This window comes from Rhodococcus baikonurensis (assembly GCF_040489275.1).
Lineage (GTDB): Bacteria > Actinomycetota > Actinomycetes > Mycobacteriales > Mycobacteriaceae > Rhodococcus_F > Rhodococcus_F baikonurensis.
Map to the genome: position 1 here is coordinate 1 of NZ_JBEUOQ010000015.1, position 55,998 is coordinate 55,998.

General features: G+C 61.5%; 58 protein-coding genes and 2 pseudogenes (1 of these 60 only partly in view). 23 read left to right on the top strand and 37 right to left on the bottom strand.

Annotated features, from left to right (window positions below; translation table 11 throughout):
* From ABWI03_RS26695 to ABWI03_RS26730, 8 genes and pseudogenes are all read right to left on the bottom strand, one after another.
* Positions 1-842, bottom strand: an 842-nt coding sequence (locus ABWI03_RS26695; protein WP_353798998.1) for a Clp protease N-terminal domain-containing protein, incomplete at its 3' end; no start/stop codon positions are given.
* The gene (locus ABWI03_RS26700; protein WP_054781457.1) at positions 824-1,153 is read right to left on the bottom strand and encodes a chaperone modulator CbpM; all 330 of its coding nucleotides are present in this window, start codon (positions 1,151-1,153) and stop codon (positions 824-826) included. The genes ABWI03_RS26700 and ABWI03_RS26695, both read right to left, overlap by 19 nt.
* Entirely contained in the window at positions 1,150-2,055 is a 906-nt protein-coding gene (locus tag ABWI03_RS26705; RefSeq protein WP_298772676.1) for a DnaJ C-terminal domain-containing protein, read from the bottom strand. The genes ABWI03_RS26700 and ABWI03_RS26705 overlap by 4 nt, the downstream gene beginning before the upstream one ends.
* A 6-nt stretch (positions 2,056-2,061) precedes the next feature.
* Positions 2,062-2,586, bottom strand: a complete 525-nt coding sequence (locus tag ABWI03_RS26710; protein ID WP_050654922.1) for a nucleotide exchange factor GrpE — start codon at positions 2,584-2,586, stop codon at positions 2,062-2,064.
* Positions 2,587-2,594: 8 nt separating this feature from the next.
* Entirely contained in the window at positions 2,595-4,469 is a 1,875-nt protein-coding gene (gene dnaK / locus ABWI03_RS26715; RefSeq protein WP_007735554.1) for a molecular chaperone DnaK, read from the bottom strand.
* Between the two features lie 1,072 nt (positions 4,470-5,541).
* Positions 5,542-5,955, bottom strand: coding sequence for a GlcG/HbpS family heme-binding protein (locus tag ABWI03_RS26720; protein WP_054188355.1), 414 nt, complete (start codon positions 5,953-5,955; stop codon positions 5,542-5,544).
* Positions 5,952-6,083, bottom strand: a pseudogene (locus tag ABWI03_RS26725) (DJ-1/PfpI family protein); the annotation flags it as partial. The pseudogene ABWI03_RS26725 and the gene ABWI03_RS26720, both read right to left, overlap by 4 nt.
* Before the next feature lie 85 nt (positions 6,084-6,168).
* Positions 6,169-7,308, bottom strand: coding sequence for a glutathione-independent formaldehyde dehydrogenase (locus ABWI03_RS26730; protein ID WP_024487877.1), 1,140 nt, complete (start codon positions 7,306-7,308; stop codon positions 6,169-6,171).
* A gap of 350 nt (positions 7,309-7,658) precedes the next feature.
* Between ABWI03_RS26730 and ABWI03_RS26735 the strand changes: the two genes are divergently transcribed.
* Positions 7,659-7,955: a putative quinol monooxygenase gene (locus ABWI03_RS26735; RefSeq protein WP_020971354.1), complete on the top strand. Its 297-nt coding sequence runs from the start codon at positions 7,659-7,661 to the stop codon at positions 7,953-7,955.
* A 60-nt stretch (positions 7,956-8,015) separates the two neighbouring features.
* On the opposite strand, the gene ABWI03_RS26740 is transcribed toward ABWI03_RS26735, so the two are convergent.
* Entirely contained in the window at positions 8,016-8,156 is a 141-nt protein-coding gene (locus ABWI03_RS26740) for a hypothetical protein (RefSeq protein WP_296554069.1), read from the bottom strand.
* Between the two features lie 303 nt (positions 8,157-8,459).
* Here ABWI03_RS26740 and ABWI03_RS26745 point away from each other — a divergent pair, with 303 nt between their 5' ends.
* The 4 genes from ABWI03_RS26745 to ABWI03_RS26760 all read left to right on the top strand — a co-directional run bounded on the left by ABWI03_RS26745 (position 8,460) and on the right by ABWI03_RS26760 (position 9,961).
* Entirely contained in the window at positions 8,460-8,690 is a 231-nt protein-coding gene (locus ABWI03_RS26745; RefSeq protein ID WP_143538672.1) for a hypothetical protein, read from the top strand.
* Positions 8,691-8,944: 254 nt separating this feature from the next.
* A complete protein-coding gene (locus ABWI03_RS26750) occupies positions 8,945-9,109 on the top strand; it encodes a hypothetical protein (RefSeq protein ID WP_298772708.1) in 165 nt (54 codons plus the stop codon).
* A 297-nt stretch (positions 9,110-9,406) separates the two neighbouring features.
* Complete coding sequence (locus ABWI03_RS26755) at positions 9,407-9,688, top strand: WhiB family transcriptional regulator (RefSeq protein WP_298772710.1); 282 nt, start codon at positions 9,407-9,409, stop codon at positions 9,686-9,688.
* A 54-nt stretch (positions 9,689-9,742) separates the two neighbouring features.
* The gene (locus ABWI03_RS26760; RefSeq protein WP_298772712.1) at positions 9,743-9,961 is read left to right on the top strand and encodes a hypothetical protein; all 219 of its coding nucleotides are present in this window, start codon (positions 9,743-9,745) and stop codon (positions 9,959-9,961) included.
* A gap of 76 nt (positions 9,962-10,037) precedes the next feature.
* Here the strand turns inward: ABWI03_RS26760 and ABWI03_RS26765 are convergent, their stop codons facing one another.
* The 8 genes from ABWI03_RS26765 to ABWI03_RS26800 form a co-directional block, all read right to left on the bottom strand.
* Positions 10,038-11,051: a hemolysin family protein gene (locus tag ABWI03_RS26765; protein WP_298772714.1), complete on the bottom strand. Its 1,014-nt coding sequence runs from the start codon at positions 11,049-11,051 to the stop codon at positions 10,038-10,040.
* Positions 11,048-12,433, bottom strand: coding sequence for a hemolysin family protein (locus tag ABWI03_RS26770; protein WP_235170720.1), 1,386 nt, complete (start codon positions 12,431-12,433; stop codon positions 11,048-11,050). Before ABWI03_RS26770 ends, ABWI03_RS26765 begins: the two co-directional genes overlap by 4 nt.
* Positions 12,434-12,655: 222 nt before the next feature.
* Positions 12,656-13,090 carry a limonene-1,2-epoxide hydrolase family protein gene (locus tag ABWI03_RS26775; protein WP_095971688.1) on the bottom strand — a complete coding sequence of 145 codons (435 nt, stop codon included), beginning with the start codon at positions 13,088-13,090 and terminating at the stop codon, positions 12,656-12,658.
* Complete coding sequence (locus ABWI03_RS26780) at positions 13,087-14,223, bottom strand: PDR/VanB family oxidoreductase (protein WP_298772717.1); 1,137 nt, start codon at positions 14,221-14,223, stop codon at positions 13,087-13,089. The genes ABWI03_RS26775 and ABWI03_RS26780 overlap by 4 nt, the downstream gene beginning before the upstream one ends.
* Entirely contained in the window at positions 14,220-15,125 is a 906-nt protein-coding gene (locus ABWI03_RS26785) for a metal-dependent hydrolase (RefSeq protein ID WP_095971690.1), read from the bottom strand. Before ABWI03_RS26785 ends, ABWI03_RS26780 begins: the two co-directional genes overlap by 4 nt.
* Positions 15,126-15,207: 82 nt before the next feature.
* A complete protein-coding gene (locus ABWI03_RS26790) occupies positions 15,208-15,861 on the bottom strand; it encodes a TetR/AcrR family transcriptional regulator (RefSeq protein ID WP_166810001.1) in 654 nt (217 codons plus the stop codon).
* A 624-nt stretch (positions 15,862-16,485) separates the two neighbouring features.
* Positions 16,486-17,304, bottom strand: coding sequence for a MurR/RpiR family transcriptional regulator (locus ABWI03_RS26795; RefSeq protein ID WP_298772720.1), 819 nt, complete (start codon positions 17,302-17,304; stop codon positions 16,486-16,488).
* Between the two features lie 39 nt (positions 17,305-17,343).
* Entirely contained in the window at positions 17,344-17,655 is a 312-nt protein-coding gene (locus ABWI03_RS26800; RefSeq protein WP_298772722.1) for an antibiotic biosynthesis monooxygenase, read from the bottom strand.
* A 70-nt stretch (positions 17,656-17,725) separates the two neighbouring features.
* Here ABWI03_RS26800 and ABWI03_RS26805 point away from each other — a divergent pair, with 70 nt between their 5' ends.
* Together ABWI03_RS26805 and ABWI03_RS26810 are read left to right on the top strand one after the other, a co-directional pair.
* Positions 17,726-19,141 (top strand): MFS transporter, encoded by a 1,416-nt coding sequence (locus ABWI03_RS26805; RefSeq protein WP_298772724.1) that lies wholly within the window; start codon positions 17,726-17,728, stop codon positions 19,139-19,141.
* Positions 19,142-19,176: 35 nt separating this feature from the next.
* Positions 19,177-20,415: a metal-dependent hydrolase family protein gene (locus ABWI03_RS26810; protein WP_298772726.1), complete on the top strand. Its 1,239-nt coding sequence runs from the start codon at positions 19,177-19,179 to the stop codon at positions 20,413-20,415.
* Positions 20,416-20,697: 282 nt separating this feature from the next.
* Here ABWI03_RS26810 and ABWI03_RS26815 read toward each other — a convergent pair.
* The 7 genes and pseudogenes from ABWI03_RS26815 to ABWI03_RS26845 form a co-directional block, all read right to left on the bottom strand.
* Positions 20,698-21,673 (bottom strand): annotated as a pseudogene (locus ABWI03_RS26815) (alpha/beta hydrolase).
* Between the two features lie 296 nt (positions 21,674-21,969).
* Complete coding sequence (locus ABWI03_RS26820) at positions 21,970-22,749, bottom strand: alpha/beta fold hydrolase (RefSeq protein WP_353799002.1); 780 nt, start codon at positions 22,747-22,749, stop codon at positions 21,970-21,972.
* Positions 22,750-22,796: 47 nt separating this feature from the next.
* Positions 22,797-23,234 carry a nitroreductase family deazaflavin-dependent oxidoreductase gene (locus ABWI03_RS26825; RefSeq protein ID WP_298772730.1) on the bottom strand — a complete coding sequence of 146 codons (438 nt, stop codon included), beginning with the start codon at positions 23,232-23,234 and terminating at the stop codon, positions 22,797-22,799.
* Between the two features lie 107 nt (positions 23,235-23,341).
* Positions 23,342-24,313: an NAD(P)H-quinone oxidoreductase gene (locus ABWI03_RS26830; protein WP_298772908.1), complete on the bottom strand. Its 972-nt coding sequence runs from the start codon at positions 24,311-24,313 to the stop codon at positions 23,342-23,344.
* Between the two features lie 74 nt (positions 24,314-24,387).
* Positions 24,388-25,980, bottom strand: coding sequence for a succinic semialdehyde dehydrogenase (locus tag ABWI03_RS26835; protein ID WP_298772732.1), 1,593 nt, complete (start codon positions 25,978-25,980; stop codon positions 24,388-24,390).
* 38 nt (positions 25,981-26,018) lie between these two features.
* Positions 26,019-26,930, bottom strand: coding sequence for an acetoacetate decarboxylase family protein (locus tag ABWI03_RS26840; protein WP_298772734.1), 912 nt, complete (start codon positions 26,928-26,930; stop codon positions 26,019-26,021).
* A gap of 83 nt (positions 26,931-27,013) precedes the next feature.
* The gene (locus ABWI03_RS26845; RefSeq protein WP_298772736.1) at positions 27,014-28,330 is read right to left on the bottom strand and encodes an NADH:flavin oxidoreductase/NADH oxidase family protein; all 1,317 of its coding nucleotides are present in this window, start codon (positions 28,328-28,330) and stop codon (positions 27,014-27,016) included.
* A gap of 61 nt (positions 28,331-28,391) precedes the next feature.
* On the opposite strand from ABWI03_RS26845, the gene ABWI03_RS26850 reads away from it, so the two are divergent.
* The 6 genes from ABWI03_RS26850 (at position 28,392) to ABWI03_RS26875 (ending at position 32,392) form a co-directional block, all read left to right on the top strand.
* Positions 28,392-28,967, top strand: coding sequence for a TetR/AcrR family transcriptional regulator (locus tag ABWI03_RS26850; protein WP_298772738.1), 576 nt, complete (start codon positions 28,392-28,394; stop codon positions 28,965-28,967).
* Positions 28,968-29,004: 37 nt separating this feature from the next.
* Positions 29,005-29,691 (top strand): type 1 glutamine amidotransferase domain-containing protein, encoded by a 687-nt coding sequence (locus ABWI03_RS26855; RefSeq protein ID WP_298772740.1) that lies wholly within the window; start codon positions 29,005-29,007, stop codon positions 29,689-29,691.
* 989 nt (positions 29,692-30,680) lie between these two features.
* On the top strand, positions 30,681-30,869 hold the full coding sequence (locus ABWI03_RS26860) for a hypothetical protein (protein WP_095973019.1): 189 nt from the start codon (positions 30,681-30,683) through the stop codon (positions 30,867-30,869).
* 46 nt (positions 30,870-30,915) lie between these two features.
* Entirely contained in the window at positions 30,916-31,521 is a 606-nt protein-coding gene (locus ABWI03_RS26865) for a type 1 glutamine amidotransferase domain-containing protein (RefSeq protein ID WP_298772743.1), read from the top strand.
* Positions 31,518-31,745 (top strand): DUF6480 family protein, encoded by a 228-nt coding sequence (locus ABWI03_RS26870; RefSeq protein WP_298772745.1) that lies wholly within the window; start codon positions 31,518-31,520, stop codon positions 31,743-31,745. The genes ABWI03_RS26865 and ABWI03_RS26870 overlap by 4 nt, the downstream gene beginning before the upstream one ends.
* Positions 31,746-32,218: 473 nt before the next feature.
* A complete protein-coding gene (locus tag ABWI03_RS26875; protein ID WP_298772748.1) occupies positions 32,219-32,392 on the top strand; it encodes a hypothetical protein in 174 nt (57 codons plus the stop codon).
* Between the two features lie 46 nt (positions 32,393-32,438).
* Here ABWI03_RS26875 and ABWI03_RS26880 read toward each other — a convergent pair whose 3' ends face one another.
* Entirely contained in the window at positions 32,439-32,600 is a 162-nt protein-coding gene (locus ABWI03_RS26880; protein WP_353798999.1) for a MerR family transcriptional regulator, read from the bottom strand.
* Positions 32,601-33,145: 545 nt separating this feature from the next.
* On the opposite strand from ABWI03_RS26880, the gene ABWI03_RS26885 reads away from it, so the two are divergent.
* The gene (locus ABWI03_RS26885; RefSeq protein WP_298772750.1) at positions 33,146-33,937 is read left to right on the top strand and encodes a SigB/SigF/SigG family RNA polymerase sigma factor; all 792 of its coding nucleotides are present in this window, start codon (positions 33,146-33,148) and stop codon (positions 33,935-33,937) included.
* A 138-nt stretch (positions 33,938-34,075) separates the two neighbouring features.
* Here ABWI03_RS26885 and ABWI03_RS26890 read toward each other — a convergent pair whose 3' ends face one another.
* Positions 34,076-34,507 (bottom strand): ATP-binding protein, encoded by a 432-nt coding sequence (locus ABWI03_RS26890; protein ID WP_298772752.1) that lies wholly within the window; start codon positions 34,505-34,507, stop codon positions 34,076-34,078.
* Positions 34,508-35,227: 720 nt separating this feature from the next.
* Between ABWI03_RS26890 and ABWI03_RS26895 the strand changes: the two genes are divergently transcribed.
* Entirely contained in the window at positions 35,228-36,100 is an 873-nt protein-coding gene (locus ABWI03_RS26895) for a hypothetical protein (protein ID WP_298772754.1), read from the top strand.
* Between the two features lie 71 nt (positions 36,101-36,171).
* A complete protein-coding gene (locus ABWI03_RS26900; protein ID WP_251014682.1) occupies positions 36,172-36,792 on the top strand; it encodes a hypothetical protein in 621 nt (206 codons plus the stop codon).
* A gap of 318 nt (positions 36,793-37,110) precedes the next feature.
* Here the strand turns inward: ABWI03_RS26900 and ABWI03_RS26905 are convergent, their stop codons facing one another.
* The 8 genes from ABWI03_RS26905 to ABWI03_RS26940 form a co-directional block, all read right to left on the bottom strand.
* Positions 37,111-37,458: a hypothetical protein gene (locus ABWI03_RS26905; protein ID WP_298772760.1), complete on the bottom strand. Its 348-nt coding sequence runs from the start codon at positions 37,456-37,458 to the stop codon at positions 37,111-37,113.
* A gap of 163 nt (positions 37,459-37,621) precedes the next feature.
* A complete protein-coding gene (locus ABWI03_RS26910) occupies positions 37,622-38,083 on the bottom strand; it encodes an Hsp20/alpha crystallin family protein (protein WP_353799000.1) in 462 nt (153 codons plus the stop codon).
* Between the two features lie 459 nt (positions 38,084-38,542).
* A complete protein-coding gene (locus ABWI03_RS26915; protein ID WP_298772764.1) occupies positions 38,543-39,526 on the bottom strand; it encodes an NAD(P)H-dependent flavin oxidoreductase in 984 nt (327 codons plus the stop codon).
* A gap of 79 nt (positions 39,527-39,605) precedes the next feature.
* Positions 39,606-40,742, bottom strand: a complete 1,137-nt coding sequence (locus ABWI03_RS26920) for a CaiB/BaiF CoA transferase family protein (protein ID WP_298772766.1) — start codon at positions 40,740-40,742, stop codon at positions 39,606-39,608.
* Positions 40,739-41,836 carry a hypothetical protein gene (locus tag ABWI03_RS26925; protein WP_298772768.1) on the bottom strand — a complete coding sequence of 366 codons (1,098 nt, stop codon included), beginning with the start codon at positions 41,834-41,836 and terminating at the stop codon, positions 40,739-40,741. The genes ABWI03_RS26920 and ABWI03_RS26925 overlap by 4 nt, the downstream gene beginning before the upstream one ends.
* 49 nt (positions 41,837-41,885) lie before the next feature.
* Complete coding sequence (locus ABWI03_RS26930) at positions 41,886-42,842, bottom strand: ABC transporter substrate-binding protein (RefSeq protein WP_298772770.1); 957 nt, start codon at positions 42,840-42,842, stop codon at positions 41,886-41,888.
* Positions 42,843-42,903: 61 nt separating this feature from the next.
* Positions 42,904-43,677 (bottom strand): ABC transporter ATP-binding protein, encoded by a 774-nt coding sequence (locus ABWI03_RS26935; RefSeq protein ID WP_234036600.1) that lies wholly within the window; start codon positions 43,675-43,677, stop codon positions 42,904-42,906.
* A gap of 11 nt (positions 43,678-43,688) precedes the next feature.
* Positions 43,689-44,561 (bottom strand): ABC transporter permease, encoded by an 873-nt coding sequence (locus ABWI03_RS26940; protein ID WP_298772773.1) that lies wholly within the window; start codon positions 44,559-44,561, stop codon positions 43,689-43,691.
* 273 nt (positions 44,562-44,834) lie between these two features.
* On the opposite strand from ABWI03_RS26940, the gene ABWI03_RS26945 reads away from it, so the two are divergent.
* The 4 genes from ABWI03_RS26945 (at position 44,835) to ABWI03_RS26960 (ending at position 48,736) form a co-directional block, all read left to right on the top strand.
* Positions 44,835-45,725 carry a LysR family transcriptional regulator gene (locus tag ABWI03_RS26945; protein WP_235170705.1) on the top strand — a complete coding sequence of 297 codons (891 nt, stop codon included), beginning with the start codon at positions 44,835-44,837 and terminating at the stop codon, positions 45,723-45,725.
* Positions 45,722-46,648 (top strand): LysR family transcriptional regulator, encoded by a 927-nt coding sequence (locus ABWI03_RS26950; RefSeq protein WP_298772777.1) that lies wholly within the window; start codon positions 45,722-45,724, stop codon positions 46,646-46,648. Before ABWI03_RS26945 ends, ABWI03_RS26950 begins: the two co-directional genes overlap by 4 nt.
* A 269-nt stretch (positions 46,649-46,917) precedes the next feature.
* The gene (locus tag ABWI03_RS26955) at positions 46,918-47,778 is read left to right on the top strand and encodes an alpha/beta hydrolase family protein (protein WP_298772779.1); all 861 of its coding nucleotides are present in this window, start codon (positions 46,918-46,920) and stop codon (positions 47,776-47,778) included.
* A 130-nt stretch (positions 47,779-47,908) separates the two neighbouring features.
* Positions 47,909-48,736, top strand: coding sequence for a helix-turn-helix transcriptional regulator (locus ABWI03_RS26960; protein WP_298772781.1), 828 nt, complete (start codon positions 47,909-47,911; stop codon positions 48,734-48,736).
* A gap of 79 nt (positions 48,737-48,815) precedes the next feature.
* Here the strand turns inward: ABWI03_RS26960 and ABWI03_RS26965 are convergent, their stop codons facing one another.
* On the bottom strand, positions 48,816-50,537 hold the full coding sequence (locus tag ABWI03_RS26965) for a CocE/NonD family hydrolase (protein ID WP_298772783.1): 1,722 nt from the start codon (positions 50,535-50,537) through the stop codon (positions 48,816-48,818).
* 264 nt (positions 50,538-50,801) lie between these two features.
* On the opposite strand from ABWI03_RS26965, the gene ABWI03_RS26970 reads away from it, so the two are divergent.
* Positions 50,802-52,346, top strand: a complete 1,545-nt coding sequence (locus ABWI03_RS26970; RefSeq protein ID WP_124567246.1) for an AMP-binding protein — start codon at positions 50,802-50,804, stop codon at positions 52,344-52,346.
* Positions 52,347-52,392: 46 nt separating this feature from the next.
* On the opposite strand, the gene ABWI03_RS26975 is transcribed toward ABWI03_RS26970, so the two are convergent.
* Both ABWI03_RS26975 and ABWI03_RS26980 read right to left on the bottom strand, forming a co-directional pair.
* On the bottom strand, positions 52,393-52,881 hold the full coding sequence (locus ABWI03_RS26975; protein WP_200313002.1) for a hypothetical protein: 489 nt from the start codon (positions 52,879-52,881) through the stop codon (positions 52,393-52,395).
* Between the two features lie 68 nt (positions 52,882-52,949).
* Positions 52,950-53,849: a LysR family transcriptional regulator gene (locus tag ABWI03_RS26980; protein ID WP_296554079.1), complete on the bottom strand. Its 900-nt coding sequence runs from the start codon at positions 53,847-53,849 to the stop codon at positions 52,950-52,952.
* Positions 53,850-53,969: 120 nt separating this feature from the next.
* On the opposite strand from ABWI03_RS26980, the gene ABWI03_RS26985 reads away from it, so the two are divergent.
* Together ABWI03_RS26985 and ABWI03_RS26990 are read left to right on the top strand one after the other, a co-directional pair.
* Positions 53,970-55,196, top strand: coding sequence for an MFS transporter (locus ABWI03_RS26985; protein ID WP_298772787.1), 1,227 nt, complete (start codon positions 53,970-53,972; stop codon positions 55,194-55,196).
* 39 nt (positions 55,197-55,235) lie between these two features.
* Positions 55,236-55,998 carry the 5' portion of an amidase gene (locus ABWI03_RS26990; protein ID WP_298772789.1) on the top strand. The gene runs 680 nt beyond the window's last position, so the window shows 763 of its 1,443 coding nt (coding positions 1-763); it begins with the start codon at positions 55,236-55,238; its stop codon lies beyond the right edge, outside the window.

Genomic DNA, 55,998 nt, shown 5'->3' on the forward strand with positions numbered 1-55,998 from the left:
AACAACAGGATGCGCCCCTCGGCAGCCTTCACCTCGGACAGCACGGCCTGCAGTCGCTCCTCGAACTCGCCGCGGTACTTCGCACCGGCCACCAGTGAACCCATGTCGAGCGAGAAGATCGTTTTGTCGCGTAGGCCCTCGGGCACGTCGCCGCGGACGATCCGCTGGGCGAGACCCTCGACAATCGCAGTCTTACCTACACCGGGGTCGCCGATCAGCACCGGGTTGTTCTTCGTTTTCCGGCTCAAGATCTGAGTTACCCTGCGTATCTCGGCATCCCGGCCGATGACCGGATCGAGTTTGCCTGCCTGTCCCTCGGAGACGAGGTCGCGCCCGTACTTCTCCAATGCCTCGTACGCCCCCTCCGGGGTCGCCGACGTGACACGCTGATTGCCGCGCACCTTCGTCAGCGCTGTGAGGAAGGCGTCCCGTGTGACCCCGTGACTGGCGAGGACCCGCCCGGCCGCGCTGGCCGATCCTTCCTCGGAGAGGGCCATCACAAGATGCTCCACCGACACGTAGGAATCCTTGAGTCTCTTCGCCTCCCGCTCTGCGGCATCGAGCAGCTTGGCCAGACGCTGGGTGATCATCACCTGACCGGGGGTCGCGCCGGGGCCGCTGACCTTCGGCCTACGCGACAGTTCACGATCCAGATCGGATCGAAGTGCTTCGACATTCGCGCCGGCCTGTTCGAGCAGTCGGGGCACCAACCCATCCTGCTGATCGACCAATGCGAGCAGCAGGTGCTCTCCGTCGACTTCGGTGTGGCCCATTCTGGTCGCAACATTCTGGGCTTCCTGCAAGGCTTCTCGTGACTTTTCGGTCAAGCTGCCGGTGTCCATGAGGATGTCCTCCTTCTGCGGGCCGCTGTTTCGAGTCTTTCGATTCGATCCAGCAGATCGAGCACGAGCCCGATTGCCGAGTAGTTGAGACCCAGACCCGTCCGCAGTCGTTGAATGCGTGCGGCGTGGGTCACTTCGGATGGGTCGAACGACATCTCTCCGCCGGCGTAGCGGTGGGCGTCGAGCAGTCCGAGAGTCACGAGTTTTCGTGCCAGATCCGGGTGCAGGCCAGTACGTTCGGCGAAGGCGTCCGGCGACAATCCGGTACGGCGAACCAATACGTACTGAGTGATCGGCGTTGAGGTGCTCATGTCTCTTTCCTCGGATTGAAGTTCGATTCGGCGCCCAACTGCTCGAACAGTTCGCGTTCACGTGCTGTCGGTTTCGACGGAACCATCACCTTGATTTCGGCGTAGAGGTTGCCGTTGGCACCGCGCGGATTCGGCATTCCCTCTCCGCGCAGGCGCAGCTTCCTACCAGTCGAAGAGCCAGGCACCACTTTGACTTTCGCCTCTCCGCCCGGTGTGGGAACGACGACTGTCGACCCGAGAACCGCCTCCCATGGCGATACGGGCAGATCGACGTAGATGTCCCGACCCTGCACGCGGAACCGTGAATGCGGTTTGATCCGCACCACGAGGTACAGATCCCCAGGCGGCGCGTCACCGTTGCCTCGGCCTCCTTGCCCGGCCAACCGGATTCGCTGGCCGTCCAGGACGCCGGCTGGAATGTCGACGTCATACTGCCGTCCGTCCAGTCTGAGAGTGCGTTTTCCGCCCTGATAGGCCTCTTCCAGCGCCAGTTCCAGTTCGGCCTCCTGATCGGCGCCGGGAATCGGTCCGAACCCACCGCCTCCGCCGAACATCTGCCCGAAGAGGTCTTCGAAGTCGACGGCACCCTCACCGCCGACACCGTGGCCGAAGTGCACCCTTCTCCCGCCACCGCCGTACCCGGCGGCGTTTGCCCGCACCCGTTCGTCGTAATCCTCGGGTACATGCCGGAAGTCGTCACCGAATCGGTCATAGCGTTTCCGGGTGTCCGTGTCGGACAACACCTGATAGGCCTCATTGACCTCCTTGAACCTGTCCTCCGCAGTGGGATCCTTGTTCACATCGGGGTGGTACTTGCGGGCCAGCTTGCGGTACGCCTGCTGAATTTCGTCGGTGCCGGCGCCCTTCGGTACGCCGAGTACTTCGTAGTAGTCACGGGCCATCGGTGCTCACCCCTCTGGGCGGCTGACGACCACCGCGGCGGGCCGCAACTGTCGCCCGTCCTCTCCATAACCCGGGCGCAAGACCTCGACCACGGTCCCGGACGGAAGGTCGGGTCGGGTTACCACACTGACCACTTCGTGGAGTTCCGGGGAGAACGGCACACCGACCTCGTCGTGGCGCTCGAAGCCGAGTCGTGAGAGCACCTGTACCGCCTGGTCCCGGATCGCCTTCACACCTTCGACGACGGCCTGCGGATCGCTGCCTGCGTGTGCAAGCGCAAGCTCCAAGTTGTCCAGTACCGGCAGCCACGCCGCCGAAACCTTCGCTACTTCCGCGGCGCGTTCACGGTCCAGATCTTTGGCGTATCGCTTGCGCAGGTTGTCCAGATCTGCGACGGCCCTGCGCCAACGGTCCTCGAGTTGAGACAGCTCGTCTGCCGTCTCGGCGCGATCGGACTCGGTCTTGCTTTGATCCGTGTCGGCGCTGTTGGTAGTCGGCTCAGTCGTCGAATGATCTGCAGACATTTCCATCGTGCGCCTCAGCTTCGATCGAATTCGGCGTCGATCACGTCGCCGTCATCCGACGACGCAGCATCAGCGCCGCCTGCTTGCCCGTCGTCCGACTGGTCCGGCACAAGTCCGTAGAGCAGCTGTTGCAGCTCCGAGGTGAGTGGCTGAACCTCCGCGGGTGAAGCGCCGTCCTGCACGGCCTTTCGGGCGTCGGCAACCAGCATCTCGGCCCGCGCCTTCTCATGCGGCGGGGCACTGTCACCGAGTTCGGCGAGTCGCCGCTCCACTTGATACGCAACCGAATCGAGCCCGTTGCGCGCGTCGACCGCCTTGCGCAGCGCCTCGTCCTCACCCCGGTTCCGTTCGGCCTCCGCCAACATGCGCTCGACCTCACCCTGATCAAGGTTGCCCTGTTCACTGATCGTGATGCTCTGTTCCTTGCCGGTATCCTTGTCGCGAGCGGTGACGTTCAGGATGCCGTTGGCGTCGATGTCGAAAATGACTTCCACCTGGGCCTCGCCACGTGGCGCGGGGCGGATGTCTTCCAGCCGGAACCGGCCCAGCACCCGGTTGTCGGCCGCACGTTCGCGTTCGCCCTGCAACACCACGACGTCTACGGCGGACTGATTGTCTTCCGCCGTGGAGAACACTTCGCTGCGCCGTGCCGGGATCGTCGTGTTCCGCTCGATGATCTTCGTCATCACCCCGCCCTGCGTCTCGACGCCGAGGGACAGTGGGGTGACATCGAGTAACAACACATCGGAAACCTCGCCTTTGAGCACGCCTGCCTGGACTGCGGCTCCGAGGGCAACGACCTCGTCCGGGTTGACGCCCATGTGGGGGTCCTTGCCGCCGGTCAGCCGGCGAACCAGCGCCTGTACAGCCGGGATACGTGTCGAACCGCCGACCAGTATCACTTCGTCGATGTCGTTGGCGGCGACCTTGGCGTCACTCATGGCCTGCTTCACCGGGCCGAGGCACCGTTCCACCAGATCGGCAGTCAAATCATCGAACTTCGATCGCATGATCGTAGTGGTGAGATGTTTGGGACCATTCGCGTCAGCGGTAACGAAAGGCAGGTTTACCTGGGCCTGGGTCACCGAGGACAGCTCAACCTTTGCCTTCTCCGCGGCTTCGAACAGTCGTTGCAACGCCTGCGCATCCTTACGCAGATCGATGTTCTCCGCGCGCTGGAATTCGTCGGCGAGGTAGTCCACCACGCGTCGATCGAAGTCGTCGCCGCCCAAGTGGGAGTCGCCGGCCGTGGAACGAACCTCGACTACCCCCTCTCCGACGTCCAGCAGGCTCACATCGAAGGTTCCGCCGCCGAGGTCGAAGACCAGTACGGTTTCGTGGGTCTGTTTGTCCATGCCGTACGCGAGTGCCGCAGCGGTCGGTTCGTTGATAATCCGCAAAACCTCGAGGCCTGCGATACGGCCGGCGTCCTTGGTGGCGTTTCGTTGCGCGTCGTTGAAGTAGGCAGGAACAGTGATGACCGCTTCCTTCACCTTCTCACCGAGGAACTTGCTCGCGTCGTCGACGAGCTTGCGCAGCACGAGAGCGCTGATCTCCTCTGGTGCGTATTTCTTGCCGCGCACGTCGAAGCGGGCCTCACCGTTGTCACCCGCTACGACGTCGAAGCTGACCGCTTTGGCTTCCTCGGAGATCTCGTCGTAGTGACGTCCGATGAAGCGTTTCGCCGAGTAGATCGTGCCCTTCGGATTCAAGATCGCCTGCCGTCGGGCAAGCTGGCCCACCAGACGCTCACCGTTCTCGGTGAACGCCACCACCGAAGGCGTCGTCCGTGCTCCCTCCACATTGGAGATGACCACCGGCTCGCCGCCTTGCCAGCTTGCGATGACCGAGTTGGTTGTGCCCAAGTCGATGCCTACAGCAGTTGTCATGACTCAATTCCTTTCGATCGGCCCGGCCGTTGAGCAAGTGCGATTCCGCCCGCAACTTCGCTCGATGTCGGCAAGGACTTCGTAGTTCCCTGGTTTTGGCGAGTGGATTGGGTGAAGTCACGGAGACCGAGCAGGGCGCCGATAACGGCGCCCGACACCAATCCGTGGATGGCGGGCGTGAGGCTCGAGAGCGGCCGAGGGTAAGGGTTTCCGCCACTGTGCTTTGACATCACGCCCCTCAGCGTTGATGTTGTGGGGTTCGCCGGGCCTGTGTGTACTGACAGGGCCCGACCGCCGGTCAACCGGTTGAGCTCACGAACCACCCAGCCATGATGAGTCTTTTCGTCCGCCTAAAGGGCGTCAACAACATTCGCCTGATGGGCGGGGCGCAACGGGGCAGTGGCGACCACACCTGCCCTTGATCGAAGATGCCCGCCGGAACCCGATCGAAGCGGCCATCGCATGAAACTCCGAGTATCGGCTTCGACACGAAAACTCGAGTGTCGGCCGCTACTGCGGTACGTCCACACTACCGCGGCGCATGCAAAAGGAGAACTCCCTTTGCGAAAGATCGTCACAGTCAGTGAACAGCAGCTCCGTTGAACCCGGACGAGATTCATTGTAGTTCTATCGAATCTCCTTGTGACAGAAAGGTAATGAGCCACTACTGGCCGGTTCCAATTGGTTGCGAGTAGGTGGCGCACACCCGCGTGCTGCACGGTTCAACGTCCCGTTCTGTGGCTGGTCAACAGACCGCTCAGGTGGGAGCTATTGCAATTCAACATGTTTCGGCCACCGTCACTACGGGACTTACGTGGTTCTCGTCTATTCCTGTGCTGCATCCTTTGGCAGGATTTCTATCGAGGGGTCGGTTTGCTCTCGCCCCCGTGGTGGCGCAGGTGTGCCAGGTCTGGCCGTGGTTGTGTTCGTCTCGGCTCGGAGCCGCCTCAGGGATGCAGTACGACTTTGGTCCAACCGTCGTCGTGAGCGTCGAAATGCTGGTCGCCGGATTCGGTTGCGCCGAGCGGGCTTGGCCGGCGTCAATTCACCTGACGCGCGGATGAAGCAGAGCTCACAGCGCCGCCACGGCCGCCTCGGCGACGGTCTTGTCCTGCTCCCCGGTGCCGCCGCTGACGCCGACAGCGCCCACGACCTGGCCGTTGTGCCGCAGAGGCACACCGCCTGTGAAGATCATGATGTGTCCGCCGTTGGAGGCGTGTATCCCGTAGAACTGCTCGCCCGGGCCCGCGTTGGCCGCGAGGTCCTCGGTCGAGACGTCCAATGCCCGCGCGGTGAACGCCTTGTTGATCGAGATGTCGATGCTGGCGATCCAGGCACCGTCCATTCGCACGTGAGCCACGAGGTTGCCGCCGGCATCGACCACCGCAATGTTCGACGGCGACTCGATCTCGGTGGCTTTGGCCTGTCCTGCGGCGATGATCCGCTGCGCATCGTCGAGGGACACCGAGGTCTGGTTCACGGTCATGACGCACCTGCCCCGAGCTTCGCGAACTGCTCGACGATGGCCTGACGGAACGCAGGAAGGTCGTCGGGCGAGCGGCTCGAGATCAGGTTCCCGTCGATCGCGACCTGTTCGTCTACGACTTCTACTCCTCCGGCCCCGTCGGCAGCCGATATCGCTATCTGCTTGCCCTGCAGTGGCATTGGCATCGTTGTGCTCCTCTCGGTTCTGGCCGTGTCAGGGATGCAGGACGACTTTGGTCCAGCCGTCGTCGCGAGCGTCGAAGTGCTGGTAGCCGGATTCGGCTTCGGCGAGCGGGAGTTCGTGGGAGATGATCCAGGAGGGCTTTGCCCGGTCTTCGTGGATGAGGTCGCGCAGTTGCCGGTTGTAGTGTTTGACGTTCGCTTGTCCGGTGCCGATCTTCTGGCCCTTGAACCAGAATTTGCCCATGTCGAAGGCGATCTTGCCGTTGCGCTCGAGTTCGTCGGGGCCGTTCTGGTCCTGGGGAAGGAAGATGCCGACCACCCCGATGTGGCCGGTGAAGCGCACCGAATCCACGAGCCGGTTCATCGTCATGGCGGCGTCCTCGTGGCCTTGCGGGTCGTGTGCCTGATAGCCGACGCACTCGCACCCCTTGTCTGCGCCTTTCCCGTTGGTTTGCTCGAGGACCTGCTCGACGGGGTCGCCCTTCGAGTCGTCGATGGGGACGACGCCGATCTCTTCGGCCAGGCGTAGCCGGTCGGGGTGGCGGTCGACGATCATCACCTTGCTCGCTCCCTGGATCATCGCCGAATACGCGGCCATCAAACCGACTGGGCCAGCGCCGTAGACCACCATCGAATCGCCGGGTTGCATGTCGGCCAGGCGGGTGCAATGCCATCCGGTGGGAAAGATGTCCGACAGCATCACGTAGTCGGTTTCCTTGTCCTGGGCATCCTCGGGCAGTCGCAGACAGTTGAAGTCGCCGAACGGCACTCGCAGATATTCCGCCTGTCCGCCCCAGAACGGGCCCATCCCCGCGAAACCGAATGCAGCGCCGGCCATCTTCGGATCGGGGTGCACCGTCAGGCAGAATGCGGTCAACCCTTCCTCGCAGTTTCGGCAGAAGCCGCAGCCGATGTTGAACGGCAAGCACACTCGATCCCCTGGCGATACTTTGACCACTGCATTGCCGACTTCGGCGACGATGCCCAAGTTTTCGTGACCGAGGACCATTCCGGGCTCCAGATCGGTGCGGCCTTCGTACATGTGTAGATCCGACCCGCAGATGTTGGTGCTCGTGATCTTCACCAGCACATCTGTCGGATTCTCGATCCGCGCATCGGGCACGTCCTTGACGTGGACCTCTCGAGGCCCGTCGTATACAAGCGCTTTCATCGCGGCACTCCCTTGTCTTGTAGCTGCGGCTTTCCGGTTGATCTCGTCGGCCGCAGGCGTCCACGCGTGAGCGACCGACCGAATGAATCGTGCTGTTCGGGGAAGGTCCACGGCGCGCAGAAGTGAAGATCGCACCAAAATGTCGGCGCACCAACATTTTTCCTGCCATCGACGCAACTGCGGCTGCATCCAGGCATCGCATTCCCTCACTATGGAGTCTCCTCCTTCGGCTCCACGATCGCTAGGGGGTTGGGATCGGTTTCCTCGAACGGTGGGTTTGGGTACCTTCCATTAACCGATGGATGGTGTGATGCTTGACAGTGTTCACCACCTCGAAGAGGAGATCCGATATGGCCACCAAGGCGCTGCTGGTCCGACTTGAAGCGAAGCCCGGCAAGGAAGAAGCGGTCGAGGAATTCCTCCGATCGGCACTGCCGCTCGTCGAGCAGGAGCCCGGCACGAAACCCTGGTTCGCGGTGCGGTTCGGGCCCTCGTCGTTCGGCATCATCGACGCATTCCCGGACCAAGCTGCCCGCGAGACACATCTCAATGGTCCGGTCGGCAAGGCCCTCGGCGAACGAGCCGACGAACTCTTCGCTGCGCCGCCCGAAATCAGCTACCTCGACGTTCTCGCTGAAAAAGTCTGAACAACCGACTGAAAAAGCCCAGTCGGCGGCCGTCACACTTCTGCTTCGAATATAGTTGTGTCACAGCCACACCCGATTCGCGAGAGCCTTGCCGGTGTGCGCGGCTGTGGCGTACGGTCCGTCGCTCATTCGACCCAGGTATCGGTAGAACACGAGAAGTGTACTCAGTCGAGTCAACTCGGTACGTGCGTAAGAAAGCACTTCAAACTCGTTTTATTACAGTGTGTTTCGAGTTTGAACTGACTTGACTGGAAGTGAAGTAGGACTTCTCGTTGCTGCTGGGACAGTTCTGGGCCATGGAAAAGGTCATCTTTCCGCGGAATTTCAGCGACAATTGTGGCGGGAAGGCTCGAAAGTCGCAGTCCGATAATACAAATAGACTCGGAATCTACATGCGCGGTCCGAGAGTGTCTCCACAAGTTCGGTGATCACGCCCGCTGGATCAGAAATGCTCAGTTGGTGCCCCGCCGTGCGCCTTTGCATTTTATAGTCGCTTGGGCTTGCGTGCCACTGCCCTCGTCCACGCTTCGCGGCGCGGCCGACACGATCGCCTTATTGGTGAAACGCGTGCGTTGTGAGCCCGGCGTGATCTTGACGGAGTTGGTGCTCGAAGTCGGAGCAATGTCACTTCCCGATCTGGAGTCGGCAGTTGATCGGGAGGAGGAGTTGTCGAGGGGGTTCGACGATGCGCTCGATGATGTGCGCGCTGCCAATCGTTCCCTCGACCGGCGGTGACTCTGATGACGGATCTTGCTGTTCTTACGGACGCTGTACCGAGGTGACTGACCACTCGGGGCAGTAACTCCGTCGTGCAGCAGAGGCGACCTACACACGCGGATGATGTGACGGGCGAGGGTTACCGAGCCGCGATCGGCACCTCGGCTGTATGGAAATCGCGAAGATCTGGGTCGGATTCTTCCCTCGGCCGGTTCGGTGATCGATTCTGAGTGAACCTGATTCTTTCGTGGTCTCGGAAAGGAAGCTCCGCCGTGGGTTCGATTGTTCTCACCCTTGTCCTCGTCCTCTCCTTCCTCGTGCTCGCTTTGCTTCTGCGGTACGCCAATGCCGGACAGTCTGCCCGCCCCGGCGCTCCGAACGTCCGTCCGGTCCCGGGAAGCGGCCGGTTGGGTGCTCGACCGCGGGTGCTGCGGTGACGGCATGGCATGTGATGGCGATCTGTCGCGCATTCAGCGCCCGATTGGCTACCAGGCGTGTGGGTTCGAGCGCACCTTCGGCAGGGCGATCAAATGGTGATGCCAACCGTTGCCGCAGCCAGCGGCCTTCACGGCCGCACTTGGCGGACACGCCAGATTCTAATACTGGCATGAACCCGTAGGAAGTCGCCTTATTAACCGTCAGTGGCATTGCAAGAGCGAAGCTTTGAGATACGTCTCCTGGCTTCGGATCTGGTTTCAGTGATCCGAGGTTCTCGAGTGAGAGAGGAGTTCCCGATGATATCCGCAGTGCGCTCGGCGCAGTCCGGGAAAGAGGTTGCCGCCGAACCGAGTTGTTGGCAGAAGTACGCCGCGTGCGGTGGGGTCGAAGCGGCGGTGTTCTTTTCGCCGGAAGGCGAGCGTGGCAATGCCCGATTCCGCCGGGAACTGCAGGCGCGGCGGATATGTCAGACCTGTCCTGTGCTCGGTCAGTGCCGCGAGTACGCCCTCGGTGCGGGTGAGCTGTATGGAACGTGGGGTGGCATGAGCGAAGCTGACCGAAGGCGGCACGCCCAGTGACGAAGTCGCGACGAGCGCGGGGCGGCAGATCATGCAGTCCGAGGATGCGATCAGATGTCGGGTGAGCCGGTGCCGCTGTCGGTTTACCGTATGGCGAGCGGCGAGCTCGTCAAGGAGTACCGCTCGTTGTATCGCCGGTGTGATCGCCTGACTCCGCGTGAGAAAGCACGGTTCTATTTCGTGAACGAGGAAATGAGGGCACGGGGGCTCGGGCATGGCATTCCAACTCCGGATACGCACGAGGGTATCGATGCCTGGGACGGGGAGATCTGAGATCTGATCGCGAGCTTTCCCGAACAATTGCTGTACGGATAGCGCTATCCGTGCGAAAGGCTGTCCTTATGCGGTGTCAGATCGCCGGTTCAGGGCGGGGGAACAGTCGTGAGAGAACATCGGAGAGGGTGATGATGCCGACCGTCGTTCGTTCGTCGGTGACCACGGCCAGGTGATTGCGACTTTCCCGCATCGCCGCGAGTGCGAGGTGGACGGGGGTGTCGGACGCAAGGGTGAATTCCGGTCGCATGATGGATTCGGCGTGGGTGTGGTCGGGTTGGAGCAGGGTGTCGCGGACGTGCACGATCCCAAGGGGAACACCGTTGTCGCGAACGAGGATTCGTAGGTGTCCCGATTGTTTCGAGATCGCCCGCACCTGGTCCATGGTCGCGGAGCTGGTTACGGAGGTCGGAGCTTTGCTGCTCCGAAGCAGATCGCGGACGGTCAAGGTCTGCATGTCGAGGGCGCCGGAAAGTTGCGCGGAGTATCCGGCGTCGAGGGCTCCGACGTTGGTGGAGTGTTCGACCAGGTGCCGCAAGGCGTCGGGGTCCTGGCCGCTGCCGACGTGATCGACCGGTTGCACACCGACTTTGACGAGGAACCAGTTGGCCATCGAGTTCAGCGATTGCAGTAGAGGTCGGGTGAGCCACATGAATCCGCGCATCGGGATGGCGAGCAGTGTGGCTGATTTCTCGGGGTGGGCGATCGCCCAGGATTTCGGTGCCATTTCGCCGACGACCAGATGCAGGAAAGTCACGATGATCAATGCGAGAACGAAACCGGCGACGTCCGCGATCCAGAGCGGCATGCCCCAACTCGAGAAGGCAGGGGTAAGCCAGTGATGGACAGCGGGTTTGGTGATTGCACCGAGCGCGAGGGTACATACGGTGATGCCGAGTTGGGAGCCGGCGAGGAGCACGGTCAGTTCGGAGGCGCTGCGTAGAGCGGCTCGGGCGGAGCGGCTGTTGGGGGCGGCATCTTCGAGGCGGTGCCGTTTGGCGGAGATGAGGGCGAATTCGACGGCGACGAAGAAGGCACTCAGGGCTATGAGAGCGACGGTGACGGCGATGACGATCCAGGGGTTGCTCATCGGTTCTCCTCCGCGGTTTCAGTCCCGGCCACTGCGGTTGGGTCGAGGCGTAGTCGTAGTGAGGCGGGGACGTGCCGCTCGACGGACAGGACATCGATGACCAGTGAATATCGAGGTTGTTCGTCGTCGGAAATCAGGTCGGCAGGATCAGGTGGCAGTTCGACGCGGATCCGGGCTCCCTCGGGTGGGAGCTCGCCGTGATGGGCGATGGTGAAGCCGGCGATCGTCTCGTAGTCACCACCCGGGAGGTCGTGTCCGATGGTGCGTTCGACCTCGTCGAGGTGCACGCCACCGTTGACGGTCCAGGATCCGTCTTCGCCGGGGAGTTCGAGTGGGAGGTCAGGGTCGTGTTCGTCGGTGATTTCGCCGACGAGTTCTTCGGCGATGTCTTCGAGGGTGATGACACCGGCGAAGCCGCCGTATTCGTCTATGACGCAGGCAAGTTGGTTTCTGCTGTCGGTGAGTTCGGCCAGGGCCTTCGGCAAGGGAAGTGTGGTCGGGAGGATCAGGGCGGGGCGGGTGAGTGTGCGCGCGGTCAGATCAGTGGTCGGCGTCAGGTCGAGAACATCTTGGAGGTGGATGACACCGACTATGTCCTCGGAATCTTCCCCCACGACGGGATATCTGGAGTGCCCTCGCCCCATGAGGGTGAGGATGTGGTCGAGGGAGTCGTCGGCGTGGACGGTGTCGACATGGGTGCGAGGGATCATCGCATGCTCCACTGGGCGCGTGGGGAAATCGAGAATGCGATCGAGCATCGTCGACAATTCGGGCGGAAGAGTCCCGGTTTCGCGGGACTCGGCGACGATGTGCTCGAGGTCGCGGGCAGAGGCGGAGTGCTCGACATCGTGCACCGGCTCGATCTTGAGTGCGCGGAGCAGCAGGTTCGATGCTTGGTCGAAGATCCAGATCAGCCAGCCGAAGAGTTTCAGGTAGAGGGTGGTCGAGCGGGCCAGCCACCGGGCCACAGGTTCGGGACGTGCGATGGCGAGGTTCTTCGGGAACAGCTCACCGAAGAGCATCTGGACCAGGGTCGAGAACAGCAGCGCCAGCACGGCACCGATGGCCATCCCCACGGCGGTGGGGATGCCGATGCCGCCGAAGATCGTTCCCAGCGACTGACCGATGAGAGGTTCGGCAACGTAACCGACCAGCAGACCGGTGACGGTGATGCCCAGTTGAGCTCCGGAGAGCATGAACGAGGTGCGGCGGGTCACCGCAAGAGCCCGCGTTGCACCCGAATCGCCCGTCTGGGCGAGAGAATTGAGCCGGGATCGGTCCACGGCCATGTAGGCGAACTCCTGGGCAACGAAGTAGCCGGTGACTGCGGTGATCAACAGAACGACCAGGACGCCCAGCAGGAGTGTCAGGGCGATCATCATGAGCCGGACACCTCGCCATCACATGCGGTGACGTAGTGGGGTGTGTCCGGCCTGGGTCTGTGACTGTCCATTGGTCTCTCTGTCGATGCGGAAGAAGCCTTGTTCTTTAATCTACGTTTACCTTGCCGGAAAAGTTCCCATCGCCATGCGGTTTCCCCGAAAAGTCGCGGCGAACGAATGAAGTACCTGACCCAGGCAGGCGGATAGCGACCCTCGCGATCCTCAGGTGCGGGTGGGTGGGCCGAATCGCAATCCGCGGAGCAGTCGGCGGTAGGAGAAGCGGTCGTCCCAAACGCGCAGCCGGCCGTTTGCGAATGTGTAGTGGCCGTCTACGTCGAGGTGCAGGGCAAACCATCCGATGCGGATGATCTCTCTTCGCCGGGAGGACACCGTGTCGTGGTCGGTGCTCATCGTGAGCACTTCCACGACCTCGTACCTGGTGATCAGGTGAGAGACGATCGTGAGAGCTCGTTCGACGCTCTTCCTTCCCTTCACGCTGGGCAGGCCGGTGTTGCGCCATTCGATGTCGGGATCGACGAGTGCACGCACGGCATCGGCGTCCATTTCCTCCAGTGCGATCAGGAGGTCCACCACCCGCGATGTCAGTTGATCGTCGTTCAACAGGTACTCCGGTCGTTGGGGAATCGGTGGATTCATGTGGTGACCGTCAGGCAGGGACTGTTGCTCCGTGAAACACACAGCAGCATCTTGCCCTCGGCGCGCTCGGCTGGGCTCAACGAGTTGTCATGGTGATCTACATCGCCGTCGATGACGTGGACCATGCAGGTGCCGCAGAAGCCCTGACGGCATGAATAGGGCGCTTTCGGGTTCACACGCAGCACTGCGTCCAGTGCGGTCTGATCGGCGGCGACATCGATGACCTGACCGGTGCGAGCCAGTTGGATCCGGAAGGGACGTCCATCGACGACCGGTGTGGCGGAGAAGCGTTCGGCGTGCACTTCCACACCGGGTTGGTTGCGTGCACCTGCGGTGATCAGGTCCATCATCGGGACCGGACCGCAACAGTAGATTGCATCACCGCTGCGGACGTTCGGCGGGAGAAGATCGGTCGCGGTGGGTAGGCCGTATTCGTCGTCGGTGCGGATGGTGACCCGATCACCGAACGGTGACAATTCCGCGAGGAACGGTAGCGTGCGTCGCTCGCGACCGACGTACACCAGCGACCAATCCAGGCCCATGCGCTCTGCCTCGCGGATCATCGGGAGTATCGGGGTGATGCCGATACCGCCCGCCACGAAGTGAACGCGCTTCGCGCGCTTGGTTCGCCCGGGTTCGACGAACCCGAACGCGTTGCGTGGGCCACGAACGCCGACGGCGGCACCGACTGGCAACTCGTCGTGCACCTCGTTCGATCCGCCGCCACCATCAGGGATGCGGCGTACCGCAATCCGGTAACAGCGGCGATCGGCAGGATCGCCGCACAGTGAGTACTGACGTATGCGTCCTGAGGGCAGGTACAGGTCGAGGTGAGCCCCGGGGTGCCACCGTTCGAGGTCGCTGCCGTCAGGTGCCCGCAGTTCGATGCTGACCACGTCGTTGTCGCTGGCCACCGTCGTGCGTTCCGACACCGTGAGCGTTGTCTTGTACTCGTCGGTCCGGTTTTTCGGTGGCTTATCGCGATGAATCAAGACCGCCCACTTCACCTGCGTGGAGACCAGGACATCCAGAATGCGCAGAATCGAGTCGCGGTGCGTGCCGCGTCGTAGGTCGACCGGGATCTCGCGGGGGGCCGGCCACCGCTGTGTGAGTTCGGGCGCGTTGGGTGTCATGTGTTGACCCGCTTGGCCGCTGGCGATTGCGCGACGTAGGCGAGGGCCTGGGCTGTGGACCCCACACTGTCGGGGTGAAATCCGGGCACGAACGTCGACGCACCGCTCCAGAACCATTTCGATACACCAGGCACCAGTCCGCGGCGTCCGGCGCGGACGAATTCCAGGAGCAATCGCGGATAACCGATGTTCGGCGTGTTGGGGTCGTTGCGGCTCAGATACATCGCGGCACGGAGCAACCACCCTAAAAAGATCGGCCACGTGATGAGCATGGAGATACAGCGGCGAAAGTAGCCGACTCCGAAGTACGTGGCGACCTCGTGCGCCACGGCACGATGCTCGACCTCTTCGGCCCCATGCCACCGGTAGAGGTCAAGCATCTGCGGATCTGCGCCGAATTTCTCCAAGTCCGCGTTCAGTGCCCAGTCGCCTACGAACGCGAACATATGCTCCGAGGACGCGCAAATCCCGAGACGCTCGATCAGACGCTGCCGGGTGGACCGCGGATCGGTGTCGTCGCCGACGCCCAAAGTCTTACGGAAGAAGTACTGCATCTGGCGGTTGAACGGGGCCGGGTCGATTCCGTGCCGTGTGAACACCTGATTCATGACCTCGTCATGCGCCTCTGCGTGCAGCAATTCTTGACCCATGAAACCGAGCATGTCCTCGCGGAGCTTCTCGTCGTGCACGTCCGGGAGAGCCTGCTCGAAGGCCTGGATCATCATCCGCTCGCCCTCGGGGATGACGAGGTTCATCGAACCGAGGAGGTATGAGGCGATCGGCTCATTCGGCAACCACACCAAAGGCGCTTTCTCCCAGTCGAAGTCGACTCGCCGTGGACGGATCGCAACCCGGCCGGGCGGCGCGATCGGACGCTGTGTCAGTCCCCTCAAAATCCCCATGGCCACTCCTCGCTCATTTATAAGTACGCGACAGTACTTATAAATGAGCATGGCGATCTACCCGAGGCTTGTCAACACCGGACTACGAACCGTCGGACGAGAGATCCAGTACCCGTTCGAGGAAGGACATGATCGGCGCATGAAGATTCATGTACGAATTGGACCCGTCGACCACCTGGCGGTAGAACAACTCGTTGCATCCGCCGATCGCCGCGAGAAACACTTCACGCCCCGGGGCTTCTGAAGATCTGGACGCGTAGCCGACGAGCAATTCGTCGGCGAGCAGTTCCAGGTACTCGTTGCGCTTCGCAACCCCTGCCGGACCGGCCACAGGTAGGTCCACCACCCAAGCGCGGACGAACTCGGGTTCGGACGAACACGTCTCGAGGTACTTCTCGATGACAGCCGAAAGCTGTTCGTGTGGAGATAAATTGGTGGTCGAGCTTTGTGTGGAGGTGATGTTGGAGACGATCGTCTCGATGCCGGCGTCGATCGCTGCGATCAAGCAGGCTTCTTTGCTCTCGAACTGCTTGTAGAAAGCTTGGCGAGATACCCTGGCGCGGCCGACGACATCGGCGATCGTGGTCGAGGCGATCCCCTTCTCCGCAGTCGACGAGATCACGGCGCGCAGAATGCGATTGCGTTGTGCGTCTTGGACCTCGTCCGCCGCGAGGCGGCCACGGCCACGCGGCAACCCGGGGAGGTCACGATCGAACGATCCAGCCAGCCTGCGCATACCGCATCGTATCCTGCCTGGTGCCATCGGTTCGCTCCTTGGACCGTCGACGTGGCCTGACGGAGAACCAGTTCAGGCAACGTCGACGCCGCCGGGGGTGATCATTCTCGTAGCGGCACTCACCATTGTCAGCAGCCATTCGATTTTAGTATGAACTGCATGGTTCGGGAGGTTCCCGGCTGCTGATCAGTGGTCGGCTAGGCCGTCAGTTTCGTTGTCGGAGAACAGTTTCTCTCCGGTGGTTTTCGCTGAGATGCGCATCGAGGAGCTCGGTGAGGTGCTTGCTGACGCGGTCGACAAGCCTGGTGGAGCGTGTTGCGACGGACATCATGTTCGCTGATGTCGACAATCAGATGCATTACATCTGCAGAAAGTCCTAGCTAAGGGGGTTCCAACTTCAGTATCGGAGCTAGTCTCATCGGGTCTGTTTCCGCGATTTTTGTCTCAACTTCCGGTTGACCATCTGATTGAAAAGGGCGCGGCCTTCTTGCGGGGAAGCAGTGCGCGCGGACCGCGAGTTGCCGGCTGCGGCGTTCCTTTGGATCCACGCCACAGCAGTCAGTGATACCGCGGTCATCAGGGCGAGGAGGTGAGGTTGTTGCCGTTGCGGTGGTGGCTCTGGCGTCAGGGCTGATCGTCCATGAGATCAAGTTGTTCCCAAGCCTTTTCGATGTCTTTGGCTGAGGAGCGTGCATCAGAGCTTTCGAGTTGCGCGAGGATGGACTGCACGACGGCGACCATGGCAGTCAGGGACGGCGTGGGGTTGATGCCTTCGATCGGAGTGATCACGACATGGTCGGCGTACGTGTTGAGGGGCGATGAATGCAGGTCGGTCAGCACGGCGATGGTCGCGCCTCTCTTGCGCGCCTGGCGTGTCAGTCCCCGCAGCGCGCGGGTGAGCCGCCAGACGTTGACAACGATCAGGCAGTCGCGTTCGTCCAGGTGCGACACGGGTATTGCCTGCGACGTCGCGGGGCCGGCCGCGACGTGAATGTCGAAGCCGTAGATGGATGCCAGGTAACTGAGGATATGAGCAGGTCCTGTGCCGGATCCGCTTGTGATGACCACGATTCGGCGGGCTTCGATCATCGCGTCGGCGATGTTTTTGATGGCGGTGATGTTGGCGTCGGTTGAAACGCTGGCGAGGTTTGCTGCATCCTGCCTCAGCATTTGCGTTGCTGCATCCTTTGAACCGGGATGGTCGGGGCTCGTTGTGACGAGCGAATTGAGGTATTCAGTGCGGAGTGCCTGACGTAGGTCGCTCCATCCGTCGAAGTCGAGTTGCTGTGCGGTTCGCACCACCGTGGAGACATTCACGCCTGCACGCTCGGCGACTTCCCGGCCCGAAGCATAAGAGGCGAACTGCGGCATCTGTGCAAGAACCTGCATGACTCGATCGGCCTGCGCTCCGAGATTCGCGTGCTCTGCTCGTTGTGCAAGCATCGTCCCCACTGTCACTTCGAAGCGCCTCGTTTCACCGGATCAACTACAAGGGCCTCGAGTGTCGATGGCGACCTGAAACACCTCACTGGTCGCCGTCACGCTACCACCCGCTGCTTCCAGGATTCCCTGCGCGAACTCAACGCGAAGGGGCGCATTCTGCCAGGCCTCATAGGCGGAAGCGTCTGGCCATGTCGCGACGGCGATTACAGTACCGGCGTCGTTCGACTTGAGGCAGAGCTGTGAAGACTCCGCGCCGGACAATTCGAGGACTCGTGCGCTCTCGTAGTAGCGACAGAGGTCATCTCTGCGGTCAGGCGAGACGTGGAGTGTGAGGATCGTGAAAACAGTCATGATCAAAGTGTTGCACAAGTCACTTAAATGCGCTTAATGTTGCACGCACCAACTGTCAAAGGGAGCTCGCATGACTACATCTGCGCATCCGACAGAGGCGCAAAACGCTGCGCTTCTGTCGAGGCTGGACAATCTGGAACCGGGAAAACCACATCGACGTCTGATGCTCATGGGCGGCCTGGGTTACACCTTCGACTCGTTCGACGGTGCCCTCATGGGTTACGCGCTCTCAGCGCTGATCATCATCTGGCACATCCCTTCTGAGACCGGCGGATGGTTGTTGTCGTCGATCTTCTTCGGGTATCTGGTCGGAGCGTTGGTTGCGGGAGTGCTCGCCGACCGTTTCGGTCGGCGCAAGCTCATGATGAGTTCGTTGCTCATTTTCTGCGTATGCAGTCTGCTGATGGGCACCGCGAATTCCCTGCCGGAACTATTCGTTTGGCGTGCGCTCGCAGGTGTCGGAATCGGTGCGGAGACCGCACTGATTGCGCCCTACATCTCCGAGTTTCTCCCTGCCCGGGTGCGAGGCAAGTTCGTCACAAGGACGGTCGGGTTCCTCGCGTTCGGCTATATCCTTGCCGGAGTGGTTGCCCCGCTGGTCATCTCGCCCAATCCGGCTGTGGGTTGGCGAATCGCGGCGGTTCTGTGTGCGCTTCCGGTGGTCTTGTTGCTGTGGTGGCGACGTAAGCTGCCCGAGTCTCCCCGGTATCTGCTGTCCAAGGGCCGCAATGCAGAGGCGGCTGCAGTTGTCGAAAACATGGAACGCGAATCCGGAGTTAATCCGGCAGTAGATTCACCTGATGCTGTCGACACCGTGACGGATCCCCCACAGTCGTCGCCCTCAGTCACCTCTCGACGGGGCGTGCTCGCTCCGCTTGCCGGATTGTGGCGAGGTGGTCTTGCCCGCACGACGATCGTGATCTGGCTGTTGTGGTTCATTTTGATCGGAGTGAACTACGGATTCTCCTCCTGGCTGCCAACGCTTTTGGTGTTGGAGAAGGGGATCACTCTGACTAACTCCTTCCTGATCGCACTCATCACCTCTCTTGCGCAGATCCCCGGTTATTACGTTGCGAGCTTGTTGATCGACAAGATGGAGCGAAAGTGGCTCCTCGCGATCTATGCGCTCGGAGCGACGGGTGGTGCGGTGGTTGTGGCGTTCGCCGACAACACCCCGGTTCTCGTGCTCGGGTCTGCTCTGTTGGCAGCGTTCACAAACGGAGCGGCCGGCGTGTACTACACATACACCGCAGAGCTCTATCCGACCGAGGTTCGCGCAACGGCGATGGGCGCTGCCTCTGCGGTAGGTCGTCTGGGCGCGATCTCCGCACCGATCGCCATCGGCTACCTCTTCGCGCGCATCGGTTGGGTGAACGTGTTCTTGGTCCTGGTAGGGGCTCTGGTGCTGGCGGTGGCCGTGGTGGTGCTCTTCGGTGCACGTACCTCGGGCCGCAGCCTCAACGAGAGCGTTCCCGCCGGTCACTGACCCACCATTGCGAGTTTCTTCAAAGGAGACAGATCATGCACGTTCGTGTAGTAAACGCCCACACCCTCGAACCCTCGTCAGGGGTGCGGCAGCAGAATGCCTGGATCGACATCGTCGACCGAATGATCGTCGACAGCGGGATCGGAGAGCCCCCGACGCCGCACGGTGGTGACTTCCGAATTATCGACGCCGGTGGGGGCACGGTCATGCCCGGCCTGGTCGATGCCCATGTGCACATTCTCGTGACCTCGACGAACGCTGCGGAGCGTGCTCAGTGGACGCCGGGTTACGCGACGGTCAGGGCTCTGCGCTCCGCCGGTGACATGCTTCGCCGAGGTTTCACCACGGTGCGCGATGTCGGTGGCGCCGATCACGGGATGGCCCGTGCCTTGAGAGAGGGCTTGGCCCCTGGCCCACGTTTGATCTTCGGCGGTAAAGCGCTGTCCCAGACGGGCGGTCACGGCGACTTCCGCTCTCTCAACGACGATTCTCAGCCCTGTTGTCAGCTCAAACCCGACTTCGGGCGCATCGCGGACGGCGTCGACGCCGTCCGCCACGCCGCCCGCGACGAGTTTCGAAAAGGTGCGCACCATCTCAAACTCGTTGTTTCCGGAGGAGTTGCGTCCCCGACCGATGAAATCTCGGCGGTGCAGTACACATCGGACGAAATTCGTGCGGCGGTGGTCGAAGCCGAGAACCACAACCGGTACGTCACGGTGCATGCCTACCATCCTCGCGCGGTGAATCAAGCCTTGAAGGCCGGTGTTCGATGCGTCGAGCACGGGAACCTCATCGACGAAGAGTCGATTCGTCTGCTTGTCGAGAATGATGCATTCCTGGTGCCGACGATCATCACATATGAGGCGATGTACGAGGCCGGTACAGCCTCGGGTCTTTCGGCAGGATCACTGAAGAAGCTCGACGAGGTCCGCATCGCCGCCGTCGATGCTCTCGAACAGGCCCACCGGGCGGGAGTGAATCTGGTTTACGGTAGTGACCTTCTCGGGGACCTGCAGGCGCGGCAGCTCGACGAGTTCACCATCCGTGGGCGCGTCCAGCCGAACATCGACGTGATCCGCAGTGCCACCAGTACTGCTGCGCGCCTGCTCGGTATGGAAGGAGAGATCGGTACGCTCGTCCCCGGGTCACACGCGGATTTGCTTGTGCTGGAAGGAGATCCGGAACAAGATCTCGCGGTCCTCACGGCGCCCGAGAAGTATCTGCGTCACGTACTTCATGGCGGCGTCGTCACGGATATCGCCGCCGCACGCTAGCAGTCGAACTTGCCGGGCACTTCTCGCGGCAATGCCCGGCAACTCGAACCTCCAGAACACATCTCATGGGTAGAGAATCAATGTTCGCCGCGAAGTCGGAGACCGAAGCAAGCAACCTTGCCGGCTGAGCACTCGATCCTGTGTATGGGCGGAAAGCGCTGCTCTGGAAATATTCTCTGAGAAGGCTGTGTTCGGAGCCGTACTGGTCGACTATGTTCGCGGCCCAGTAGGTGTCCGATGCCGCTGCTGAGATCGGTACTTGAACTCGGCCGGGCGGTGCGTTCAGCTACCCTGCAATGCCGTGCGGAGCGCGTCGACCGCGAGAGTTCGTGCGACGTTGGCTGCTCGGGTGTCGCGGAGGCTGTCGAGCAGAAGGAAATCGTGAACCATTCCCGCTACGCGTACCGATGTGACATCGACGCCGGCTTCGCGGAGCCTGTTCGCGTACTGTTCGCCTTCGTCTCGCAGGACGTCGGCTTCGTCGGTGATGACCAGCGTGGTCGGAAGTCCAGCTAGTTCGTCGAGGGAAGCCTGTAGGGGTGATGCGTGCACTTCTGCACGCTGCGCGGGGTTTGACGTGTATGCGTCCCAGAACCACTTCATTCCGTCACGAGTGAGGTAGTAGCCCTCGGCGAATTGCAGGTAGGACGGAGTATCGAAGTCCGCGTTGGTGACTGGGTAGAGCAACACCTGTGCTTTGAGGTCGATACCTCCACGTTCTTTGTTCATGAGGGCGAAGACCGCGGACATGCATCCACCGACCGACTCTCCGGTCACCGCGATGCGGGAAGTATCCAGGCCGTGCTCGGCACCATGTTCGAGTACCCACTGGCCCACCGCATAGTTCTGTTCGACTTGCGTCGGATATTGTGCTTCGGGTGCCCGGTCGTAGACGGGGAAATACTCCAGCTGCGCCGGCGCCTACTGCCAGTTCGCGAAACAGTCGATCGTGCGTCTTGTCGTCTCCGAAAACCCATCCAGCGCCATGGATGTAGAACACCACCGGCAGTGGCCCGGTGATGCCCTTCGGTCGAATGATGCGGGTGCGGACAGTTCCCCATTGGCCTGCATCGACGTCTACCCACTCTTCGTCGACATCGGGTCGTGCTACGCCGTCGCCGCTTTGTAGGTCCCGCAGTATCTTTCGTCCTTCTTCTGGTGGCACTTCGTAGATCCGGGGGTGGGGGTCGGTGGCCTCGCACAGCTCCTTTGCTGCCGGTTCGAGGTACGGGGCAATTGGTGATGGTAGTTCGGGCATGTCAGGGGTGGCCTTTCGGATTCGAAGGGTAGATGTGATCGAGCGGTCAGGATTGATCTTTCGCAACTCGGACCAGAAGTGCCGGTACGTTCGATGTGCGTGGACTCACAAGGGGGTAAACCTGCTGTGTAACACTAAGTTTCGCGCTTCAATTGCATCGGGTGGTCGTTATGTCACCTCCGCACTGCCGACGAGTGGTCGACGGTCGGTTGAATGTGTGCACCTCTCACATGACCTAAACATATCGTCTGTCGGATCGTCAATGGATCGATGTCCGCGCTTGTCGATGACCTACATCAAGGCTTCGCCCACCAGGCAATGATGCGTTCGACCACCTGAGAGCTTCCCCGAACCCATCTGATGTGATCGTTGCTCGCGCCGGCCAAGACGTCCTTGTGCTCGTACTGCCACCGTGTCACCGTGCGTGTGTCGAACAGTTTCTCCGCGAAGACATCCACCGACCGCGCCGGAGCCATGGCGTCTGATGCGAAACTGACGACGAGCGCGGGCGTCGTGATCGGCCGGTTCACTCTGTAGGGCGGGTTGCCCGTGATGGCCATGCGGGCCCATTGCCGCATCAACGTGCGAGCGCCGGGGCCGCCGAAGGCCGGTGCGGGCAGGTAGCCGAACAGTGTAGTGAGCAGCGGGACGGCAACTGCGGACATGAGCAGGACGGGCAGCCCGCAGAACCGGTAGGCCCGATGGTGGGGGAGCGCCGCAGCTACGGTGACCATTGCATCGACCGCCGTATGGTTCAGTTGATGTCCGGCTGCGAGTTGTCCGCCGAGACTGTGTCCGAGTAGCAGGATTGGCTGTTCGGGATGATCCCTTCGTGCGCAGGCGATCGCGTCGTCGATGTCGTTGATCTCGTCCTGGTAGGACCAATCGTGTCTGCGGCTCGCGCGAGGCTCGCTACGTTCGAATCCTCGTCGTCGAATCGTATGGGCCTCCCAGCCGTGCCGTGCGAACTCTGCAACCAGTGGCTTGTAGAAGTGAGACCCTATTGCCATCGCGGGAGCGATCAGGACAAGCGGAGCGTTCGAGCTGGGCAAGCGAGGATGAACCGGAGTATGCAACGGACGATGCGGGCCGTCGTTGTGTTGTGCAGCGTGGTGATCGCTTCTCACAGTTGGCAGATCACCAGTGGTATTTCGCGCTGGGTTCGTTGCTGGTAGCTTGCGTAGCCTTTGTATGCTGCAACGACTTTGGGCCACAGTTCTGCTCGTTCTTCTGCGGACGCGGTTCGTGCGTGTGCCGCGAATCGTTCTCCGTTCATGACGAGTCCGACGTCGGGGTTGGCCTGAAGATTTTTGTACCAGTCCGGATTTCGGTCGTCGCCGCCTTTCGACGCGACGAGCACGATCCAGTCCCTTTCCCTGACAGGGGTTGTCAGGTGGCACGAGCGCGGCATACCCGACGATCGTCCGATCGTGTGCAGCTCGACGACCGGCATTCCGAAGGGTTTGGACAGCAGTCGCCCTCTGCTGACGGTGAGCACGATTTTGTGCGCACCGTTCATCAGCCTGGCGCCGAAGTCTTTGATGGTGTTGTTGTTCGACATATCTCATCCCTTCATTCGAGGTGACTCTGTCCGTGCTTCCGTGCTTCCGTGCTTCCGTGGTGGGTTCCCTCTGAGAGATGCCTGTCGCTCGGGTCGGCTGCGATCTGTCACGAACCATCCAGTAGGAGAAGGACTTTGCCGACCGAGTCTTTCGATTCGAGCAACGCCTGTCCCTTGTCTGCATCGGCGAGGGGGAGCTTTGCCGAGATGATCGGTCGAATAAGCCCTCGTTCGATCAATGGCCATTCGTCGGCGACGACGGCCGCGACGATCTCCGCCTTCGACCCGGGGCCTGTCAGTGGGCGATTGCGGACGTTGAGGCCGATGATGCGCGCACGTTTGCCGATGAGCGCACCGACGTTCGCCTCACCGGTGAAACCTCCCTGCATGCCGATGATCACGAGCCGACCTCCGACGGCGAGGGCGTCTATGTTGCGGCTGAGGTAGCTGCCACCCATGATGTCGAGGATGACGTCTACCTGGCCCGCCAGCTCGGCTGCAAAGTCTTGGTTCCGGTAGTTGATCACGATGTCGGCACCCAGGTCTCGGCAGCGCTGCGCCTTGGCCTCTGATCCGACGGTGACCGCGACCCGCGCCCCAAGCGCCTTGGCAACCTGAATGGCATGGGTGCCGATCCCGCTTCCACCGCCGTGGACGAGAAGCAAATCGCCGGCTTGCAGGCCTGCGTCGGTGACGATCGTGGACCAGACAGTGCTAGCCACCTCGGGCAGAGCCGCGGAATCGATCAGAGTTACGCCAGCTGGTACAGGCAACAACTGGGATGCGGGGGCTACTGCGTATTCTGCGTACCCGCCTCCAGCGATCAGGGCGCACACCTCGTCCCCCAGCGCCGGACCGGCGACGTCCGGGCCGAGGGCGACGACAGTGCCCGAGATCTCGAGACCCATGATGTCGCTGATGCCTGGTGGTGGCGGATAGAGCCCCTGTCGCTGCATCACGTCGCCGCGGTTGATGCCAGCGGCGGCAACGCGGATCAGGACCTCACCCGGTGCGGGCGTTGGGGTTGGCACTTCCTCGACGGCAAGGTTCTTGCGCTCGTCGACGACGATCGCTCGCATGGTTGGCCGGTTGGTGCTCATCGTGCTATCTCCTTTGTTGGTAGTCGAAATCGGTTGGCACGAGGCATGTGGTGTCAGGGCGCGCCGACGGTTTTCCACATGCGTAGCGCGATGTTCATCACGGGCGCCCACACGTTCCACGGGATTCCCGCTGGTGGATAGAAATCCAATCGCGACTGGTGGGCGATGGTTTGGGCTTCGGTGTATTTGAGGATGCCGTCGATACCGTGCCGACGCCCGAGACCGGAGTCACCCATTCCGCCCATCGGCGAGTCGATGCTGCCCCATGCCGCGGCGAAGGCGTCGTTGATGTTGACGGTCCCCGAGTGCAGTCGGGCAGCGACTGAGCGGGCGCGTGTGGCGTCACGACCCCAGATGCTGCTGTTGAGTCCGTAGACCGTGTCGTTGGCCCGAGCAACTGCCTCGTCGTCATCTGCGACGGGATAGATCGAGACAACCGGGCCGAACGTCTCCTGCGCGTGCAACGTCATTTCCGGTGTGACATCGGCGAGGATGGTCGGCTCGTAGAACAGCGGCCCCAGATCCGGACGTGGTTTCCCACCTGCCAGAACGCTCGCGCCCTTCGCGACGGCATCGGCGACATGAGCCGACACTGTCGTCAGTTGTTTGTCGGTGGTCAGGCTCCCGACATCGATCCCATAGTCATAGGAGGCCCCGATGGTCAAGGCCGAGGTTCGCTGAACGAACTTGGCAACGAACTCGTCGTGTACGGACTCGGCGACATACAGGCGCTCCACCGAGACACACAATTGTCCTGCCGACGGGAACGCAGCCCGCACGGCTCCGTCGGCTGCCCGATCGAGATCTGCGTCGTCGAGGACGAGCATCGCGTTCTTGCCGCCCAACTCGAGTGACGCCCCGATCAGCCGCTGACCTGCGCTGCGGGCGATGTCCCGACCGGTTGCCGTGGACCCGGTGAACATGACGTAGTCCGCGTTCGCCAAGAGGGGATCCCCGATCGAACTGCCTCGGCCGATAACCATCTGCCACACATCGGCCGGTAGGCCCGCTTGGTACATCAGGTCCAAGGCCCACAAGGCAGTAAGGGCGGTCTGGGTATCGGGCTTCTGCACCACAGTATTGCCGGCCATCAGCGCGGCGATGGCGTCCGTCGCGGCCATCGACAGCGGGTAGTTCCACGGCGAGATGATCGCCACCACCCCTTTCGGATGGCGCAGCTCGGACGTACGGGTGAGGAAGGGCAGAGCACCCCGGCGACGTTCGGGTTCAAGAACTTTCGGTCCGGTGCGGCCGTAATAGCGGGCAGCGATGACAGCGTCGGCGATCTCGAGGTAGGCATCACGGCGAGTCTTGCCGTTCTCGGCCTGCATCAGGTCGAGCCCGATGTGTTGATTCTTCAGGACCAAATCATGGAAGCGCAGCAGTACCCTGGCACGCTCCGTCGCGGGGGTCGCTGCCCATCTCGTTTGGGCGCGCCGTGCGCGAACGAATGCTTCGTCGACGTCGGCCGGGGTCGAGATAGGGAAGTCTGCGAGTGGTGAACCGGTGTAGGGGGCAATGGTGATCGAGCGGGGCGCGCCGGGCGAGGCTGTGACCCGTTCTGTCAGCCGTTCGAGTAAACCTGCGGTCAGCGTGGCAGGCAGCGCTGCGCGGGGATCTGTGGAGATGTCGGTCGTTGCGGTCATGTCGGTGTTCTCCTGAGATGTTCGGTCGATTCGAGGTATCAGCGAACCGAGACCGGGACCGGCATGTGCAGAGCGGCCTGGGCTGAGGTGGTGGAATCGAATCTGATCGTGCGGATGGGCCGGAGTGCGCGAAGATCGTCCGACATCCGGCCGTTTCCGAGTGTTAGATCGACCCCACCAGGAAACAATGATGTTCCGCTGGCGAGGATGTTGGTTTGGTTGAGAGTCGAGAGCCAGGCTCCGTTGCGCCGGGTGTAGGAAGTGAGGGTGGAGACTTTCTTTCCCGTCTCGAAGGTCTTCTGCTTCGGGGTCGGTGCGGAGAAGGCGATGTCGACGCCGCCATCGGCGTTGGAGATGCGGGCCGTGGTTCGTGCCTGGTCGATACCGACGTCGAGATCGGTGACCCACTTGGGGAATCCGTACCCGTCATGACCGCGGACTTGGGCGATCTCCGTGTTGACTGGGAGTGCGAGCACATAGGAGTGCAGGTGATCGTCACCCAGAGCGGCAACCAGATCGGCAGCGGCCGTGCTGAAGCCGCCGTGGCGCGCCGGACGTACCGCCACGCCCACAGCCGCCTCGGTGTAGAAATCGATGTCGCACACGTCGTAGCGGAACAGCATGACGGATACCAGTCCGAATCCGGGTGCGATTTCCAGCGGCGACAGCTCGTCCGGGATCCGTTTTCGGATCGCGCTGCTCGGGGCGATCATGGTTAGACGCGCCGAGGACATTGCGTAGTAGAAGTTTGGCGTCCATGTCGTACCGATCGGCGATTGGACCTGCGTTTTCGGAAGCCTGCGGAAGAAACCGACACTCGGGACCCGCGGATCGGCAGCGACCTCGTCGAGAGGCACATCCATCCGGTAGCGGTCAAAAAGGCCATCTTTCGGGATTTCGATCAGGCGTCCGCCCAGATCGACCTCGACAGTTGAGGATGCGTTCGTCATTTCAGGGCTCTCACTCGTTCGATGTTTACATTGCTTACATGCAGGTTATGCACCAATGTGTGCACTGTCAACACCGGCTGGGGTCAGCGAACTTCACGTCGAGATGAACGAGCAGTCGTCGAAGTGCGGTCCTGCAGCCAGTGGCGGTACCGGCGGAGCGCACGGCGCTGTAACACTTGCTCTTTCAGCAGTGCGACCACAGGATTCGCCGTCGGCCGCGCCGGCTTCCCTTTGCCGAGTCGTCGAAGCTGCTGTCGCACGCGGGCCATGCTGGCGGCCGACGCAACGGCTTTGTCCTTGATGGTTACCGGGAGCAATTCGACAGCGGCAGTGCTGTCGACCTGCCAACGGTTCGGCAGATCCGGATCGATCGCCAATGCGCTTCCCAGGCCGACGAAGTCCACGCCTCCCGCAAGGGCCTGTTCGGCAACCGGTCGCCGGACCACGCCGCCGGTCAGCATCAGGGGCACAGGGCTGGCCTTGGCGAGTTCTTCCGCAAGTGTCAGAAAGTAGGCTTCCCGTGCGAGGGTGCGGTCATCCGGGCTTTGGCCGGTCATGGCCGGCGCCTCGTAGCTGCCACCGGAGAGTTCGACTACGTCGACACCGAGGGGTGCGAGCAACGTGATTACCTGTGCTGCGTCGTTGGCGTCGAATCCGCCGCGCTGGAAATCCGCCGAATTGAGTTTGACGGCAACGGTGAACGTCGGTGCGACCGTCGCGCGCACGGCCCGCGTGACGTCGAGGAGCAATCGTGCTCGGTTGTCGAGGGTGCCGCCCCATTTGTCGGTCCTCCGATTTGCGAGTGGAGAGAGGAATTGCGATAGCAGGTAGCCGTGGGCGGCATGGATTTCCACGCCGTCGAAACCCGCTTCCTCCTCGCGACGTGCTGTCGTTGCGAAACGGTTTACGGTGTCGTCGATCTGTTGCGCCGTCATGGCCTGAGGATGGGCAAACCGCTTGCTGTTCTTGCCGAGTTCGACCCGAGCAGCAGACGGACCCCACGCGACACCGGGCATGTCGGCTTGGATCTGTCGACCGGGGTGGTTGATCTGCATCCAGACTTGCGCACCACCACTCTTGGCGGCGTCCGCCCATTCGCGGAAGGGAGTGATCGGCGCCTGTGCATCGAGAACGACGCCGGCGGGCCCGGTCAGTGCCTCTGCGTGGACCATGACATTGCCTGTGATGATCGTGCCCACACCGCCCTGGCTCCAGCGCCGGTACAACGCGAACATTGCTTTTCCGGGTAGCTGTCCTGCAACAGCCATGTTTTCCTCCATGGCTGCCTTGACGATCCTGTTCGGGAGCGTCGCCCCGCTGGCGACGGTGAACGGTTCGAAGATAGGCGACACTTTGTTGTCGGTCTCGGAATTGTTCGCTGGTGACGTGGTGAATGGCATGGTGGCCCCTGAATGCGGTATGTTTACATTGCTCACATGAGCGTAGAAAGGAAAGTTAACGGTGTCAACATCTGTCAAGGGTGGCTACCATCACGGCGATCTGAAGGCCTCGCTGCTGGCGTCGGCGATGCGGATGCTCGAGGCCGGAGAGCCGTTTTCGATGCGCGCGATCGCGCGCGAGGTCGGTGTTTCCGCAACCGCGCCGTACCGGCATTTCGCTGACCGTGACGCCCTTGAATCTGCTCTCGCCGCGCAAGGGTTACGCGACCTGAAAGCGGACCTGACCGAGGACCGCGAGCTACCGTCGACGTCGGCGGATCTTGCCGAATTCGCCGTCGCGTACGTCGAGTTCGCTTTGCGGCGTCCCGCGCTGTTCAGGTTGATGTTCGGCAACGAGTGCGACGAGGAGAACGACGAGCGTGTGCAAGCGGCGGGGGAAATTCATCTGTTGATGCAGATGGGCATGACGCTCGTCTTCCCCGATGCAGATTCCGAGGCATTGGCCTCGGCAGCGTGGGCGTTGGCGCACGGTCTGGCCTGTCTGCACCTTGACGGCAAAATGCCGACGGCCTCGGATGGTGAGGCCGCCGATCGTGTGCGAGCCGCTTTTGCAGCAATTCTGGCGGTACAAGGGTGATTGGTTCATTGACGAGAGCGATCGAGAGAAGAGTGGGATGACCAAGCGAATTCTGAACGTAGTCACCAACGTCGGCCACTACGATGACCCGTCTCATAAGACCGGTTTATGGCTCTCCGAACTCACCCACTCCTGGGAGGTCTTCGACAGCAACGGTTTCGAGCAGACTCTGGTCAGCCCACAGGGTGGGGCGGTGCCGTTGGAGCCTCGATCGCTCAAATTCCCGAACTACGACAAAACTGCAAAGGCCTGGCGGTCGGACCCCACTCGGATGGCGCTACTCGAGGCGACGGAGAGTCCGGATCTGGTCGACGCCGCTGACTACGATGCGATCTTCTTCACCGGAGGGCATGCCGTTATGTACGACTTCCCGGACAGTGAAGGCCTGCAACGCATCACGCGAGAAATCTTCGAACGCGGAGGAATTGTCGCTTCGGTGTGCCATGGGTACTGCGGACTTCTCGAGACCAAACTTTCCAATGGCAACTATCTAATCGCGGGCCGCAGACTCACGGGGTTCGCCTGGTTCGAAGAAAAACTCGCCCGCGTGGACAAACTCGTGCCCTACAACGCCGAGGAAAGAGCCAAAGAGCGTGGCGCACTGTACGAAAAGGCCACACTGCCGTTTGTTTCCTACGCAGTCGTCGACGGAAACCTCGTCACCGGCCAGAATCCGGGATCTGCAAAAGAAACAGCAAAAAAGGTTGCGAACCTCCTGCTGTAGCGCATTTGGGTGCTGCACCGGTGGGAATGCTCGGACTCCGTGGACCAGGTGCGACGCCGACTCGAACATTTGGGCACTCGTCTTCGTCCTAGGTGCGCTACTGCGGCGCCGAAGGGATCGAAATATCGAAATACTTTTCCTACGAGACTGTTTCGCGTTGAAAGCGACGGTGGCGTCATGGAGCGATACAAGATAAGGCTCGGGGACGGATCGAGCGGCGACGAGTTCTTCGAGTCCGGCAACCAGGTGAATCTTGTTGCAACCGCCGCCAATGGCGGAAGCATTGCTGCCCACAAAACCCCTCGGGGCGGGCACCGCGGCACCCGATGCGCTCGCGCTCACATTCAGAACGCCGCCGTGGCTTCGCGGACACGTCGCGGGTGAAGTCACGTTTCGTCAACGCGTGAGTTGGGTAACAAATCGGGGGTCGGTGAAGGAGGACCCGTGGTGGATGTCGTGGTGTGGACAGAATCCGAAGAGCGCGAAAGATGGTGGCGCGAGATCGTGGGAATCACGCCTTCTGGAGACCGTTGTGCGGCAAGGGATGTAGGAGAGCTGCCGCGTGCCCAGGTTTCCGCGGGCTCGGCAAGGCGCGAATCGACTAGCGCGCTCCGTGACGCTGCCGCAGCCTGACCGTCGGCCCTCACAGAAGGGTGGAAGCACGGTGCTGAATGTTGTTCTGTTGCTTGTGATGCCGAGTATCGGCATGGGTGTGGTGATGTGTCTCGACATCCGATGGCTTCGCCCCTCCGTGCGACATGATCGCCGAAGGTTTGCATATCGGTGGCATGCGGGAGGCACCAAGTCGTAGATCTGTTTCCGTCGACTCAGGTCGCCCATCAGCGGTATCGCCGATCCCTCGAGTGAACCGGACAGTCGGAGTGAAGGCCCGTTCGGCCGGCGCCTGGCGCACACGGTGCCGGTGCGGGTTGATTTGTCGTCGTCGTGGTCGATGATTGAAGAAACGTCGGTTGGGGAAGGTGAGCGGAATGGCTACTTACAGAGTGATCAATCCTGCAGGCGACGTCACCGCGACGCGCGACATCGAGAGCGCTGACGATGCGCATGCCTGGTTTGTGGATTCTCGCGCCGACAACTCGGAACTGGGATGGCGAATGGAAGTCCACCATGATGGCGAATGGTCGTTCTTCGACGACACCGAGGGCGCATCCAGCTGAGCAGTAGCTCGGCAGGAGTCACGAAGATGAGGAAGGACGTTCAAGCATGAGTCAATTACTTGCAGGGAAGAAAGTGGCATTCCTTGTGGCGACGGAGGGAGTCGAACAGGTCGAGTTGACAGATCCGTGGGATGCATTGGTTGCCGAACACGCTCAGCCGTCGATTGTTTCGACAGAATCCGGCACCATCCAGGCGTTCAACCATCTCGACAAAGCTGACGTCTTCGACGTGGACGCGGTGGTCGAGTCGGCGGAGTCGTCCGAATACGACGCTCTCGTCCTGCCCGGGGGCGTGGCCAACCCTGATTTTCTCCGCATGAATCCAGACGCGGTGGCGTTCGTCCGGAGTTTCTTCGATGCCGGGAAGCCCGTCGCGGTAATCTGCCACGGACCATGGACGCTGGTCGAAGCCGGCGCGGTGGCCGGTCGTACGCTGACGTCGTGGCCTAGTTTGCGTACCGATATCACGAACGCCGGCGGCACGTGGGTAGACGAAGAAGTCGTAGTATGCACTTCTGGCCCGAATACGTTGATATCGAGCCGCAAGCCCGACGATTTGCCGGTGTTCTGTGCGAAACTGACCGACACGCTCAGCCAGTCCGAGGCGTCGTCGACGACTCCGAGGGAAGTTGACGAGGCAGATAGACCGTGACTTCTGCACCGCCCGAACCAGATCCGGGGAATACCCCTGATCTGGAACCCGGAGGTGGGGTCAAGCCGGGGAGCGCCCCACCCAACGCTCCACAGAAGTCGGGATTCTTCGAACCCGAGCCCTCGACCGTCAAGCGCTTTCCAGTAACTGGGATCGCAGCGATCGTCGCGGTCGCGTTGGTTGTCATCGTTTTCGTTATCGCCGCGGTGGCCACACTGGCATGATTTTTGCGCCTCGGTCCGAACGGTGTAGCCCGTAGATTCCTTGTTCTCCCGGCCGCCTGTGCACCCTTGTCGCGTGCACAGGAAACGCGTGTCGGTGCCGACCTCGCGCCAACGGTGAGGTTCAGTGATTTTCGGGCGGACCGATCAGTCCGCTCTTCGTGAGTTTCGAATAGCGTTGAAGATCAAGTTCTTTGATGCCTTCCTTCAATTCTTCGACAGTCCGTTCTTCGTACGGCGAAGACTTGCCCCTGGATTTGCCGCGTCGCGCGAAATTGCTCGTTCTCGTTCAGACACCACCATCGGCTTGCTTCGATACCAATAGCCAACGCGGAGCCGAAGGAAGTCAGGCGACGATTGGTGATTGTCACCGACTGGGACGCCTCCAGCGGCGTGAGCGGTGCAGAGTTCCACGTCTTGGCCACGAATGTTCCGCGAGGACTTTGGGTCGAACCTGACGCCAGCGAATCCTGTTGGTGCGTATCGTTCAAACCGGCGACGACGGCGTGGACACCCCGCTCGGTGAGACAAAGAAGCTGTGGCTAATCGACACCTTCGATTCCGTGGTCGAACAGTTTGAATCTGACAGGAACATCATCGTTGCCGACGCGGAATCCAGCGGCGTTCGTCATTATGACGAACTGGGCTGAACGGGCTCTAGCATGGCTTCGAGTGGTGTGTCCCCGGGCGTTTCGCTCAGCTGAGCGATCCGCGTAGCAAGGATCGTGTTTTAGTTTCCAGTGAGAGAATGACACCGATTCCAGTCAAGTTGATTCCGTCGCCGATCAATGCGTTAGTACGGCGCAGTTTGTCGAGGTCCGCTGCGCTGTAGCGCCGCGTTCCGCCGCTAGTGCGCACGGGGGCAACAGTCCGCGACGTTCGTAGAGTCTCAATGTCTGGGCCCGATTCCGGACAGTTCCGACATCACGGAGATTGCGTCGACCCCTCGGTAAGCGTGTGCTTCATCCCTTAATGGCCCAGCGCTCACATTCACCCCCGCCGAATATGTCTCGACCTGAACATCTCCTTGCGTTGTTCCCCTCGCTCTCCGGTGCCTAAAATCTGATGCTCCTGGTTGCAGATTTCATCTGACTCTCGAACCGGCTTTCGCAGGGGAGGTCGTCGAAAGGACTCAGGTCTTGCTGGTTTCGTGCACATATGCGTCATACGGATTCGAACGGTCGCACCTCGATCGTTCGATCAGTCCTCCAATTCTTGCAATTTATCTATATCTGCTGATATAGATTTACGGCAGTAGATGAATCAGATCCACGCTGGAGCACTTGCACTTCGGGAGCGCGAATGACTACTGCCATGGACACCATGTCTTCACCTCAGCGAGGGGCCACTGTCCCTCGGCGCTCTGCTTGGGCGATGACCAGGGGAAAGGAGTGGGCATTCTTATGAGCACTCACACGCGGGACGCCGACTACTCGCACCTTGCGGCCCTTTTCGAACAGATGGCTTCAACACCGGACGGTGACGAGTGCCGCGACCGTCTGCGGACGCAGATCATCGAGACGTGTCTACCGCTGACCCGGAACATTGCCTTGCGATACCGCGGTCGCGGACAAGCCCACGAGGATCTCGTGCAGGCCGCCAGCGTCGGTTTGGTCAGTGCGGTGAACCGCTTCGATCTCGACAAGGGCAAGGACTTCCTCGCCTTCGCGATTCCGACGATGGTGGGTGAAGTGCGCAAACATTTTCGGGATCGCGGCTGGGACGTTCGTGTTCCGCGCTCGTTGCAGGAAAACTATCTCGCGCTCAACAAGGCCCGGTCTTCCCTCACTCACGCCCTCGGACGCGAACCCACAGTGCCGGAACTGGCAAAAGAACTCGAAGTGGAACCTGCCGAGATCGCAGAGATCGTCGCCGCCGGCGATTCCTATCACGCGGCGTCCCTCGATGCGGCAACCGTCAACGAGGGACGGACGATCGCAGAGACGTTGGGAGACTTCGACTGTGCCCTCGAAGGCATCGACAACCACGAAACGATTCGGCCTGCACTGCTGGCACTTCCTGAACGAGAACGCACAATCGTGCTCTACCGATTCTTCGGCGAACTGACCCAAGCGGAAATCGCCGAGAAGGTAGGCCTCTCTCAAATGCACGTCTCCCGGCTGCTCGCACAATCGCTCACAGCGCTCCGAAACACCCAGTCCCTCGCCGCCCTCGAAACCTCCGTCGCAGCGTGAGCTGGATGCCGAGAAATGCGGATTGGTGTGCGGCACCGGTACGAAGCACGTCGTGATCGGAATCGCCGTCAGTTACGGCGACGAGACGCCCCGACAGGCGGTGACCAGTGTGTACTCGTGGACCTCCGGGCCAGGGGATCACGAACCCGCTAGCACGACCTTGGTCAGGGTGATTGTCACAGTCCAGTTCTCCTCGGGCGCGGCAGGCGGGGCCTCCTCGAGGTCCACTTGGTCGGCAAGGGTTTCGAGGACGTGCCACCCGAAGGACGAAGTACTTGTGGTGATCTGGCCCGTTGTTGCCGCAGAGAGGACCACTCGCGCAGTGGCGTTGTCGTCGCCGTCGAATGTGCACGTCAGGCTGCTGGAGGGGAGGGCATGGCTGATGAGGATGGTCGCTGCTTCGTCGGCGGCGAGAACGAGATCGGACAGCCCGTCCAACGAGAGCGCATAGTGCGCGGCCACGGTACGCACCAGTGATCGCAGCACCGGCAGTTGATCCGGTGATGCGGAGACGGACAGTGAAGGTGAAACGGCGATGGGGGAAACGATCGCCCGCACGAAGGACGTCACGTGAGATTTGCTCCTGTACCTGATCCGAGGCAGCCAATCCCTTGGAGGGATCTTGGTAGCCGCATTCGAGAAAGATGATCAGCCCTTCAGCTACCCAACCGAAGTGCCGCCAAACATCGAGCTTAACGCTGTTGTCAGCGACCAGACAGGACGTATTCGAAGTGCGTTCCTGCAGTGTCGGGGAGGTGCTCTTGTCTGTGCCCCCGGTGGGGTGAACCCGTTCGATCCAACCGACGGTACGGCGCGCGGGGCTCCAATAACGGTGCTCGGTTTTGATCCATGCGGCCGGACTGCGCCACGCTCGATGGAAGCAATCGAAAAAACGTCACACCAGCCTCCTTCAGCTCAGGTGGCATACGAGCGAAGGGTAGTGAGAAACCGAAAATTCCGGATCAGCAACGTGAATTGGGCTGGGGGTTGGGAATCTGACATCCTCGCCGCGGCCTGTCCCGAGATTGGACTTGCGGGCCGCTCCTGCATGGTGCCGAGATCGAACTGCCTACTGACGTGGCGGTCGCACAGGGTAGAAGGTCCCCGCAGACCGCGGATGAAACGCCACCGAAAGTACGAGAGCGTCCCCGAAAGGGTTGAACTTTCTTCGGTTTGTGTGACTTCGAGTACTACCGGTCGGTAGCCTTCGCTCCGAGTACACAGATGTGACTCGCGACACGCCAAAACGAGTGAGGTTTCGGTGCGTCGATTCCATGCTTGAGGAGCCCAATGTCCAAGAATGCCTTGAGAACCCGAGTTGCCCCCACGATGGCGATCGCTGCAGCCCTTGCATTGATAGGAGGAGGCGTTGCCACAGCTGAGGAGAATTCCTCGCTCGGTTCGTCCGGTACACCTGCCGCTACCCCTTTGACATTCGACGGCTGGTCGTCATGCCCCGTCGAAGACCTCGACGTCGCCACCTGCGCAACCGTCGTGGTGCGCGGCGGCTCGATGAAAATCGGGGGACTGACCGTGCCCGTCCCCGACGGCGGGCTCAAGATCGCGGGCGGAGTCAAGTACGCAACCCAGCCCGACGGCAGCTTCGTCGAAACCTTCGTCCCCAAGCCGGACGGCCGCAACGGTGTGTATTCGAACCCGATCTCCGTGCCGGGCGGGGCCATCGGAATCGACACTCCACTGAATCTGACCCAGATCACTGCAACGGTCGAAGCTGTTGGGCTGCCGAACATCAAGGTGCTAGATCAAGAGCTGACGATGCCGGTAAGGCTGAAACTGTCGAACTCGTTGTTGGGTAACAACTGCTATCTCGGCTCCACGGCGAACCCGATCAACCTGCACCTTACGACCACTGGTAACCCGCCCTCGGAGCCCATCGGCGATTATCCGGGAGCGGTGTTCCCTGCCGTTCAGCACACAGACAATCTCTTCGCAGCTCCCGCCGCTAGCGGATGTGGGGTCTTCGGTGCACTCAATTGGGCGGTGAACCTGCGGGCGGGCACCCCCTCCGCCAGCGGAAAGAACTCTCTCACCACATCCAGCGACGTCTACACCGTCGCCGCGCGCAAGGTGCGACCACCGGCAGCTTCCGCTGCGCAGGCAGCCGAACCTGCAGCTGTGGCGCAGATGGGAGCCGCCGGGTAAAGATCAGACCCGCCTGAATTTCTTTCGACTCACGGTTCATCCCAAAAGTATTCGACAGAAGGGCACATCACATGTCATCACGCACAATGCTCGGTAAGGCCTCAACGCTCGTCGGAGCAGCGGCCGCATTGACCATCGCTGCATCCGGTATCGCGACAGCCTCCACCACGATCAGCCCCGCCGCGGCCACTCCGGTGACGGCTACCAGCAGTGGGCTCAGTTTCGTCACAACCGGCGGTCTCGAGCTGTACTGCACCAGCGTCAGCGGATCCGGAACGACCCCTGCTGCGCCCGGCAACGTGAACTCCGGAACGGGGGGGATCAACATCAACATTGCCAGCGTGGGACTGTCCGGATGTGACCTCGAAGGTGTGCCTGCAACAATCACCACCTCGGGTTCCTGGGCTCTGAACGTCAACGCAGACAGTGGATCGCCGATGGGAAGTATCAAGATCCCTAACGGTGGAGCCCACGTAGTTGCCGGTAGCTGCGTCATCGACGTCACCGCCAGCACTGCTGGCCCGGTGCCCTACAACAACACGACACACACCGTCACCGCCAACAACACCGGAACGGTGAACTTCACCTCCAACGGTGGAAGTGCATCCTGCCCGGCAGCAGGGGCCGGAACGGCGAAGATGACCGGGGCACTCAAGTTCAACTCCACGCCCGGTATCACCGTCACTCCCTGACTCGGGATGTAGTTGCGCCACAGTCATACCCGTGCCCTATGAGGGTGTGGCTGTGGCGTACGCTTCACGGAACCGTCTCCTCGGCAAGGTCGCCGCTGATTGCAAAGGTTCAAATCCATACCGGTTGAGTAGAATTCAGCCATGTCGCACAGAGTCGGCCGCACTCGCAGTCTCCTGCCGGTGCCGTGACTCGGCAAAGAACAGTAGGGAGTCAACCACGGTGCGGCAGAACAGGCCGGCATCGCGGCGGAGTCCGGGTAACAGGCCAGAAGAGGATTTCGACGGACTTGTTGCGATGGAAGTGTCGACTTCGGTTGCCTACAGGTGTGGTAGTGCTGCGGTGAGGAAGACGGCGCCGAGGACGATTCCGGCAATGCCGGCGAAGACTCCGATGATTCCTTGTTTGACGTCGGGGTGGTGTCCGGGGGTGTCGGGTCGGCGCGCTGCCAGGGCGGTTCCGATGGCGGTGGCACCGAGGAGGATGCCGAGGCCGAACATCCAGAACGTCAGTATCGAGAGGGCACCGAGCATCAACGCCATGTCGCTGTATTCGTCGCTGGTGATAAGGCGGTGGTGATCCCACCAGTCGGGTGGAGTGTGCGCGCGGGATTCGGTGTTGCCGGTGTTGTCGGATTGTTCGTGCGGGGGGATGGTGGATGCAGTCATGGCAGCTGAAGGGTTCTCGCGCTGATTCTTTCGTGTGGTGGATGTGCAGTCGGCCATTCGTATGTGCGGTGGGAGATCGAAACGATGGTGGGGTGAGCCCCGAGAACCCATCGCGTGTCCTCGGGAGTCACCCCACCATCCAGCGGTGTTCGGGCCAGGTGGATCAGGCTTCGATCTGCACCTGTGTTGTCGATCCGGCGTTATCGGTTCGTGAGGGCGGTCCGGAGGAGACCTCGATCCGCCGCGGTTTCGCCTTCGCTGCGATCGGCAACGTCACCGTCAACACGCCGTTGTCGTACGAGGCCTCGATTTGTTCGGCGTCGATGTCGTCGCTGATGGACAGCTGTCGTTTGTATGTTCCGGCGAAACGTTCACTCGCCAGCCAGCTCACACCCTCTTCGGAGTGGGCGGTGCGGTGCGCGGTCAACGTCAGGGTCGAGCCGTCGATGTGGACGTCCACTGATCCTGGGTCGACGCCGGGAAGATCGGCGTGCAGGACGTACTGGTCTTCGACCTTGTAGAGGTCCATCGGCATGAACCGTGGACTGCGTCCGTTGCCGGTTCCCACGGCGAGTACGGACTTGGTGATCGCGTCGATGTCGGTGAAAGGATCGAAACGAAGCACAGCAACACACCTCCCATATTGTGAAAAGAAAGGTCACCGCCACTGTGGCGGTTGACCGAACTCACTGTGCGAGAACATGATAACCACACGAATTAGCACTCTGCAACCGAGAGTGCCAGATTCTTGAAAGAGTGTCTCGGTCGCGAGCAATGCAGCATCGGAGTAGGAACAACGGCAGTTGCCAACCTCCGTAGCCGAGATGCGGCACTTGTGAGAGGCTGCCGATCAGAGCGTCGACCTTGGTAGTCTCCTGGCTCCAGCGACGTTTTGACGGGGGACGGTGTACTCCGGCCATGTGCGCCGCTATTTGGATGAGGTGTCGCGGCCGTTGTCGTGTTGTTGTAGTTCGGTGTTTATGCGGGCGCTTCGGAGATTTGGTCTTCGAGGATGATGATGCGGCAGGCGGCGTTCTTCCGCGATCCTCACGGTCGGCGGTAGCGCTCAGCGGTTCGGACGTGGTCAGGCGCTGACAGGATCCAGGAGGCCGGCAAGCCGTCCGGCAATAAGAGCTTCGGCCTCTGTGACAATTCGTTCCACCAATTCGCCCACTGTGGGGATGTCGTGAATCAATCCTTGCACAGTCCCAGCCGTCCAGATGCCAGCCTCGGGGTCGCCGCTGTCGAACACCGCTCTGCCCCGCACACCGGCTACAAGATCTCGAACGTCTTCGAATTTGCCGCCGCTGGAAAGAATTTCGACAACCTCTTGGCTGACGCTGTTGCGTGCTACGCGAGCCGTATTGCGTAGTGACCTGAAAATCAGCTCGGTGTCCACCTCGGAGGCGGCAACTATCGCATCCTTGATGTTGCGGTGAATGGGAGACTCATCGGTGCACATGAACCGGGTGCCCATGTTGATGCCGTCGGCGCCAAGCGCGAGTGCGGCCACCAATCCTCGAGCGTCGGCAAATCCACCGGACGCGATCATGGGAATGCTGATCCGTTCTGCTGCTGCAGCGATGAGGACGAGACCCGGTACGTCGTCTTCCCCTGGATGCCCGGCACATTCGAACCCGTCGATACTGATGCCGTCGACGCCGAGGGCCTGGGCTTTGACCGCGTGGCGGACGCTGGTGCACTTGTGGAGAACCTTGATGCCGGCGGAGTGAAAGTGCGGCAGATGCGGTGCGGGAGAGGAGCCGGCTGTCTCGACGACTTTTACTCCGCAGTCGATGATCACATTGCGATACTCATCGTAGGGCGGGGGTGTGATCGTTGGGAGAATTGTGAGGTTGACCCCGAAAGGTTGATCGGTGAGCTCGCGGGTTCGGGATATTTCTCGGGCAAGGTCGTCAGGTGTCGGCTGTGTCAGAGCAGTGAGCATGCCGAGCGCGCCCGCGTTTGCAACTGCCGCTACGAGTTCTGCTCTCCCCACCCACTGCATGCCGCCCTGCACGATGGGGTGGCGCACTCCGAACGTCTCGGTAAATGCAGTTGTCAGCACTGGACATCTCCTCGATGATGCATGGATATCGGTTTGTCAGTTACGTTGATGCCGACTGAATTTCGACTTCACACCGGCTTCAATGCGTTGACGAAGCCCACTCGTTCAATGCCGGAACCTGCGAGGACTCAGTTCGTACCATCGGAGGTTCGGACCGATAGGGCATGGCAGGCGTCAAGTATTGTTCGCCATGTTCGTTGGCGCCGGGAATGAAGGTACGGTTCGCAATCACATCGTCGGCGCAGATTACCTCGTCGTAGTTGCGCACAAGCGCGGCAACCACTCCGGCCGCAGTGAGATGCTCTACCGCTTCCGCGGCACTACGGTGGCACAGCTGCTTCTCGATCGTGGTGACGAGGTCTGCACGGTTTTCGACGCGCAGCTCGTTGGTGGTAAACCGCGGGTCGTCGGCCAACTCTGGCAGGTCGATCGCCTTGCACAGTTCGATCCAGGCTCGCGGTTGGTATCCGCTGATCACCAGCTCGCCGTCGAGGGCACGAAAGACATCTGCAGCGGGTGCGACGCTTGGTTGCCCGTTCCCTTTGCGACTCATAGGTTTGCCCGATACCTGCCACTCGATCCAGTTGGCCGTCTGCAAGTGGATTGCGACGTCCAGCAGGGAGACTCGGACGGACGATCCTTTGCCGGTGCGCTCACGTCGCAGTAGCGCTGCCAGAGCCGCCTGCGCGACGACATAGCTCGTTGCATGGTCTATCACCGGTGCGCCCACACGTTGTGGTGGGCCGTCAGCCTCGCCCGTCACCGACATCAGTCCACTCTCCGCTTGCGCGGCGATGTCGAGCCCGGCGCGGGTAGAGGACGGGCCTTCCGCCCCGTACCCGCTCACCGAGACGGCGATGATTTCCGGTCGCAGGCGTTGTAGTTCGGCAGAGGAGAATCCCAGTCGATCGAGGGTTCCCGGGCGAAGATTGTGCAGCAAGATGTCGCTCGACGCGATCAGATCCCGAGCCCGTCGCAGATCGGCGGAGTCTTTGAGGTCGAGGCAGATTGAACGCTTCCCACGGTTGTACCCGTAGAAGATGCCACGCGCGTAGTCGGCGTCGATTTGTCGGGCCGGTTCACCGCCCGGAGGCTCCAGCTTGATGACCTCGGCGCCGAGGTCGGACAACTGCTGTGCGGCACTGGGTATCGCGATCAGTTGACCGATCTCCACTACGCGGACACCTGCCAACGGCAGGTCAACTTCGTCGGTCATCGAATGATCTCCACATGAGGCGAAGCGACGTCCTCGGCAGGCTCCAGGCAGCGCGCCAACAGAATGCCTTCGGTGTGGTTGCAGGGGTTCAACCGGTTTCTGTCGCCTTCTACTCCCCCGATTCGGATCGTCACGGTTCCATCGTCGTTGCGCTCGAAGTGGGCGTCGTTGAGGTTGACGGTGTGGTCGCGGTACTCGAAGGACTCGAACCAGTGGTTGTACAGCATTACGCCGAAGTAGGTGCAGTCCGGGACAGTAAATGTAATATCCACGGCAGTAGCATCTTTCAGTGACCACCAGCCGGCAACGTACTGGTTGGAGCTGGTGCCGTAGAAGTCTCCCCACCCTCGTTGCTCCGAGGTCACGCGAATCTCGTTGGGAGACTGACTGAGCGTTTCGATGAGCTGAAGACTGCGTCGAAGGCTCACATCCATACCCCGGGCAAGTTTCGTGAGGCGCTGGACCAGCCACGCCGTGTCGAGATCGGGGCGTGCACCAGGCGGCGGGCCGAGACGCTCGATATGGAGCACGGGATCGATCTCCGCGCTTCGCGTCTTGTGATAGACACGCACTACTACGTCGAAGCAACGCTCGTCCAGTCGAATTCCTCTGCGCCCCTCCAGCTCTTGTGCGACGAAGATCTCGAAGTTACCGTCCGCGTCGCACACCTTGTCGTCGATGACGATGTTGTCGGCGACCCTGTCGGTCCCAGACGCACCGACGCGATTGGCGAGGACCGCGACGTACGGCACTGTGCCGCGGCTACCGTGAATTCGGTACGTCTCCTTGGGGTCGATCATCGCAGTCCAGTAGTCGACGTCGATGCCGTCTCCCCAGAACTTTCGCATCGGTGACATCAGTGTGAAGAGTTCAGGCCGGAGCACGTCTTGGCGTTCGACGTTCATCTCGGCGAGGTATCCGAACAGGCGAAGTGCGTGCCGTACACCTTCGGCGCTGTCCAGCGGTGATCCGGTGGCGGCAGCTGTGGACCCGAACGTCGCAAGGCTGTCGGTGACTGCGGACCAAGCCTCGGTGAGCTGCCGGCGATCGTGTGTGGACTCGGATCGGGTTGACTGGTCAGCGAGTTGTGTCATCGTTTCTTCTCTTTCGTGGTAGTCGAACTGGATTGGGTATGGGCGTTGGTCAGCAGAGGGGGTCGAAAGGGACATCTGCGTCGGACTTGCCCGAGGTCTGGTTGTTCACCCATGTCACGTTCTGTGTCCATCGGTGGGCCGAAATCTCGACGGGCCAGAGGTTCTTCTGAGAAGCCCACACCTCGGTGGCTTTGTCGGCGGGGACATTCATCCGCTCGGTGAGAAGTTGAGCCCCTGCTTGCTCGTTGGCGGGATCGGCTATCCACCCTGCTGCGGCCTCGAGCGCCGCACAAACGGGGGCAGCAGCATCGGATTCGGCGAATGTGGCTGTCGTGACGAGCACAGTGCCCAGGCCGTATGAGCTCACGCCGTCAGAGCCCACAGGGTTGACTGAGGTAATCGGTGTCATCGGTATTCCTTGAGCGTCGAATACGGCTTGACTGGCAGCGGTGAGAACGGCGGCATCGATGTCGCCCTTTCGTGCGAGTGGTATCTGACTCGCGGTGGGTGCCGCTGCGATGAATTGCACTGTGGATGCATCGATGTTTCGTTCTGCAAGAAGCTGATTGACGAATTGCTCGGCCGCACCGCCACGTGACGGTATGGCGATCCGCTTGCCGGGCAAATCCTCGACGGTGGTGATGCCGCTGTCTTTCGTCACGGCGATGGCAAGATCGATCGACCCGTACGGGGAAAGGGGTCGCAGTCTCTGCCCTTGCTCGATGGCCGGCACGACGGTTCCGGGTGCGCCGACCGCGAGATCAGTTGTACCGCCGATGAGACCGCTGATGAGCTCGGGTCCGTTCTTTCCGTCGATGAGCTCGACGTCGAGGCCCTCCTTGTCGAACATTCCTTGTTGGACGGCGACGTAGACAGGGAGAGACAAAGCGCTCGCGGGGTAGACCCCGATGGCGACGCTACCGTCGTTCGGGCGCCCTCCCCCTCCGCACGCGGAAAGCAGTAGGGCCGTTGCTACGGCTGTGCCGACGAAAGGTCGAAGTTTCATGGGTTTCCTGCTCCTTGACGGGCTGGGCGCATCAGTAGTCGAGCTGAGTTGGCTGGGCACATCAGTGGTCGAGTTGACCGCGCAGCCGGTTGAAGATTTCGATGTATCGAGGTTCGGAGGTAAGGGTTTCGAGTTCGCGGGGGCGTTCGATGTCGATGCTGACGTCGTCGATCACCCGGCCGGCCCCGAGCAGCAGAACGCGGTCGGAGAGACAGATGGCTTCGCCGAGGTCGTGGGTTACGAAGATGACCGTCCGGCCTACCTGGGATTGCCAAAGCTCGAGGAATTCTCGCTGTACTTCGACTCGGGTTTGCGCATCGAGGGCGGCAAAGGGTTCGTCCATCAACAAGATGTCCGGATCCAGAGCCCACGTTCGGGCCAATGCGACACGCTGACGCATCCCTTGGGAGAGTTGCCAAGTCCACAGCTGTGATGCCTCGGACATTTGAACGGCGGCAAGCCAGCGCGCGGATTGAGTTCGTCTCTCCGCCTTGGGTACTCCTCTCAATTCGAGACCGTACTCCACGTTCTTCTGCGCTGTTCGCCACGGGAACAGCGCATCTCGGGCCATCATGAAGCCCATCCGGGAACGAGCGTCGAATGGCGTTGTGCCGAGGACCTCGGTCTTGCCTTCCGTCGCTTCCACCAATCCAGCGAGCGCGTTGAGCAGAGTGGTCTTGCCGCAACCACTCCTACCGACCAGGCTCACGAACTGTCCGCGAGGGATTGTGAGGTCGAGATCATCGACCACTGTCTTCACCGATCCGTCTGGTGAGGGGAAGGATATCGTCAGTCCGTCGAGTTGGACGGCGGGCGTAATCACGTTGGTATCCATGATGATTCCTGTCATCGTCGAGCCGGGGGCTGCCACCGAAGGAGGTAGCGCTCGGCGAAATTCATGGCCTGGTTGAGGACGACTGCGACGATTGCGAGAAGTATGAGGATCGCGTAGACCGCTTCCATCCGGAACTGGGCCGAATAGATCGACACAAGCTGGCCCAGCCCGTCCCGTGACGAGATCAGTTCCGAACCCACCACGCCAAGTAGCGAATAGATCAGCCCCAACCGAAGACCGGCAAAGATTCCGGGGGTCGCGACGGGGAGCAGAATATGCCAAAACACTTGCGTTTTACTGGCATTGAGGACAGTGGAAAGCCGGAGCCATTCGTCGTCCACCGACTTCACGCCGGCCCGTGCGCTCGAGCAGACTATGAAGAAAACGAGTGTGAACGCGAGAGCGACCTTCGCCGTCATCGTGATACCGAAAATGACGATGAGCAGGGGCGCCAGCGCTAGGCGCGGCATGGCATTCGCCGCATCCAAGAACGGACTCATGATGCGTTCGAGGGTCGGGAGCAGGCCGAGTGAGAGTCCGACCGCCACTCCGACGGCACTCGCGAGGATCCAGGCGATCACGACAGCAGTCATCGTGGCGCGCAAGTTGGACGAAATCTCACCCGAATGCACCGCTGCGGTGAAGTAATTCCAGGCCTCCCCCGGCGTTTTGGCCAGAACCGGCTCGATCCAGCCTTGCGATGCGACGAGTTGCCACGCGCCGAGTAGGACCAGAAGCAACGCGGCCTGGGCCAGTCGTACCCCGATGGTGAGGCGAGTGCCGACTCGACGCCGTCGAGCGGGCTTCGGCTCAGAGTGCGCTCGCTCCGCAGATCGGGGTGACGCCGAGCCCGATGACGCACTCGTGGTTATGGTTTCGGTCATCTCTGTGCCTCCACCGGTTTGCTCACAGGCGGTGATGGTCGCTCCGAAGAGGCAGACGGGTGCGTCTGATCGAAGCTCCCCGGGGTTGTTGCTCACTGCGTTCATATGTGAAGCAGATCACGGGATTCTTCTTCCCGTCTACGCCACATTCGAGAGGGATGCCATAGGGTTTCCCTATGGCCTCGGCCGGGGGCAAACCCCGCCGAACTCAGCGAGCCAACGAGGCCGGAACCGTGCGCACACGCAGATTTCTACGGAGAAGGGAGCGCCCTGGTGGACCGACGTCATCTGGAATACTTTCTCGCCCTTGCGGATCGCGGCAGCATTTCGGCGGCTGCACGCGGACTGGGAGTGAGCCAGCCGACTATCTCGGAGGCTCTGGCCAGAATGGAGAAGGAGTGCGGGCTGGCGCTCGTCCGGCGCGGTTCGCGGGGAGTCACCCTGACGGACGCTGGACGCGATCTCACCGGTCCGGCAGCCCAAGTACTTCGGGCGTACCGGGATCTGGATCACGCTTTGCATCCGTTGAACGTCGTGCAGCGTGGGAGGCTGACGGTCGTGTGTCCGCGGACGCTGGCGCGTGATCCGGCGGCCACAGCTCTGGGTGCGTTCACAACCAGGTTTCCGAATGTTGCGGTGACGATGCTCAGCAACGACACCGACGGAATCGGAATGGTGGTCGCCTCGGGTCAGGCTGACGTAGGCATCGGGGTGGACGAGGTGTTCGACGAAGGTGTTGAACGAATCCTCCTCGGTCGGCAACGAATTGTGGCGCTGGTGCCGAGTGCACGAAGCAGCGGGGAGGGGGCAGATGAGTTGACCGATCTTCTGCGAATCGGGTTGATCGCCAGTCCGCGTGGTGATGTGACACGGCGGCTATTGGCCGAACGCCTTGGCGAACGCACGGTGGACGAGGCCGTGGTTGCGGAGACCATTTCTGCGGCCTCGATGATTCCCCTTGTGCGTGCAGGCGTCGGGGTTGCATTCCTTCCCGAATCCGTTGCCGACACAGTCGGAGAAGGCGTGGTACTGCGTCGTACTCGCCCCCCGCTCAGTCGCGATCTGTGGATGTTTCACGGTTCGACGCCATCGCCTGCGGCACAAGCGTTTATCGAAACGACGACTCGATTACGTGACGAGGGTGGACTGGGGAATGCCGGATGAGCAACTTCGGCGAGTCTGCGAGTCCACGAATCGATCCGCAGCAGCTACAAGACTTCCTCGCAGTCGTCGAACACGGCAGTATCACGGCGGCAGCGGCGTACCGGTTCACGGGAACATCGAGCGTCTCTCAATCGATTGCGCGACTTGAAAGACGCGTCGGAGGAAAGCTTTTCAATCGGGGGCGGGCCGGCGCGACATTGACTGCACGCGGACGAAATTTCATCGATCCAGCCCGCGATGCGTTGGCCGCGCTCGACCGATTGGTGATCGACAGCGAGTCGGTGCTGTCAGCTTTCCCTCACCTCAGCGTCGCCACGACGGCGAGCCTTGCGGACGATCCCACCGCGGTATTGCTCGGAGCGCTGCGTACCAAGGTGCCGAACCTGAGGATCACCATCTCGGATCCGCCCGGGTCGTCAGTCGCCGACGCAATTCACCCGGTCATGGCCGGCACAGCGGACGTGGCAATCATGGAGTCGCCGCCTACCGGTGTCCCCGGGACGCGAATCGTTCGTCTTCCGGACCACAACTTGCGACTCGTCTGCCCGCCCGGCACTCCAGCCCCGGTTGACGGAGTGTTCGTTGGCGAAGATCTGATGCGCATCGGCCTGGTCGTCGCACCACGGTTCGAGACATCTGACGTGTATCGCCACCTGCGTTCGATCGAACCTCGGATCGACCACGCCTTCGTGATGAGGTCACAGCACCGCGATGTCTTCGCGGATTTCGCGTATGAAGGAATCGGTGCTGTGATTCTCGAACTCTCGAGTGCTGAGCGCGCATCCCAACGCGGTTGCACGGTCGGCGAGATACTCGAGCTTCCACCGCGCAAGATCGCAGCCGTGGCAAGGGATGGCCAGAACACCCAGATCGTCGAACACTTCCTACGGCTGTGCGCCGAGCAATCCGTGCGGGAGCCTTAGACAGAGGCGATTCTCTCTTTGAACTCTGGGTATTCGCGGCGGCCGGCTATCTGTCGGGAACGATGATTTTGTGTTCAGACACAACACTTCTGGCAAACCCCGTTTTCTCCAACAAAGCCGACGGGCCGCCTTCCGGAAACTATGTAATACACGTCACTCTGGATCGACAATTCACCGAATGTGGTTCAGCTACCGAATACAGGACCCCGAGCGTCCCGTGATCGAACCGTCTGCACCGAAATTGCCGCAACTTCGAAAGGTCGACCTTCATGCAAAAATCTCTGCAATTGTTCGCGAATGCTGTAGCGGCGGTTGCGCTGTGCGCGACACTCGGACTCGCGGGCCCGGCCGGAACGGCCGCCGCTGAGACTCCCGGCATCCCGAGCGTCGGTCACGACTGGGCGAGCGCAGGGCCGTACACGCCGACTGTGTCGATCGGGCTGGTACACACTCTTTACTACCCGCGTCAACTCGGCGCACGAGGCGAGAAGCATCCGGTTGTGATCTGGGGGAACGGGACCGGCGTGCTCCCCGGCGCTTACACCTCCTTGTTGCGCCACTACGCCAGCCATGGATTCATCGTGGTCGCCGCCAATACCCCGGCAAGTAACTTCGCCATCACCATGCGGTCGGGAATTGATCTCATCGAAAGTAAGGCAGCCAACCCATCCAGTGTCTTCTTCGGCAAAGTTGACCTGGAACATATTGGTGCGGTGGGGCACTCGCAGGGCGGATCTGCGGCGATCAATGCCGCGATCGACGACCGCGTCGACACTGCCGTCGCGATCCAGCCGGGCCCGCTCAACGATGTCGACCTCATCGACGAGCCGGTTCTCTATCTTGCCGGTCAGGCCGACGCGATCGTCTGGCCGGCGATCGTGCGGGCGATGTACGAGGATGCCGACCACGTGCCCGCCGAGTATCTGGAACTGCGCGGCGCGACGCACTTCGGTACGGCGATCACCGGTGGCGACATGCGCGGGCCGAGCACCGCCTGGCTGCGGTACTGGTTACTCGACGATCCGAACGCTCGCACCGAGTTCTTCGGGGTGAACTGCGGATACTGCACTGACACCCAGCAGTTCTCGGACTTCGACCGCAACGATCTGGCCCTGCAGATCCCGGGCTGACCTGGTCACTGCCGGTGGAAGACAAAGTCCGGGTCGGGACGGTGTAGCCTGCTCGCGTCGCTATGATAGCCGTCACAGGGGGACGGAACTGAGCGCTGGGTTACACCCTCCTGATAGGGGATCGAACGATTTGACTGCGCAAGATCTGGGCACGCGTATGGAGCGCGCCCTCAAGCGGGTCCGGGTCTCGACAGGGGCCTCCCTTGCATTCGGTGGGCCCGTCAACAGAGCCGGAAACCTCCTAATCGAGCGCTTCGACGGTCCGACCCTCGGAGCGCTCCCCGGGCTGACGCTGGATCCGAGTGAGGGACTCGGCGGCAAGGTGGCGGTCATGCGCCGGCCGATCGCCGTGAACGATTATTTCGAGACCCAGGTGATCACACACCGATACGACAAGGTCATCCGAGCTGAGCGGCTCAAGGCGCTGGTCGCCACGCCGATCATTGTCGGGCGTCAGACGGTGGGAGTCATTTACGGCGCGTTTCGCACTTCCGAGGTCGTGGGAGGTCGCATCGAGGACACCGTCGTGCAGGAAGCGCGGGCGCTGGAGCAAGAACTGGCTGTCAGTGCCGTGACTTCGGCGAACGGTGTGTTGTCCGAAGAGGCCACCGTGAATGCACGTTTGCGCGAGCAGGTGCGATCGGTCTATGCGGAATTACGGCTCCTTGCCGGCAGTGTCGGTGATGCTGATGTGCGTGCGGCGCTCGTCAAGGCTGCCGCCCGGCTGGTCGACGAGGGGGAACGCTCCGAAAGCGCCGGCAGCGCTTCGCTCACGAAACGTGAAATCGACGTCCTGACGGTGGCCGGCGCGGGCATGACGAATGTTCAGATAGCCGGAGTGTTGGGTCTGGCTCTGTTCACGGTCAAGAGTTACATGAAGTCCGCTATGCACAAGCTCGGCGCGAGTACCCGGTTGGAGGCTGTTGTCCTTGCTCGTCGGGACGGCATGATCGCGTGACCGTCAGGCTCACACCGTTGGGACGGTTGCCGGGACCATGAGTGTGGTTCCGGCAACCGTCGATCAGTGCAGGTACTGGTCAGCGGTTGATCCGGGGAAGTACCAGACGGCTGGGGTGGTCGGGTCCGGTGAGGATGGTGTTGTGCGCGACCACGGCGTCGTCGATGGATTCGCGACTGATGAAACCGCCGGTGTTGGTGTTGCGGTCGTAGTGGGGGAAGTTACTGCTGGAGATGTCGACGCGGATCCGATGCCCAGCACGAAACACGTTGGACGTCGCGGCCATATCGATCTCGACTTCGTAGACCGCTCCCGGGACCAGGTGTTCTGGGCGATCGAGGCCGTTGCGGTAGCGGGCACGCAGGATGCCGTCGCAGAGGTTGATGGCTTTCCCGTCAGGAAATACATCGACGAGTTTGGCGGTGAAATCGGTGTCGACTGCGTCGGAGGTGACGAACAGCGTTGCCTTGACGTATCCGGTGACCTCGGTGTCCTCATCGAGTGCTGGGCCGGTGAAGCACAAGACATCCGGTCGCGATGCAACCTCCTTCTGGTCCACGGGACCGTTGAATCCGAACCGCGCGGGCATGCTCGGTCCACCTGCAGTGGGTACCGGGTCTCGTGGGTCGTACCGGTATCGAGACTCCGACGCTGCCCCCGGTCCGCCCAGCAGCAGTTCTCCTCGGTCGTTCGGGGCATCACCGGAGAGGAAGTAGTCGACATATGTCGTGTCCGGTAGCGGCCAGTCCTGTTCGTCCCGCCACTGGTCGATTCCCATGACGAACAGCCTCACCGGCGCGGGTGACGGCGCGGGTGCATCAGCTCCCGGGCGTAGCCACCGATTGAAATGCTGCAGGTGCGCACCGGTCAGGTCGCACGCTGCGGCGGCTCCGATGGCGCCGAAGTCGCGGTCGGGAAATTCGGAGGAGTAGTCCAGTTCGTGAATCCAGGGGCCGACGACAAGACGTGAACCTGTTCGAGCTTCCTCCGAACCAGCCTCTCTCCGGAACCTTTCGAAGTCGCGTAATTGCTCGACGATGAATATGTCGTACCAGCCGGCGATGGAGAGGACGGGCTGGGTCATCTCGGGAACCGAAGTGGTGAAGTCCTGTTCCTTCCAGAATTCGTCGTAGTCGGGGTGATCAAGAATCTCGCTCATCCACTGCTCGAGGGGAAGCAATGGGTGGGTCGAGATCGGTGTGTGGTCGTTGAGAGAAAGTCCACGACCGTTGAGCAGACCGCCGCCCAAGTCGAGCACGCGATCGAGGCTGCCCCGCCCTGCCGCAAGCTTCCTGCGCTCGTTGCTTGCGTTCATAGCTGTAGGCCAAAACGTCGAAAAGCTTTGCGAAAGCGCACCGCCGGGGTGATACCACAAACCTCGGTACCAATTCATCGCCGTCTCTTTCACCACACTGGCTTTCAGCGCGGGATGTCCCGTGGACGCGGTCGCCCACTGTGTCATTCCGCAATACGACGGCCCATAGGTGCCGACCTGTCCGTCCGACCACGGTTGCGAGAGGATCCATTCCACGGTGTCGTAGCCGTCCTCCGGTTCGTTCGTTTTGGGCCGAAATTCCCCCTCCGACTTGAATGTTCCACGGCTTTCGACCCATACGACGGCGTAGCCCGCGTCGACGAAAGGTAGGACTTCGGTGGGTCCGGCGCCGTGGGATGCGAGCCCGTAGGGAGTGCGCAGCAACAGGGTGGGGGCGTTGCCTTCAAGGGGTTGGAATACGAGAGCTGCGAGTGTGACGCCGTCCCGCATGGGAATTTCGACGCCGGAGTTGTACACGTGTGCCATGAAGTCTCCTTGGATGGGGCGAATCGAATGTGTCCGACCCTCGACGTTCGACCGGGCTGGACCGATCTCGGGCGACACGAGGGTGAGGCATGAAGCACAGGGTGACCGGTGACAGTCACACTTCGTACCCTCCGAAGAGGGGGCTGAGGGAACCTGGAATCGATACCCTCTTCGGAGGGTGGTGACAGTGCCGAACGCGGGCAAAGCTATCCGTCTTTGTCGGATCTCCCGGGCCACAAACTCGGCCCAAGACCTGGAGTGCACATGATCATCCCGCTGACCATCAGTGATTTCCTCGACCGGGCGGTCACTGTCTACCCCGATCGAGTCGCCATCGTCGACGAGCCGGATCAGCCGGCGCAGTCGTGGGGCGAGATCACGTTCGCCGACCTCGGCGACCTCGCTCGTCGGCAAGCGGCGACGCTCGACGAGTTGGGCGTCCCGGTCGGTGGTCGCGTTGCCATCGTCTCGCACAACGCGGCCCGATTCCTCGCCTCGTTCTACGGCGTCGCCGGATGGGGCAGGGTGCTGGTGCCGATCAACTACAGGCTCAGTGTTCCGGAGATCCAATACATCGTCGAGCACTCGGGGGCCGAGGTCCTGTTGGTCGACCCCGAACTCGAGCACCTTGTTGCCGAGGTGCCGTGCAAGCGCACGTTCGTCCTCGGCCGAGACGACGATCGGATCTGGGGGCCGAATGCCGATCCGAGGCCGTGGGTCGCGGACGCGGCGACGAAGGAGAACGCGACCGCCACGATCAACTACACCTCCGGAACCACTGCCCGTCCCAAAGGTGTGCAGCTGACGCACCGCAGCAACTGGATCAACGCGGTTGTGTTCGGTTGGCAGGCAACCGTTACCGATCGAGACGTCTACCTGCACACGCTCCCGACCTTCCACGCCAATGGCTGGGGACACCCCTTCGTCACGACGGCAATCGGCGCGAAGAGCGTCGTCCTGCGCAAGGTCGACGGTGCGGAGATCCTGCGCCGCATCGAGGAGCACGGTGTCACGTATCTGTGTGCCGCGCCGGCTGTCGTCTCGGCGATCCTGGACGCCGCCAAGACGTGGGAAGGCGAAATTCCCGGCCGCGACCGGGTGCGCATAATCGTCGCGGGCGCCCCACCCCCGACCCGAACGATCGAGCGGATCAGGGTCGACCTTGGTTGGGAGTTCATTCAGATCTACGGTCTCACCGAGACGTCGCCACTGCTCACGATGTCGCGCATGCGTGCCGAGTGGGACGACCTACCGGTGCCCGAGCAAGCTCGACTGCTCGGGCGAGCGGGCGCACCGGCCATCGGTGTGCAGATCAAGGTCGACGACACCGGCGAAGTGCTGGCACGGTCCAACCACATCCTCGCGTCGTACTGGGAGAATCCCGAGGCGACAGCGAGTGCGCTGGAGGACGATTGGTTCCACACCGGCGACGGCGGCACTTTCGAGGACGGTTACGTCACGATCGCCGACCGGAAGAAGGACGTCATCATCACCGGTGGCGAAAACGTGACTTCGATCGAGGTCGAGGACGCGCTCATGTCACATCCAGCGGTCAGGGAGGTCGCAGTCATCGGTATCCCGGACGAGAAGTGGGGTGAATTGGTAACTGCGCTCGTCGTGCTCGACGAGAGCGCGGAATCGATCGACGAAGCAGCACTCATCGCCCACTGCCGCACGCGACTTGCCGGCTACAAGTGCCCGAAGCGGGTCGAATTCCGTCCGGAGTTGGCACGCACTGCTACCGGGAAGATCCAGAAGTTCAAGCTTCGTCAAGAGTTCTGGCAAGGTCGGGATCGGCAGGTCAACTGACTTCGGCGAATGTTGCGGCGGTTGATATCTGGCGAGAATCTGAGCGTCAGATGACGACGTAGCCGTACATTCGTTCGCCTTCGGCCACAGCTCTGGCAGCTAGTTCGGCGAAGGCAGTCAGGAAGGGCAGCGTGTTCTCCGACGGCTCACCCGTCTCGTCGATCGCCCAGGCTGCCGCAGCAGCGGCGACACCTTCAGCGTTCAATTCCGCTAGTGCATCACGTAATTCGTCGGCAACCGTGAGCACGAGGGTGTCGCCGTCGTCGCTCATTGCGACGAGTTTCCCGCAGCGTGGACCTTTTGCGACTTCGTCGTAGGGTCGAGCGGTGAGGGATGCTTCCAGCCGGCCGAGTGCGACAACTGGATCGACACCCTTCGCCTGTAGAACTGGAGTTCCGCTCGCAGCCAGCTGGATCCGCGGGCGAGAGGCATCGTTCGCCTCGATCGCCGCTGGTTCCAGGTCGACGAGTCCTTCGAGTGCAGATTCGGCGTGCTCATCCGAGGGTGCCGTGAAGTAATCGGTGATCGCAGACATGGCGTGATCATCCCACACACGATGCGCACCAACGCCCCGGAGTCCTTCCGCGACTTGACTGATCGCCGTCAGGTTGGACAGGTGTGTGCTTCCTCGATCGCCTTCGCGAAAGCGCGAAGTCGTGGGCTTTCGAGATCGGTTCGCCACACCAGTCCCAATGCAGATTCAGGTAATCCGTTGATCGGCACGAATGTGATGTCCGAGCGCTGGCTGTATGCAGCGGTAGCGGCACACAGGATGAGGCCGACTTGGCTGAATGCGACCTGCGACAGGCCTTCTTGGACGGTGCTCGCCCCACCCTGCGTGGGAATCGTGGCTCCGCCCGGCGTTGTGCTCGGGGAATTCACACGCTGCCAATAGTCAGGGGCGGGTCCAGTGATCGGTACCAGGCATATCTGCGCTAAATGCTCGGCGTCGATCACGTCCAGTTCACTGAACGGGTGATGGACTGAGACGGCCAGTGTCTGGGGCTGTCGAGAAAAGACGAGCCCGGTTGTCAGTTCGGGCTCATCCACGGGGAGAAGGGCTACCGCCGCATCGATTCGCCCGGCGAGTACATCACTGAACGGATCACCAAGGGGTAATTCCTTGATGGTCACGCATATTTGCGGATGTTGTATCTCGAAGCGAGAGACGGCCGTCGCGATCGAATCGTAAATTGCTCCTTGGAAACCCACCCGAAGTGGTGTCGGTATGTTGCGCGCCTTCGTTCGAGCGTCGTCGATCACTGCTGCGAGTGCTCGGTGGGCGGGAGCCAGCGACGCAAGAAATTCGGCGCCGAATTCAGTGAGGTGCACCTGGCGACTGGTCCGCGCTACGAGGCTTGTGCCGATACGACGCTCCAACGCGCTGATCAGCTGACTGACCCGACTCTGGGAGATGAACAACCGTTCTCCGGTGCGACCGAAGTGCAGTTCTTCAGCGAGTACGAGGAAGCACTCGATCTCACGCATCGGAAGTTCCGACATATTTCACTCCGATCCACGACTCGTTCGCGCACTCCATCCTTGCTCATCGATGAATTGGGCTAATGGTTGGATGAGCGATTCGCCGTTGATCCGGTGGCCTGTGAGAGCTTCCCTGGTTACATGCCACATTCCGCGCCCGGGCAGCACAGCCCTGCGCCCACATCCCCAACCCACGCACACACCACCGAGAACCACTGGGCTGCTGTCGCCCTGATCGCAGCGTCCACCTTCGTCGTTGTCGCGGCAGAGATGATGCCGGTCGGGCTACTCACCCCGATCGGTGCTGCTCTGGTGGAAAGCGAAGGGACCATCGGGCTCTCACTGGTCATCACCGGTTTGGTGGCAGCGGCCACTGCGCCGTTCGTGCCCGTTGTGACCCGGCGCTTCGATCGTCGGTCGACGCTCATCGTCTTGATGCTGTTCGTCGCAGCGGCGAACGCCCTGACGGCCCTTGCGCCGAGCTTCGCTGTCCTCGCTGTGGCTCGCGTCCTTCTAGGGGTGAGCATGGGCGGAGTCTGGGCACTCGCCGCGAGCCTGGCTCCCAGGTTGGTGGAGACCAGATCCGTCGGGTTGGCGACCACGATCATCTTCAGCGGAATCGCCGTCGCCTCAGTTCTCGGTGTTCCTGCTGGGACGTACATCGGGGCGGCGGCCGGGTGGAGCGTCGCTTTCTGGGCTCTCAGCTGCGCCGCGGCGGTGATCGCGCTCGCCATGTTCGCTGTCCTGCCGACGATGCCGGCCGATCAAGCCTTGTCGCTCGGCAGTCTCCTGGAGGCTTTTCGGAACCCAGGAGTCCGGGTCGGAATCGCAATTACCGCTCTCCTCGTCACCGCTCATTTCGCGGCCTACACCTATGTGCGTCCGGGACTGGAGTTCTTTGCAAGGGCGAACGCTTCGCAGGTCGGCACCATGCTCCTGATCTACGGTGTCCTCGGCGTCGTCGGCAACTTCATTGCCGGGCCATCCGCCGCCAAGTCCTCGAAGACGGTGGTCGTCGTCCTCAGCGTGGGAATAGCGTTGACACTCGCCCTGTTTCCGATCTGGGCCGCCACCTTGATCGCCGGCGCTCTGCTCATGGCAGTATGGGGTTTCTTCTACGGCGGTGTATCCGTCAGTACTCAGACATGGATCGCACACGCAGCTCCCGCACACCGAGAGGCTGCATCCGCCCTCTGGGTCGCAGTCTTCAATGCAAGCATCGCCCTCGGCGCGTTCGTGGGCGGACGCGTTCACGACCACTCCGGTCCCCGATCGGTCTTCTGGATCGCAGCGGGAATCGCCACTCTTGCAATGCTGCTCGCGGTAATCCGCAATCCTGTCGCGGCAAAACAGGAACAGACAACGTAGCCGACCACACAAATTTTTCACACAGGCAGGACAACAGATATGCGCGCGATGTCCGATGTAACCTTCATGAACGTGACCGAGATGCTCGGCCGCTACCGAGACAAATCGCTGTCTCCGGTGGAAGTGCTCGAGTCCACCATCGAACGTATCGAGGCGCTCAACCCAACCGTGAATGCAGTGGGACATACGTTCTTCGATGCTGCACGGGCACAAGCGAAATCAGCCGAACGTCACTACGTCCGCGGCTGGGATGACGGGCTTCCGCTCGCCGGTGTTCCCGTTGTGGTGAAAGAGGACGAACCAGTGCAAGGTCAACCGTGGACTCAAGGGTCCAAGGTCTATGAGGATGTGATCGCTACTCACACTTCGACTTTCGTGCAGCGAATCATCGACGCCGGTGCCATCGTCCACGCGCGATCGACCGCCCCGGAATTCTCCTCGGCCGCGTTCACGCAGTCCGAGTTGTGGGGCGTCACTCGCAATCCGTGGAACACGAAATACTCCTCCGGCGGGTCTTCCGGCGGATCGGCAGTCGCACTAGCCACGGGGATGACGCACTTGGCTACCGGCTCCGATGTTGCGGGATCGATCCGAACTCCGTCGTCGTTCAACGGAATTGTCGGGTTCAAGCCACCACACGGACGTGTCCCGGTCGATCCTCCCTTCAACCTCGATCGCTACTGCCACTGCGGTCCGATGGCTCGCACCGTAAGCGATTGTCTCACAATGCAATCAGTCATCGCGGGACCGACCTCCACCGACATTGCCTCGCATGTACCGGTATCGCAGTTACCTACCTTCG

Excerpts from the sequence above, each read along its gene's own strand:
- ABWI03_RS26700 (WP_054781457.1), bottom strand. The coding sequence starts at position 1,153 with ATGAGCACCTCAACGCCGATCACTCAGTACGTATTGGTTCGCCGTACC.
- ABWI03_RS26705 (WP_298772676.1), bottom strand. The coding sequence starts at position 2,055 with ATGGCCCGTGACTACTACGAAGTACTCGGCGTACCGAAGGGCGCCGGC.
- ABWI03_RS26710 (WP_050654922.1), bottom strand. The coding sequence starts at position 2,586 with ATGGAAATGTCTGCAGATCATTCGACGACTGAGCCGACTACCAACAGC.
- dnaK (WP_007735554.1), bottom strand. The coding sequence starts at position 4,469 with ATGACAACTGCTGTAGGCATCGACTTGGGCACAACCAACTCGGTCATC.
- ABWI03_RS26720 (WP_054188355.1), bottom strand. The coding sequence starts at position 5,955 with ATGACCGTGAACCAGACCTCGGTGTCCCTCGACGATGCGCAGCGGATC.
- ABWI03_RS26730 (WP_024487877.1), bottom strand. The coding sequence starts at position 7,308 with ATGAAAGCGCTTGTATACGACGGGCCTCGAGAGGTCCACGTCAAGGAC.
- ABWI03_RS26735 (WP_020971354.1), top strand. The coding sequence starts at position 7,659 with ATGGCCACCAAGGCGCTGCTGGTCCGACTTGAAGCGAAGCCCGGCAAG.
- ABWI03_RS26755 (WP_298772710.1), top strand. The coding sequence starts at position 9,407 with ATGATATCCGCAGTGCGCTCGGCGCAGTCCGGGAAAGAGGTTGCCGCC.
- ABWI03_RS26760 (WP_298772712.1), top strand. The coding sequence starts at position 9,743 with ATGTCGGGTGAGCCGGTGCCGCTGTCGGTTTACCGTATGGCGAGCGGC.
- ABWI03_RS26765 (WP_298772714.1), bottom strand. The coding sequence starts at position 11,051 with ATGAGCAACCCCTGGATCGTCATCGCCGTCACCGTCGCTCTCATAGCC.
- ABWI03_RS26770 (WP_235170720.1), bottom strand. The coding sequence starts at position 12,433 with ATGATGATCGCCCTGACACTCCTGCTGGGCGTCCTGGTCGTTCTGTTG.
- ABWI03_RS26775 (WP_095971688.1), bottom strand. The coding sequence starts at position 13,090 with ATGAATCCACCGATTCCCCAACGACCGGAGTACCTGTTGAACGACGAT.
- ABWI03_RS26780 (WP_298772717.1), bottom strand. The coding sequence starts at position 14,223 with ATGACACCCAACGCGCCCGAACTCACACAGCGGTGGCCGGCCCCCCGC.
- ABWI03_RS26785 (WP_095971690.1), bottom strand. The coding sequence starts at position 15,125 with ATGGGGATTTTGAGGGGACTGACACAGCGTCCGATCGCGCCGCCCGGC.
- ABWI03_RS26790 (WP_166810001.1), bottom strand. The coding sequence starts at position 15,861 with ATGCGCAGGCTGGCTGGATCGTTCGATCGTGACCTCCCCGGGTTGCCG.
- ABWI03_RS26795 (WP_298772720.1), bottom strand. The coding sequence starts at position 17,304 with ATGCTTGCACAACGAGCAGAGCACGCGAATCTCGGAGCGCAGGCCGAT.
- ABWI03_RS26800 (WP_298772722.1), bottom strand. The coding sequence starts at position 17,655 with ATGACTGTTTTCACGATCCTCACACTCCACGTCTCGCCTGACCGCAGA.
- ABWI03_RS26805 (WP_298772724.1), top strand. The coding sequence starts at position 17,726 with ATGACTACATCTGCGCATCCGACAGAGGCGCAAAACGCTGCGCTTCTG.
- ABWI03_RS26810 (WP_298772726.1), top strand. The coding sequence starts at position 19,177 with ATGCACGTTCGTGTAGTAAACGCCCACACCCTCGAACCCTCGTCAGGG.
- ABWI03_RS26825 (WP_298772730.1), bottom strand. The coding sequence starts at position 23,234 with ATGTCGAACAACAACACCATCAAAGACTTCGGCGCCAGGCTGATGAAC.
- ABWI03_RS26830 (WP_298772908.1), bottom strand. The coding sequence starts at position 24,313 with ATGCGAGCGATCGTCGTCGACGAGCGCAAGAACCTTGCCGTCGAGGAA.
- ABWI03_RS26835 (WP_298772732.1), bottom strand. The coding sequence starts at position 25,980 with ATGACCGCAACGACCGACATCTCCACAGATCCCCGCGCAGCGCTGCCT.
- ABWI03_RS26840 (WP_298772734.1), bottom strand. The coding sequence starts at position 26,930 with ATGACGAACGCATCCTCAACTGTCGAGGTCGATCTGGGCGGACGCCTG.
- ABWI03_RS26845 (WP_298772736.1), bottom strand. The coding sequence starts at position 28,330 with ATGCCATTCACCACGTCACCAGCGAACAATTCCGAGACCGACAACAAA.
- ABWI03_RS26855 (WP_298772740.1), top strand. The coding sequence starts at position 29,005 with ATGACCAAGCGAATTCTGAACGTAGTCACCAACGTCGGCCACTACGAT.
- ABWI03_RS26860 (WP_095973019.1), top strand. The coding sequence starts at position 30,681 with ATGGCTACTTACAGAGTGATCAATCCTGCAGGCGACGTCACCGCGACG.
- ABWI03_RS26865 (WP_298772743.1), top strand. The coding sequence starts at position 30,916 with ATGAGTCAATTACTTGCAGGGAAGAAAGTGGCATTCCTTGTGGCGACG.
- ABWI03_RS26885 (WP_298772750.1), top strand. The coding sequence starts at position 33,146 with ATGAGCACTCACACGCGGGACGCCGACTACTCGCACCTTGCGGCCCTT.
- ABWI03_RS26895 (WP_298772754.1), top strand. The coding sequence starts at position 35,228 with ATGTCCAAGAATGCCTTGAGAACCCGAGTTGCCCCCACGATGGCGATC.
- ABWI03_RS26900 (WP_251014682.1), top strand. The coding sequence starts at position 36,172 with ATGTCATCACGCACAATGCTCGGTAAGGCCTCAACGCTCGTCGGAGCA.
- ABWI03_RS26905 (WP_298772760.1), bottom strand. The coding sequence starts at position 37,458 with ATGACTGCATCCACCATCCCCCCGCACGAACAATCCGACAACACCGGC.
- ABWI03_RS26920 (WP_298772766.1), bottom strand. The coding sequence starts at position 40,742 with ATGACCGACGAAGTTGACCTGCCGTTGGCAGGTGTCCGCGTAGTGGAG.
- ABWI03_RS26925 (WP_298772768.1), bottom strand. The coding sequence starts at position 41,836 with ATGACACAACTCGCTGACCAGTCAACCCGATCCGAGTCCACACACGAT.
- ABWI03_RS26930 (WP_298772770.1), bottom strand. The coding sequence starts at position 42,842 with ATGAAACTTCGACCTTTCGTCGGCACAGCCGTAGCAACGGCCCTACTG.
- ABWI03_RS26935 (WP_234036600.1), bottom strand. The coding sequence starts at position 43,677 with ATGGATACCAACGTGATTACGCCCGCCGTCCAACTCGACGGACTGACG.
- ABWI03_RS26940 (WP_298772773.1), bottom strand. The coding sequence starts at position 44,561 with ATGACCGAAACCATAACCACGAGTGCGTCATCGGGCTCGGCGTCACCC.
- ABWI03_RS26950 (WP_298772777.1), top strand. The coding sequence starts at position 45,722 with ATGAGCAACTTCGGCGAGTCTGCGAGTCCACGAATCGATCCGCAGCAG.
- ABWI03_RS26955 (WP_298772779.1), top strand. The coding sequence starts at position 46,918 with ATGCAAAAATCTCTGCAATTGTTCGCGAATGCTGTAGCGGCGGTTGCG.
- ABWI03_RS26965 (WP_298772783.1), bottom strand. The coding sequence starts at position 50,537 with ATGGCACACGTGTACAACTCCGGCGTCGAAATTCCCATGCGGGACGGC.
- ABWI03_RS26970 (WP_124567246.1), top strand. The coding sequence starts at position 50,802 with ATGATCATCCCGCTGACCATCAGTGATTTCCTCGACCGGGCGGTCACT.
- ABWI03_RS26975 (WP_200313002.1), bottom strand. The coding sequence starts at position 52,881 with ATGTCTGCGATCACCGATTACTTCACGGCACCCTCGGATGAGCACGCC.
- ABWI03_RS26980 (WP_296554079.1), bottom strand. The coding sequence starts at position 53,849 with ATGTCGGAACTTCCGATGCGTGAGATCGAGTGCTTCCTCGTACTCGCT.
- ABWI03_RS26985 (WP_298772787.1), top strand. The coding sequence starts at position 53,970 with ATGCCACATTCCGCGCCCGGGCAGCACAGCCCTGCGCCCACATCCCCA.